We start from the raw sequence: 57,671 nt of genomic DNA on the forward strand, positions 1-57,671 counted from the left end.
ACTTCAGCAACTAAATCAATGCATACGAAAAAGGAAGAGTTTCCTCCTCCTTTAATCATTACAAGGGTTATATTGAGACTTTTTCAGCAGTCTCGGGGAGCCCTGCTTTTTATTGTTTTATTGGTTTTTCTTCCGTTTTTTATTGTTCATTTTTTCCTTAATGGTTAATGGTTCGTTCGCCATTTCCTCATTAAATCCTGCACCCTGCCCTTGTCCTTTTGCTGCATTTGCGCCGGGAATTACATGATTTGACTTTCCTTTTTGCAACCTAATCACCTCCTACCGAGAATTACCCAGAATTCTCAATGATAGTGTTACTATTTCCTTTAATGCTTAAAAAATGACAACAAAAAAGTTTTTTGAGATAATATATAGGTACACAATTCTAATCTTTATGATTATTCTGTCACACGTTCTTATAGTATTTTTCTAAATATTTTGAACATTATACATAAATATCATAAGGTAAACTTATCAATCACAATAACTTTCTTGTTATTTACTTATGTAAAAGGTTGTATTAAGATTAGAATTGTGAGAAAAGTAGGGATGGATAGGAATATTCAAACTTTTCGACTTTTCGTTAATTTTAGTTAATGATGACGAACGAGGGGGCTTTACAATGGTGAAAAATGATGTATTTAACGCACGCACTTCCTTTGAAGTAAACGGTAAACGCTACCACTATTACCGCTTAAGTGCACTTGAAGAGGCTGGTCTTGGCAAGGTTTCGAAACTGCCGTATTCCGTAAAAGTATTACTTGAATCAGTGCTTCGCCAATATGATGGCCGCGTTATCGCGAAAGAGCACGTTGAAAACTTAGCAAAATGGGGAACAGATGAGCTTAAAGAAGTGGACGTTCCATTTAAGCCATCACGTGTAATCCTCCAAGACTTCACTGGTGTTCCAGCGGTAGTTGACCTTGCTTCTTTAAGAAAAGCAATGGCTGACCTTGGCGGCGACCCAGATAAAATTAACCCTGAGAAAACTGTTGACCTTGTAATTGACCACTCTGTACAGGTTGATGCTTACGGTTCTGCAGACTCTTTACGAGTAAACATGGATTTAGAATTTGAACGTAATGCTGAGCGTTATCAGTTCCTAAGCTGGGCTCAAAAATCATTCAATAACTACCGTGCAGTTCCACCAGCAACAGGTATCGTACACCAAGTTAACCTTGAGTACCTAGCTGATGTTGTACATGTAGCAGAAAATGCTAACGGTGAATTAGAAGCATATCCAGATACTTTAGTTGGAACTGACTCTCATACTACTATGATCAACGGTCTTGGCGTTCTTGGCTGGGGTGTTGGCGGTATCGAAGCAGAAGCAGGAATGCTTGGTCAGCCTTCATACTTCCCAGTTCCTGAAGTAGTGGGTGTTAAATTAACAGGTGTACTACCAAACGGAGCAACTGCAACAGACTTAGCTTTAAAAGTAACTCAAGTTCTTCGCAGCCAAGGGGTAGTTGGTAAATTTGTTGAATTCTTCGGTCCTGGTGTATCTGTCCTGCCATTAGCAGACCGTGCAACAATTGCAAACATGGCTCCTGAATATGGTGCAACTTGTGGATTCTTCCCAATTGATGATGAATCCCTTGCATATATGCGTTTAACTGGCCGTGAAGAAGAGCAAATCAATGTAGTTGAACAATACTGTAAAGCAAACGGATTGTTCTTTGATCCAGCTTTAGAGCCAGTTTATACAAATGTTGTTGAAATAGATCTTTCCGTTATCGAAGCAAATCTTTCAGGTCCTAAGCGTCCACAAGATTTGATTCCTCTTTCAAAAATGAAAGAAGAGTTTGTAAAGGCAGTTTCTGCACCACAAGGTAACCAAGGCTTCGGCTTACAGGCAGACGAACTCGACAAGTCAGCTGTTGTTAACTTCCAAAATGGTGACGAAACAACGATTAAAACAGGTGCGGTTGCCATTGCATCCATTACAAGCTGTACGAACACTTCTAACCCATATGTATTAGTAGGTGCAGGACTTGTTGCGAAAAGAGCAGTTGAATTAGGAATGGAAGTTCCTAAGTTCGTTAAAACTTCTTTAGCACCAGGTTCTAAGGTTGTAACTGGATACCTTCGTGATTCTGGATTACTTCCATACCTAGAGCAAATCGGCTTCAACCTTGTTGGTTATGGCTGTACGACATGTATCGGTAACTCCGGTCCTTTAAAAGAAGAAATCGAAAAAACAATCGCTGAAAACGATCTTTTAGTTACTTCTGTACTTTCAGGTAACCGTAATTTTGAAGGACGTATTCATCCGCTTGTAAAAGCAAACTATCTTGCTTCACCACCTTTAGTTGTTGCTTATGCTCTAGCAGGTACAGTGAACATTGATTTTGCTTCTGAAGCAGTCGGTAAAGATAAAGACGGCAATGATGTATTCTTTAAGGATATTTGGCCATCAACAGCGGAAGTTAATGACGTTGTTAAACGTACTGTTACTCCTGAACTATTCCGCAGAGAATATGCGAATGTGTTCGGTGACAACGAGCGTTGGAATGAAATCAAAACTAGCAATGAACCGTTATATACTTGGGATGAGGATTCTACTTACATTGCAAACCCGCCATTCTTTGAAGGTTTATCACCTGAACCTGGTACTGTTGAGCCATTAAATGGACTTCGTGTGGTAGGTAAGTTTGGAGATTCTGTAACAACTGACCATATTTCTCCTGCAGGTGCTATTGGTAAAAATACTCCAGCCGGAAAGTATTTATTAGAAAAAGGTGTTCAACCTCGTGACTTTAACTCTTACGGTTCTCGTCGTGGTAACCATGAAGTTATGATGCGTGGAACATTTGCAAACATCCGTATCCGTAACCAAATCGCACCAGGTACAGAAGGCGGCGTAACAACATACTGGCCAACCGATGAAGTTACATCGATTTATGATGCTTGCATGAAGTACAAAGAAAACGGCACTGGGCTTATTGTTCTTGCTGGTAAAGATTACGGAATGGGCTCTTCACGTGACTGGGCTGCTAAAGGTACTAACCTTTTAGGCATTAAGACAGTTCTTGCTGAAAGCTTCGAGCGTATTCACCGTTCTAACTTAGTGTTAATGGGCGTGCTTCCACTTCAATTTAAAGAAGGCGAAAGCGCTGAAACACTTGGCTTAACTGGTAAAGAAACAATCGATGTTCAAGTGGACGAAAACGTTAAACCACGCGACTTCCTAAAAGTTACTGCTACTGATGAAGCTGGTAACAAGAAAGAATTTGAAGTACTTGTTCGCTTCGATTCTGAAGTTGAAGTTGACTACTACCGTCATGGTGGTATCCTTCCAATGGTACTTCGCGAAAAATTACAAGAAGCTTAATATTACAACCACCATGCATTTTTGCATGGTGGTTTTTTAGAAAGGATAAATTATGGTGTTAGAACAAATCTATGGAGTTAATACGAAAGATCTTATTCCAATAAGTGAAGGGTTTCATAACACTATACTCAGCTATCAAAACCTCATTTTTAGACTCTCATCACGTAATAGCCGAAGTTTAGAAGAAATTGAAAGTGAAGTAGCCTATCTACAAGCACTTGGAGAAAAAGGGGTATCAGTATCCTTGCCAATAAAATCACCAAAAGAAAAGATAATCGAAAGCACTGATCAACATTATATTGTTTGTTTCGAAAAAGCAAAGGGAAATGCTGTGGATGTTGCGGATCGCGAGGTTTGGAATAAGGATTTATTTTTTACATGGGGAAGAGTTAGTGGAAGGATACACCAGGTATCAAAGGATATTAGGATAAACCGTCCAACCTGGAGCCCCGACAATCCTGACATATTAAATCTTTTACCAAAAATCAAATCAAAAATAATAGCAAACAGATATGAGCAATTATTAAAGCTACTTGGAGATTTTGAAATGAATTCAAATCTCTTTGGACTCATTCATAATGATTTTCACCAGGGTAATTTCTTTGTGAATAAGGGAGAAATAACAATATTCGATTTCGATGATTCCGCTTATCATTGGTTTGCATATGATTTAGCTGTTTCCTTTTATCATGCTTATTGGCAAGCTTCATCCTTTACACCTGAAAATACGGAGTTTCCCTTTGTCTTTTGGAAGTACTTCTTAAAAGGATATATGCAGGAACATCTAATTAGCAAAGAACTAATTCAACAGATTCCAATCTTTTTAAAAATTAGAGAGATCTTTTTGTATACTTTATTTATGGAGAAGTGGGACACAAAAAATTTGGAGGATTGGCAGGAATATACTCTTACTAATTTAAAAAACAAGATCGAAACAGGCGAGCCTTTTTCAGAAGTTAATTTTACGGAAATGATTGACAATCTCGTTAAGGATGGGATTAGTCTATCCTTTTTTAAGTCCTGAACGTATATATTTCAATGAAAAAATAGTTATTGTAAGCTTTTTAGGCTAATTTAACTTATGCTATTTTTGTTGTAAAAACAACATGACTTTAAACACTCTCTTCCGGTTCAATGGAAGGGAGGTTTTTTTATGAATAAAAAATATATGCTGTAAATTACTTTATTTGCTTTTCTAAAATACTTTTTATAAACTATTCTTATGATTGTCACATATTTGGCACACACAATCATCATTTCAACTAAGTATATAGTGTAAAATCAGAATAGAATATTATTGAACCAAGGGGGTTCGGGGTATGGTAAAAAAAGTAATTGCTATTGTAGTGTTAATTGCACTACTTGGAGTTGCAATTGTGCAGGCAATGGACAAAAAGGCTGAACCCGAGAATAAAAGTCAAGAAGCTTCCAATATGAGTGGTTTAAAAGTAGGGTCAAAGGCACCTGATTTTGAACTAAAAACATTAGCGGGAGAGACTGTTAAATTATCCGATTTAAAAGGAAAAAAAGTGATGCTAAATTTCTGGGCAACCTGGTGTCCGCCATGTAAAGCAGAAATGCCTGCGATGGAGCAATTTCACAAAGAAGCTGGCGATGAGGTAGTTATTCTAGCAGTCAACATTGACCCACATTTAGATGTAAAAGCATTTGTTGATGAAAATGGAATTACTTTTCCGATTCCATTAGATGATGAAGATAAAGTAAATGAAATGTATCAAGTTTTATCGATTCCAACTACGTATTTTATTGATACGAAGGGAAATATCGGTTACAAGTATATCGGTGCTATGAATCACGATACAATGAAACAATATACGAAGGAACTTAAATAAGACATTGGAAGAGAAATCCAATGTCTTTTTTTCGTTCTAGCCCACTTTTCTTTTTAATTTTCAAAAAGTTGTAATAATTGAAATCGTTTCCGGGCATAATAACTGTTAGAATAGGAAATAAGGAAGGTGTAATACATGAGAAAACCTAGAAAACGTTCCTTTGCAGAACTTGTGTCTGAAAATAAAAGTCAACTATTAAAAGATAGAGCTGCGATGGAAAAGATTGAATTACGTTTAGAAGAAAAGCGTCTTGGAAAAGCAGAGTAACTCACATAGATTACCAATCATGTTCCTCCTTTAAAATGGACAAAATGTTAAGGAGGAGGGATAGTAAATGAGTAATCCGAAAAGAGACAGTAAACACTTTGTCCCAGAGAATATTGGAACAAAATCAAAGGGCTTTGGAGGAAACAAAGGTAAAACTCATCAAGATAAATCTGGTAAGCATGCTCAAGTAATGCAAACAAAAGGTGAATAAATAGTATGGTAAAAGACTCGTCAGGCAATCGCCAGCGGGTCTTCTTTGTTCGTTCTCCCAAAAAATTTTTGTGATATTTTTTTCGCTTCGATACAAACTATATCTGTAACATGACACCACTAAGGAGGAGATTTTTCAATGACCTATAACAATAAACCTAAACCAGACGATCGTAGTGACAACGCAGAAAAGCTTCAATCAATGATCCACGATACCCTTGAAAACATCGAAGCTGCAGAAGAATCACTTGCATTTACTGACAGTGAAACACAGCGTCAACAAATAGCAGAGAAAAATGAAAGGCGCCGTGAGAGCATTGATGCATTTCGTTCAGAAATAAAGGATGAAACCTAAAAAACTTGGGACCTGTTCGTTACATACAGGTCCTTTTTCTTTCGTGTCATTGGATTGGTTGTGGTAAGATTAAGAGGAAATTTTTAAAGAAGAAGTGATTCTATTGATAAACCATCAAACGAATAAACAGAACCTGAGTAATGACCAATTAATCCAGTGGGAAAAAGAACTTGAAGAAAATGGGTTTATTACCGACGAAAATAAGCTGCTACTTACCATTCGTCATCAGTCAAATCCAATACTTTTATCGAAAATGTTAACAGTTGCTGCACTCACACGCCTTAACCGCAATATGCAGGATTCATTAGCATCGGCTTGGCTTACTAAAGCATTAACATTATATCCTGAAAATGAGAAAGCAAGGTCCTATTTTATTCAATATGACTGGAAAAAGAAAAAAGATATTCTGGATGTACTGACATTCCCAGCGATTCGGGAAACAGATAATCGAACTGCAAAGAAAAAGGTTGCTGAACAATACATACAAATTTGTCAACGTTTCTTAGCTGAAGCAGATGATCAGTTAGAGGATTTAACTGAAAAAAAGAATTTGGCTAAGACAGTAGGAAATAAACAGCTTCACAAACAGTATATGGATCTCGTTGAGCTACTGGCAGCTTCAATAGAAGTAAGTGCAAATCTCCTAAAAGCTGCTGAGGAGTACGAGGAATCGATAAAAGGTGTTTTTCATACTGCAACTTATTATGACGAATTAAAATTACATTTGTCCACACTAGAAGACATTAAGAATGACTGGCAGAAACAGTTTATTGATGAAGAAAATGACCAAACAACTTCAGAAAATGCATTGGACCAACTAAATGAAATGATTGGCATGGACGTTGTCAAAAAGCGAGTCAATGATTTTTATCAATTTTTAAAATATCAGAAAAACCGAAAAGAACTTGGCTTCCAAATAAAAGATGAACTTAGTCTTAATATGGTTCTAACAGGTAATCCAGGAACAGGAAAAACAACAATTGCCCGTTTATTAGCTAAAATCTATCACGAGCTCGAGGTGCTTCCGCGCCCTGAAGTGATAGAGACTGACAGGTCACAGTTGGTGGGAGCCTTCGTTGGTCAAACAGAGGAAAACGTTCGTGCGGTTGTAGAGCGAGCTATTGGCGGTGTTCTGTTTATTGATGAAGCCTATAGTTTAAAACGCGAAGGACAAACAGGCAATGATTATGGACAAACAGCCGTTGACACCCTTGTTTCGCTTATGACCGGTAATGAATATGGAGGGAAATTCGCTGTAATTTTGGCGGGCTATCCGGAGGAAATGCGTATCTTTCTAGATGCCAATCCAGGTCTAAGGAGCAGGTTTCCGCAATCAAATCTCATCCATTTACCTAATTATTCAAATGAAGAATTGATCGAAATTGCTGAAAAAATTGCGTTGGAAAATGATTATATCCTTACGGAAGAAGCAAAGACGGAAATAAACTATCGCCTTGAACAGGAACGTGTGGATGATACATTTGGTAATGCAAGATCGGTTCGCAATATTGTCTTGGATGCTATTTTTAAAAAAGGGTCTGATTATCCCATTCCAAATGATGATATCCTCAAATACTCCTTTTTGGATAAAGCAGACTTTGAAGTGGAAAAGAATGATCTTCGAGAATCCCCTGTTGAAAAATTGGAACGGTTAATTGGCTTGACCGATCTAAAAGCTGAATTGGAAATGCTTGTTTCCTTTGTTAAAATGCAGCAGTTTCGAAAGAACAATGGTCTTCCAACTGTACCCATTCAGCTTCATTCTGTTTTCACCGGGAATCCCGGTACAGGTAAGACAACAGTAGCGAAGATTTATGCTGAACTCCTTCGGGAATGCGGGATGTTAAAAAGAGGTCACTTAATCGTTGCGAGCAGGGCGGATTTCGTAGCCGGATATGTTGGTCAAACGGCAGGTAAAACAAAGAAAAAGATCCGAGAGGCACTTGGAGGAGTTTTATTTATTGATGAAGCCTATTCTCTCTTAAGCCCGACAGCTGGTGACTTTGGTAAGGAAGTGGTTGATACCTTAGTGGATGAGATGACCAAACATAATGAAAATCTTGTTGTAGTCCTTGCCGGGTACCCAAATGAAATGGATCAGTTACTAGAAAGCAATCCTGGGTTGCGCTCAAGGTTTAAAAAATTCTTTTTATTCCCTGATTATTCCGCTGAGGAGCTGCTCGATATTATTGAATCGTATGTTGAAAGCTTCCAATACAACCTTACCGATCAGGCTAAATCCCTCTTAAAACAAAAGATGAAAGATAGTTCGTTTCGAGGAAATGGCAGATTCGCAACGAATTTAGCTGATGAAATGTTCCAAGCACAGGCTATGAGGCTAATGGGCGAAGGTGGAGAAGAGGATATATTAGAACAAGCCATTCATATAGAAAGTGAAGATGTGGACATAGCGTTTAATAAAATGGCGCTTTAGCAATCGGATTGATAAAAGAAGGGGAAGATAGATATGGACAACCTATTTATTTCTACGAGAGAAATTCAACTTTTATACGCAGATACTGATATGATGGGCGTCATCTATCATGCAAATTATTTAAAGTATTTTGAGCTGGGAAGAAGCGGTTTGATTGAGGACCTGGGGTACAACTACGTAGATATGGAGAATGCAGGCTATTTTGCACCTGTATATGACATCCAAGCAACCTATAAAAAGCCTTTACGATATGGTGATAAGGGGTTTGTAAAAACGTGGATTGAAAAAAATGATGGTATTAAAACCATTTATGGATATTCCATCATTAATGGGGAAGAAGAAGTGTGTGCAGAGGGATCCTCAACACATATTGTGGTCAAAAAGGACAGCTTTCGACCAATTGCCTTCAAAAAGGCATTTCCGGAATGGTTTTTACGGTATGAGGAAATAAAGAAGAAATAGAAGGTCAATTGCTCCTGAGGTGATAGAATGGCATTTGGAATTAAAAGACAGGAAGTAAAAGAGTGGAAACAAAAAATAGATAATGGTGAAATCGCATTCTTAACCCACTATTGGCTGGATGATCGCTTTCCAGGCTGCACAACCGTAACCAAGGTCGGCTGTCATGATCTTGATAAATTGGCCAAATGGGGGCAAAAATATGGCTTGAAAAAGGAATGGATTCACCATCGCCGTGATGGTTACTCCCATTTTGATTTAATAGGTGAACGACAAAAAGAAATCCTACATAATGAAGGTTTACATCAACATATTTGGTAATGTAAAAGCACACTTAACGAAGTGTGCTTTTTTATATCGTAAAGTAATTGATGGTTATATTGGCAGTTGAAGCAAGCCATTTAAGAAAAAGAGGATTAACATCAATGTGTGCGCTAAAATAGCTGGCAGAATGCTTTTATATACAATAGTTATCAGGCTAAATAACATTCCTGTAACGAAATATAAAAGAAAGATAGCGAAAGAAAAACCGAAAAAAGTCGTGTTAAACGCAAAGGCAATGCTTGTGAACAGTATGGCGTAAGTCTCATTGGTAATCTTAATGATTTGCGAAAGAAGAATTCCTCTCCATATCACTTCATGCAGAAAGGCATGAATAAGCGCGAAGACAAAAAGCGAGAGAAACAGGTAGATATTCATTTTAACGTCTGTCGTTATAGCCATTAAAGTGAAGACAACTGCAACAAGAACAATCGTAAGGGAATAAAAATAGGTTCTATTCACTACAAAAGGCAATTGAATATTTTTAGGAAGCCTAGGTTTTTCCAAAAACAAGCTAATTTCTTTGTTGAACTGTTTAATTACATAACAGATTGACAGGATAGGGATGATGAACAAAAGCTGATAAATGATAACGCGTAGATATGGTTGAACATGAATACCTTGAATGAATTTATCAAGATAAACAAGGATCATATTCCCGCCAAAGAAGGAAAGGATCACCCAAGCAAAAAGGCGATTTTCTTCCTTAAGGAAAGCGAGGCATAGTAATAAGCCTAGAAGAATCCAAAAGAATGGACTATAATAACTTCTCGTAAAAAGATAGATTAAGACGATAAATAATAACGTGAGAAAAAAACCTTGTTTATTATTTTGTTTCATGCCGAAACATCCTTCCAAAACACCCGCTAAAAAGGCCCCGAATTAACGGAGCCATTGGGTCATATGATCTTGAATTTCCTGGTACTTAGTTGAGGCATTTTGCAGTCCAAAGGCACCAGCATTTTCAAGTGGTACTACTTGATAATTTCTATGTCTCTGGCTAGAAACATACGTAGGATAAAAAGCAGGGTTGGCTAATTCAATTGTCTTTCCTGTTTTCGTAACCTGCTTGGTAATTTCAACTGTTGCCATGCCTCCAGTGTCTTTGTAGTCCCTTACTTGTCCCGAAATAAAATTACCTAAAGAATAAATAACAAATGACTTTCTACCATCTTCTGTATGAATCCATTCCATTGGCTGAAGTACATGAGGGTGTGATCCAAAGATGATATCTACCCCTTCATTTGCAAGGAAATTAGCCAAATCCTTTTGCTCATTTGTAGGAATTCGTTGATATTCATTTCCCCAATGAATACTCATAATCACTACATCGGCTTCTTGTTTTGCCCGTTTTATTTCATCACTCATGAAATCACGATTTATTAGATTAACCAGGAAGTCTTTTCCATCTGGGATGGGGATGCCATTTGTACCATATGTATAGGACAAAAAGGCTAATTTTATACCATTTTTATGAATGATTCTAAGCTTTTTGCGGTCTTCTTCATTTAGAAAACTGCCAACATGAGGAAGTCCGACACTATTTAAATAATCTGTTGCGGATAAAATTCCTCTTTCACCTTTGTCCAATGTATGATTGTTTGCAAGCGAGACAATATCAACCCCCGTATTAACCAGCGCATCCGCTACTTCATGGGGACTATTAAACATGGGGTAGCTTGAAACACCAATAGCAACTCCACCCAGCATGCTTTCCTGATTAGCAGTCAGCACATCAGGAGATTCTAATATACCTTTAACATTTTGAAAAATTGGATTGAAGTTATATGCAGTCCCATTAAAGGCATCTTGATACACAGTATCATGAATTAGGATGTCGCCAATGGCACCTATCGTCAGCTTCTCTGTTAATGTCCTGGTTAGAACAGGCTGAACTCTTTCTACGTGGTCCTTTGTGGGATGCATTTTTGCTGCTGTAACTTTGTAATTGTGCTGCTGGATTAAGAGCGAGGCAGCAACTATTAAACTTATTGATATGATTAATATAGATGAGACAATCGATTTCTTTTTCATAAATTCTCCTTCATGAGATCAAGTTTGAGGCAAAATATTTCAAACACTATTACTTATACTATAATATATTTATGTACAATCTTTCGACTTTTTCCTACAGTTTTTGTAAAAATTTATAAGGAAGTGTTGTGTTGTGTTCCTATTAACAGAGAGTGCATGCCGAATATTGGATGAGATTATCACAAGAGAAAAGCAATTTCCAAGTGAAGAATTATTCATTCGCTTAAGTATGGGCATCGGCTGAGGCGGTCCAAAACTAAATCTGTCTCTGGAAGAGCGGAAAATTACTGGTGATCAGCTATTTGAATTTGAAGGGATTAAGATCATTATTCATGAACAGGATTATTCATACTTCGAAAACACAAAGTTAGATTATATAAGGGACTTGCAAGGAAAAGGTGCATTTAAGGTAGTACCTATATAAAAAAGGCTTTAAGGAACCACTTTCGATTCCTTAAAGCCATTTAATTTTTGGTTCTGTTTTATTCAGGATCCGTCTAATATTAGCGCGATGTCTATAGATGACAAATGAAGCCAAAAGAGTAACGGCAATGAGGAGCGGGATGTCCATTTCAATGACAGCATAAATTACTGCAAAAATGCCCGCAAGCATTGAAGAAAGTGATACATATTTTGTTAGGTAAAGACTTGCAAAAAAGACTAAGAAAATCGTTAAGAACATTAGCGGGGCACAAAACAACAGCACGCCTCCAGATGTTGCGACGGCTTTACCACCTCTAAATCCAGCAAAGACCGGATAGGTGTGTCCGATAACAGCAAAAATCCCAGCAAGTAAAGGATTGATATCAAGTCCAACTAAAACAGGTAAGGAAGCAGCCAATGTCCCTTTTAGAATATCAATCAGAGTTACAGCTAAACCAGCTTTTACTCCCAATGTTCGAAACGTATTCGTTCCACCTAGATTCCCACTTCCATGCTCACGTATATCTGTCTTATAAAAAACTTTTCCAATGATTAAACCTGACGGAATCGAACCAAGCAAGTAAGCTAGAATCAGGACTAAAATAATTTGAACCATCAATGATTTCTCCTTTAAATAAAAGTGCATGTCCTTTATTTTACCATGTAATGGCGAAAAAACACCACTACTGCTTTTAACTAATTCAAAAAGTAATTAAAAATACCTTCTCAATTTTTGATGGATACCGTACGATAGAGAGGAGGAGGAAGAAAAAATGCCACAAATTGAATACAATACAAAGAAATCTTTATCACAAAAATGGATCCTTGGAGGATTGATGATAGCAATTATTATAATTGCATCTTCCATTCTTTTTTTATTATATCCGTTTGCCTCTAAGGAAAAAGCATCTTATTTTACTGGAAAAAATCCAATCCTTTTTCAGGGAACTCAACAGGGAAATGCACTACTCGAAGGGGACTCAATCTTTCTCCCGCTTTCATTTATGCAAGAACACATAGATAAGACAATTATTTTTGATGAAAAGTCCAAGTCAATCATTATTACTACCGCCGAAAAGGTAATCCAAATGCCAACAGAATCCTTGACATTTTATGTTAATCAAAAGCCCATAGAGCTGCAGGTATCACCGATTATTATGAATGAAGGTCAAATTTTTGTGGCAATTGACCCGCTGCTTTCTTATTATCCAATTCAATATAAGATGTTAGAAGAGACTGGAGCATTTTGGATTCAAAAAGACGGTGATTCCTATATACAAGGGAAAATAACCAAGGAAGAAGTACACCAAGAGAACTTGAGATTACGAACTGATCCTTCCCTAAAAGCACCTTATACAGCGGAGATGTCAAACCGCGAAGCTGTGATGATAGAGGATGAGAATGCGGATTTTTATTTAGTGAGAAAAGATAATGGAATGAGTGGGTACATCAAAAAGAAATATGTTGAGAAAAACAACGAGGTGACAATCACAATTTCACATCCAAGCAATACAGTTGCTGTTCCGAAAATGAATGGACCGGTTCAATTGACCTGGGAAGCTGTCTATACAAAAAACCCAGATCATTCTCAAATACCAGATATGTTGGGTGTGAATGTCGTTTCTCCAACGTGGTTCTCCTTGTCAGGGAATGACGGAAGCATTAAAAATTTAGCATCCTTAGATTATAGTAAATGGGCACAGTCTAAGGGGTATCAAGTTTGGGGGTTATTTTCAAATTCCTTTGACCCAGTAATGACACATGAAGCGTTAAAAGACTTTGAAACACGTCAATCCATTATTATTCAGCTGCTTCATTTCAGTCAAATGTATCAATTACAAGGGATTAACTTTGATATTGAAAATGTATATCCAGCAGATGGACCGCTCGTTACCCAACTCATGCGTGAAGCAACCCCTTATTTACATGAAGCGGGATTAGTTGTATCCATGGACATCACCTTTTATGGTGGGGAAAACAACAATTGGTCATCCTTTTATGAAAGAAACAAACTTGCAGGTATTGTCGATTACCTTATCATCATGGCTTATGATGAACATCCGGGCTCATCTCCTGTTGCTGGCAGTGTATCGAGTCTTCCATGGGTAGAAATGAACCTGCAAAACTTGTTGAAAGAAGTTCCAAAAGAAAAGTTGATCCTCGGTGTTCCTCTGTATACAAGACTTTGGAAAGAACAGATAAAAGAGGATGGCACGACAGAGGTAAGCTCGCAGTCTATGTCCATGGCTAAAATGAAAGCATGGCTGGCTGAAAAAGGTCTGCAGCCGATTTACGATGAAAAGAGCGGTCAAAACTATGCAGAATTTTATTCTGAAGTGGAGAAGGCAACCTATAAAGTTTGGCTAGAGGATGAATTATCATTAACTAAACGTGCGACCCTTGCAGCTGAATACCAACTTGCTGGAGTGGCTTCTTGGTCAAGGTTCTTCGGGGATCAGACAGCTTGGACCGCGATAAATATGGACCCTAATACGGCAGTAACACAAAAATAGACCAGGTTTCTGGTCTATTTTTTTTTGTACTCGATTTCATTTTACTATTCTGTCTAAGTTAAGAACAATTAGAGTCTATTTTATTACAAAGATATGGAGAATTTTCAAACCATTTCTTTATCGATTGAAAATCATTGACGTCAGGAAATATAATTTAATAAAACGAACTTAATCGGGCCATCGATCATATTATTGGTCGGTTTTTGTTATATATTTCAAAACTATAAAAGAGGTGAGAATCATGGCCATAACTGTACCACAATCCCATAATTATCAATACCAGGATGTCAAGGTCCTATATGTAGAAGATGAACTGTTTACACGTGAGAAATTATTGCGTGTACTAAATCGCCGTTTTTCAGAAGTCCATTTTGCCATTGACGGTGAACAAGGATTTCTGCTATATAAACGGCACCTCCCAGATTTAATTATCGCAGATATTAAAATGAATCAAATGAACAGTTTAGCCATGATTGAAAAGGTTCGGAGCCATAATGAAAAGGTGCAAATTATTGTTACTACAGCACATGATGATAATGATATCTTTATCCAATCGCTTGAAAATAACGTCAACCATTTCATCTTAAAACCTATTGATCTTGAACAGTTTTTACTAGCCATCCAAAAATCTGTATATCAGATTCAACTTAATAAGAGGCTATCGAATATCGATCCAGTAACAAAATGTATGAATCGGTTTAAGTTCGAGGAAGTATTATCGAGTGAAATAAGTAGATCAGAACGGTATAGTCGTCCATTTTCAATTATTCTCTTAGAAGTTGACTATATTAGGAAGGTTAATACGTATCTTGGACACCAAAAAGGTGATGTAGTTCTCTCAACCATTTCGACCATCGTTCAACAGAGGATTAGGGAGAGTGATATCTTTGCCCGTTGGGGCGGAGAAGAATTTATATTATTGACACCGGAAACTAATCGTCAAGGAGCATGTGTCCTTGCAGAATCGATTCTGTCATTAATAAATAGTTTTGCTTTTCCTGATATAGGTACTATCACCTGCAGTTTTGGTATCGCGGAGTTTTCAGCTGGTAAAAAGAAAACTGATCTTATTTTAGAGGCAGAAGAAGCGCTTTATACATCCAAACAAATGGGAAGTAACTGTGTAACAGTTTTTCCAATTGAAGGGGTGGTAAAAAAGTGCTAGGTTTTTATTTTTCCATTATCTTAGTAATTGGAATCCTCATTATGTTTATTTTTAAATATAGTAGTAAGTGTAATCGGCTTGTAGACCAGCTAAAAAAAAGTGAAGACAACTACCGGGAATTAGAAGGAAAATTTGAGGCTGAGATAAGTTCCTTAGAAAACAGAGTGAATGAAGAAGTAGCAAATAATAGACAGAAGGATCATACCCTTATTCAGCATTCCAAACTGGCAGCGATGGGCGAAATGATTACAAGTATTGGCCATCTTTGGCAGCAGCCACTTAATAGTCTTTCGCTGTTAATCCAAGACGTAAAAGAAGCTGTCCAATTTGGAGAAATAAACGACCAATATATTGATCAATTCACACAAGAAAGCATGAATCAAATTAAACATATGTCGCGGACGATCAAGGATTTTCGGAAATTCTATCAACCAAACAATGAAAAAACCAGCTTTTCTGTTTCTGATTCGATTGAAGAAGCACTGATGATCTTTTCTCCTAGCCTCAAGGAGCATCATATCCATGTTAATTTTGAGTTTCGAGGACAGCATTTGGCCTTTGGATTTCCTAATGAGTATAGTCAAGTTGTTCTAAACATCTTAATGAATGCACGTGACGCATTCATAATGAATGAAGTCGCAAATCGAAGAGTGGATATTATGATTCGTTCGCTTGATAGCTCGATTAATGTAGATTTTATTGATAATGCTGGCGGGATTGAGGAAGTTTTACTTCCAAAATTGTTCGAACCTTATTTTACAACCAAGCACCATGGAACGGGTATTGGCTTGTATATGACAAGAATGATTATTGAAAATATGAATGGACTTGTTAATGTTGAAAATACAGAAGAAGGTGCAAAGTTCAGTTTAATTGTTCCGAAAGCAGAAGCTGAAATTGATGTTTAAACCATGCTTCCGAAATTCGGAAGCTGTTTTTTTTTACAGCAAACCTAACTATGATATAGTAAAGGGGAAGTAAAATTAAGGAAATAAAGGAAGTGTTTATTTCATGGCAGTTGAAAATCCATCATTAGCAGAAATTGGAGCAATTTTAAAAAAATCTAAACGTATTGCAGTTGTCGGTTTAAGTGACAAACCGGACAGAACCTCTTATATGGTTTCAGAGGTTATGCAAAAAGCAGGATATGATATCATTCCAGTTAATCCAACGGTCGATCAAGTCCTTGGTGTGAAAGCGGTTGCCTCATTAAAGGATATTGAAGGACATATTGATATCGTCAATGTTTTCCGCCGATCAGAGCAATTGTTTGACGTAGCAAAGGAATTTGATGAAATCGATGCTGATGTTTTTTGGGCGCAGCAAGGCTTAGTAAACGAAGAAGCTTCTTCGTTTCTAAAGGATAAGGGATATACAGTCATAATGGACCTTTGTATAAAAGTAGCTCACGCTTTAACAAAATAATAATAAAGTGAAAGAAAACTGCTAAAGTTTGGCAGTTTTTTTCTTTTTTTCACTTAAAATTATGTTACAAAAATAGGTTGTTTCAAATTAGACATTTGCCAAATCGAAATAAATCGCTAAAATAAAGCATAGACGCCGCCTACATGTGTGATACAATTATAAGCGGCAAACATTCGTTCTAAGTTATGGAAAGAATTTTACACGAATGATAAATATACTTATAAAGATAGCAAACAAGAATGTTTTTTCTTTTTGTAGGGAATGAAAGGGGTATTTTAGTGGCAAGAAATCAGAAGGCTTTTGAATATAATGATGATGCCATACAGGTACTAGAGGGACTGGAGGCCGTCAGAAAGCGACCAGGAATGTATATTGGGAGCACTGATACGCGCGGTTTACACCATCTTGTATTCGAGATTGTAGATAACTCTGTCGATGAGGCTCTAGGAGGATTCGGGGACCAAATCATTGTTAGAATCCATAAAGATAATTCAATCAGCGTAATGGATAGAGGACGCGGAATGCCAACTGGCATGCATAAAATGGGAAAACCGACACCTGAAGTCATTTTAACGATCCTTCATGCAGGGGGTAAATTCGGTCAAGGCGGTTATAAAACTAGCGGTGGTTTACATGGTGTTGGTGCCTCTGTTGTTAACGCGTTATCTGAGTGGTTGACCGTAACCATCAAAAGAGATGGTTTTGTTTATGAGCAACGTTTTGAAAACGGAGGTAAACCGGTTACGACCTTGGAGAAAATCGGGAAAACCAATCAAACCGGTACAACGATTCACTTTAAACCAGATCCAACTATCTTTTCTAGCATAACTTATAATTTTGAAACCTTATGTGAAAGGTTAAGAGAATCTGCCTTTCTTTTAAAAGGATTAAAGATAGAAATCATCGATGATCGAAATGATTTTCATGAGGTTTTTCACTATCAAAATGGGATTGAAGCCTTTGTATCCTACTTAAATGAAGATAAAGAGTTGCTTCATCCGGTTATCAGCTTCGAAGGAAGTCATAATGGGATTGAAGTTGATTTTGCCTTTCAATTTAATGATGGCTATTCAGAAAACATGCTTTCGTTTGTAAACAATGTCCGTACGAGAGACGGCGGTACTCATGAAGTTGGGTCAAGGACAGCAATGACGCGTGTTTTCAATGAATATGCACGTAAGGTTTCCTTTTTAAAAGAAAAGGAAAAGAATCTTGAAGGGGCAGATATCCGCGAAGGTTTATCTGCGATTATTTCGGTAAGAATACCAGAGGATTTATTACAGTTTGAAGGTCAAACAAAAAGTAAATTAGGAACGAGTGAAGCAAGATCTTCAGTAGACGCGGTCGTTTCTGAACACCTAACCTATTTCCTTGAAGAGAACCCCAATATTAGCTCGTTGTTGATTAAAAAATCTATTAAAGCTTATCAGGCTCGAGAAGCAGCACGGAAAGCACGCGAGGACGCTAGAAGCGGTAAAAAGAGAAAGCGTTCAGATGCTCTTCTATCTGGAAAGCTTACACCTGCTCAATCGAGAAATCCACAAAGAAATGAGATTTATTTGGTTGAGGGTGACTCTGCTGGAGGTTCTGCCAAACAGGGGCGTGACCGACGGTTTCAGGCAGTTCTTCCACTTCGTGGTAAAGTAATTAATACTGAAAAAGCAAAATTAGCCGATATTTTTAAGAATGAGGAAATCAATACGATTATTCATACTGTTGGTGCTGGAGTAGGTTCTGATTTTAATTTGGAAGATGCCAATTACGCTAAAGTTATTATTATGACAGATGCTGATACTGACGGAGCACATATCCAAGTCTTACTGTTAACGTTTTTCTATCGTTATATGAAGCCGCTTATTGAAGCTGGTAAAGTGTTTATCGCATTACCGCCTTTATATAAAGTAAGTAAAGGTTCTGGTAAAAAGGAAGTCATTGAATATGCTTGGAGTGATGATGAACTTCAAGGTGCCATTCAGAAGATTGGCAAAGGCTATATGATTCAACGGTATAAAGGTCTTGGTGAAATGAATGCAGACCAGCTATGGGATACAACGATGAACCCTGAAACACGAACTTTAATTCGTGTAAAAATAGATGATGCAGCTAGAGCAGAACGACGGATTACCACCTTAATGGGTGATAAAGTTGAACCGCGACGAAAATGGATCGAAAGTAATGTGGCCTTTGGTCTAGAGGAAGATGACACCATCCTAGAAAATGAAAATATTACTGTCGCCCGGGAGGAATCTGAAGAATGAGCACAAATGAGATATTCCGTGACTTACCTCTAGAGGATGTAATCGGCGATCGTTTTGGAAGATATAGTAAGTATATTATTCAAGAACGAGCCCTTCCTGATGCAAGGGACGGCTTAAAGCCAGTACAACGAAGAATATTGTATGCGATGCATTTTGAAGGTAATACATTTGAAAAAGGTTTCAGAAAAGCTGCAAAAACAGTTGGTAACGTAATTGGTAACTATCATCCTCATGGAGATACATCCGTATATGATGCAATGGTGCGGATGAGCCAGGACTGGAAGGTTAGAAATGTATTGATCCAAATGCATGGAAACAACGGAAGCGTTGATGGAGACCCTCCTGCAGCGATGCGTTATACTGAGGCACGTTTATCGGCGATTTCCGCTGAATTACTTCGCGATATTGACAAGCAAACGGTAGATTTTATACCTAACTTCGATGATACATCAAAGGAACCAACCGTTTTACCAGCAATGTTTCCGAACTTGCTTGTAAACGGCTCAACCGGAATATCAGCAGGGTATGCAACGGATATTCCTCCACACCACCTTGGGGAGGTAATCGATGGTGTGATCTTGAGAATGGACCACCCAGACTCATCGGTTGATGATATTATGAAGGTAATAAAGGGACCTGATTTTCCTACTGGAGGAATTATCCAAGGTATAGATGGGATTAAAAAGGCCTATGAAACGGGTAAAGGGAAAATCATTATTCGCAGTAAAGCAGAAATAGAGGATGTTCGTGGAGGGAAACAGCAGATTGTTGTAACGGAAATCCCCTATGAAATCAATAAAGCAAATCTTGTTAAAAAAATCGATGAATTCCGTTTTGACCGTAAAATTGAAGGAATGTCAGAGGTTCGTGATGAAACAGACAGAACGGGTCTTAGAATCGTTATTGAATTAAAAAAAGACGCAGATGCCCAAGGTGTCCTTAATTACTTATATAAAAACAGTGATTTGCAAGTGACGTACAATTTTAATATGGTCGCTATCTCGCAAAAGCGTCCAAAATTATTAGGTATTCGTGAATTATTGGATGCTTACATTGAACACCAAAAGGAAGTAATAACGCGTAGGACCCAGTATGAGTTAAACAAAGCAAAGGAACGTCAGCATATCGTTGAAGGGTTAATGAAGGCACTATCAATCCTCGATCAAGTTATCGCAACTATTCGGGCTTCCAAGGATAAACGAAATGCAAAGGACAATTTAATTGCAAAATTTGCGTTTACCGAGGCCCAAGCAGAAGCAATTGTTTCCTTACAGCTTTATCGCTTAACCAATACGGATATTACGGCATTACAGACTGAAGCAGCTGAATTAGCCTCGAAAATTGAAGAGTGGACTTCTATTTTATTAAGTGAAAAGAAGCTTATTTCTACCATAAAAAAAGAATTAAAAGACGTAAAAAAACGTTTCGCAGATGCGCGTCGTTCAAAAATTGAGGCAGAGATTGAAGAGTTGAAAATTAATCTTGAAGTGACGGTGCCAAGTGAAGATGTGATCGTTACTGTCACAAAAGAGGGTTATGTCAAACGGACAAGCCAGCGTTCTTTTGCTGCTTCAAATGGTCAAGACCTTGCAATGAAGGAGTCCGACCGCGTAATAGCACAGCTTGATGTGAATACAAAGGACGTAGTCTTGCTCTTTACGAATAAAGGTAATTACTTATACTGTCCAGTTCACGAACTGCCAGATATCCGCTGGAAGGACCTAGGGCAGCATATTGCTAATATCATTCCAATTGAACGTGATGAAGATATTATTCAAGTGATTCCTGTAAAAGAATTTGAGATAAATGCGTATCTCGTTTTTGTAACGAAAAATGGGATGGTTAAGAAAACCGAACTGAAACAATACAAAGCACAACGTTATTCAAAGCCATTAGTTGGGGTTAATCTAAAGGATGATGATCAGGTTGTTGATGTACATTTGACAGATGGCTCAAAAGAAATTTTCTTGATTTCTAATTTTGGCTATGCATTATGGTTCCATGAAGAAGAAATAAGTATTGTTGGTGTAAGAGCAGCCGGTGTTAAAGGTATCAATTTAAAGGACGGCGATGCTGTCATTGGTGGGAAAATTATTACTCCAGATAATAAGGAAACCATTGTAATTGCTACACAACGCGGATCTGTCAAGCGGATGAAGCTTAAGGAATTTGAAAAAACAACACGTGCCAAGCGTGGCGTTGTTATTTTACGAGAGCTTAAATCAAATCCACATCGTGTCATCGGTTTTGTTGTTGTAGATGACCAAGATACTGTATCTATCCAAAGTGAAAAGGGACAAATCGAAACACTTTTAACGAGTGAAATTCGATTAAATGACCGATATTCGAACGGTTCATTCATCCTTGATGAAACGGATAATGGTAAAGTAACGACCATTTGGAAGGTTGAAGGTCCAACAAAAACAGGTGAATCATCATAAATGCAAAGACTCCCAAAAATTACGGGAGTCTTTTTTATGTTTTTTCCAATATTAGGGCATACTACATGTATCAGTTTTTGGAGGGGAAAAGGATGAAAAAAGATTTACTACTAGTTGCTTCTGTATTTTTTCTCATGTCTGTAACGGCTATTACCGGTGTTCATGCCTTCGAAGAAAAAGCCAAAACTGTCACTATTTCAAAATATGAAGGTGATGTCACTGGAGATGGAATTAACGAGACAATCCAATTAAAAGGTGTTCCATACCAAGGTAATGATAAATATTTAAAAGAAATATATATAGATATCTCGACTGAGGATGATAAAAAGTATACAATGCCGCTAGACAGCGGCTCTAAAGCATCTCTTAAGCTGGTAGATTTAAACAAAGACGGAGTGAAAGATTTATTTGCTAATGTCCTAACAGGTGGTAGGGGAGGGGAAGGGATCACGCTCAATTATTTATATACATTGAAGGATTTCATTAGAAAAGATTTAACAGTCCCTGAACCTTTAGAAATAGAAAGCATGTATGAAGACGGATATAAAGCAAAAATAACGATAGGTCTAACAGGAAAAACCTATTTATTTGATTTAAAGGATAGAAAAAAATATTACAAAAAACTAGGATTTTACTATAAAGGAAAGTTAAATGAACCAATGGAATTAACTGTAAACTCATTTAATTCGCTAAAGCCAGTTAAATTAACTACAGGGGAGTTTATCTTAAAAGGAATTCAAAGGATAACTGGAATTGCGAATGCGGATAACATTGCCTATGTTGAGTCTACATGGAAGTACGGCGATGGTAAATGGAATTTCAGTACCGCAAATGTTCAGACGAAAAAGGAAAGCTAAAGCTGTAGAAAATTTTTAATCCCGTCTCATTATCTTAAGTATACTTGGGAATTGAGACAGAATGAGTTTTCGTTCAATTTATTTACTATAATTACATTATGTAAACTGAAGAATAAAGCTGCTCATAGCAGCTCCATTCAATTATTGTTCTTTTGGCATATCCATTTTATCAACAGCAATTTTTAAATCATCGTTTCTAATATGTGTGTAAATCATCGTCGTTTGAATCGATGAGTGACCTAATTGTCTCCGTAATTTAGGGACATCGTTAATCTCAGCATGGTATCTAGTTGCAAAGGAATGTCTTAGTTTATGTACGGATAATGATGGTTTACCAAACGCTGTTGCATATTTTTCAATCAGATATTCAACGGCTCGAGCTTTTAGTCTTTGTGATGATACTTTTGGTCCAGTCGGTCCACTAACAAATAATGCCTTTTCATTTTTATCAACGTTATATTTGGCGGTTCTTACAGTCAAGTATTCTTGCAAATCTGCCATGGCCACCTGGCTAAAATAAACGAATTGTTCTTTATTTCCTTTACGGATAACGCGCACACAATACTTGCTAAAATCAATATCGTCTAAATCAATCCCCACCAACTCCGAAAGCCGGAGGCCTGATCCTAGGATTAATGATACAATTGCTGTATCACGTTCTCTATTTAATTGATAAAAGTTATACAACCGCTTGTTTTCTTTGTTTAATTCACCATAATCATTGGCAATAAATAAGCGGAATTTTTCATATTCATCACCAAGCAGAATTTTCCCTTCCATTTTCGTTGCTTTCGTTTCCATACTATCTTTGACTTCATTAAATTCAATTTTCGCCATTACATTTCGATTAATATATGGTTTAAAGTCAGACGTTTCAGCAATATTTTGTAAGTAATTGAACAGTGATTTCAAAGCGGATAATTTCCGATTAATAGTAAGTTCTTTATTATTTAATTGGTAGTGTAGAAAGTTTAAAAAGCCATCAACCTCTATAACCGTTAATTGCTCCAAACGCTGCATTGGGATATCTTTGATGTTGCCATGCCATAATTGTTCGCTGATCATCCAATTGAAAAAGATTTTATAGTCGTGGCAGTAATTAAAAAGTGATGACGTGGAAAGCTTTCGTAATTTATGATTTATGTATTCATCAACATACCAGGGTAATTCTTGAAGTAAGAACTGGAGTTTTTTATAATTTGTTTGATTTGCATTATTTACCATATAAACACCTCGCTATATATTTTAGCTTATTAACATAACTGCGTCAAATTTATATTTTACGCAGTTATGTTAATTGCACTTATTGAGTATGTTTATCATCGCATTACCTAACTTTTTAAAAGTCTCCTCCCTTCTGTTTATAAAAATCCTATATAATAAATTAATGATGTTTTTAAAGGAGAATTTTTAATGGATAAAAAACAATTAGAAGAAAAAATTATTCAGAACTACCAGGGTGAGGAAAAAATGATGATCCTGGTATTTGCTCAATGGTGTGTCAATCATGATCTAAATCCTGAGGAATTGTATTTGCGTGCCTACCCTAATCAGACCTCAAATATAGCTTTAAAGGAAGCAATGGAATTAGTGGTACCTAAAGATGAAGCTGGAGCAATTGGTGACGAAACACTTCTTGGTGTTTTATCTTTGTTTGGAAATGATGATCTTGCATTTGTTGTCACTGAAGCAATCGCTAAAATGAAATAGCTCCCTTGATATCACTAGCATGGTTAAATCAATAAATCTTGTTGATGTGTATTGCCTCCTTCCTTTTAATAAATTATGGTATTATTATATCAGTTACCATTTTGAGGAGTGAAATCATGAGCGTACATAAGGATTTAATGAAGCATGCAGAAAATCAAAATAAAAGTTATCAGCAGTTTTTAGCATGGGATCAGCAGCGTGAGCAATATATTGAAGAAGCTGTTGAATTATGTAAACAAGGTAAACCTTTTTCAACTGATAAAATAAATGAAGTAACCAATAAAATGAATAAAATTAACTTGAGAATCATACCCATCAAGAAAAATGTTACTGTTGAAATGGTTATGGAATATGTAAACTCAAAAAAATAAAATCCACCAAAGAGTGGATTTTTTTGTTCACTATTTCAAGGCATTCAAAAACTCCATCATTTGATGGTTTAATTCAGATGGGTTTTCATACATGCTCATATGCCCAGAATCTTTTAGTAAGACATGTTTAATAGTTGATTTGTTAACTGAAAATGTCTTTTCAGGAGGGATAATTTGATCCTTCTCTCCAGCTATTAATAGGACTGGAATTGCTGCACTTTCTAAAACATGATAACGGTCTGGACGGTTTTTCATCGCTATTAATGTTTTCATTGCACCTTGTGATGAAGTTGTATAGCCAATTTCCTTTGCTGTTTTAATATCATTTTTATTTTTTTCAACGTTATCAGGTGAGAAAAGTTTTGGTATCAACCCATCAATAAAAGTCGTAATCCCTTCTTGTTTAACTTTTTCAACACCAGTTTCTCTTCCCTTTTTTGCTTCTTCTGTATCCGGGGAAGCCGTAGAATGGATCAGTGAAAACCCATTTACCATTTGACTATACTTCTCCGCAAAAGCTAGAGTAATATAGCCGCCTAAGGAATGGCCAAACATTGTCACTTGCGGTATATGCAAATAGTCAAGTACATCCTTAATATGATCTGCGATATCTTCAATCGTTCCGGTCCCCTCAAGGTTAGCAGATTCACCATGACCTGGAAGGTCTAGAGCAATCACTCGGTAATGTTCTGATAACGTAGTAATCAAATTATCCCAATACCCTTTGCTGCCACAAAAGCCGTGGAGAAGGACAATTGGGTTTCCCTTCCCTTTTTCGTTATAAGAGACAGTTATCCCCTTCAAATTAATACTTTTTTTTCTCATGTTCTCTCCTCCAAAACATTTATTTATTTCTATTTTTCTTTACTTTACCCTTTTTCACATTAAATATTAGTTATATTTCTTGTTTTTTCGGTTAATCGACTCGTAAACGCATACTAAATCCACCTAAAACCATAATGTTCTAGGAGGATTTATTTTTATTTTTTTATATGGTCCATTAAATATTGAACAAAATCATCGTCTTTTACCAGCCGAACTTCATGGTATCTTTTTAAGAAGCTCTCGCCTTCTTCAAAATTAGCAAAGGTTTCATCTAATCTTTGATGATTTTGTTCAATCGTCCATTCTTGATCATTACCTTTAAATAGAAGGAAAATCTCCTCACTTCTATTTTTATACAAAGTTCCGAACGTCGAACCCTTTAGATTATATCTGTTCCGTCTCGCATCCTCCGGGAAGGGTTCTAAATGAAAGGTTTCAGTCACAAAGTTTTTATATGCCTCTTCGTTTAAAGAGCACCCTGATGCCTTTGCATGCCCACCGCCTCCATATTGCCCAGCGACCTCGGATACATCAACATTATCATGAATTGTCCTGAACCCCATGCGTTTTCCGCCAATATTCAATATGGCTATGTAATCTAGATGAGGATATTCCTTACCAAGCTCATTTCCAAGTTCAGAGTGATACGATTCTGCATAAACTACACCAGCATAAAGCCCATCTATCTGTGTCTGAACTAGCTCCCTCCTTTTCCTGCGGATATAGCGATCAATTTTATCTTCTTCCATATCTAATATTCTCTTTTCGAATTCATCAAAATGAAAGTTGTCGCTTGTTTGGAGCCGTGAAATCATTTTTTCTTCAAATTCATCAATAGAAACAAGATAAAACAAAGCATTTAAACGTTGAGCTTCCTGGTTCTCATTTTTTTCCCATTCCCATGTATCATATTGCCTAACAAGCTCGACAAATTCTGTTATCGCGCTTGTAGGAACTATCAGTTTGTACGAAATAAGATAGTCATACAATAAGGATGTCGCGGATGTTAATTTTCCCTCTTCATCCTCAACTATCACATGCCCCCATTGATAATCGTTATAATGCAGCGCTGTTTTATGATGGTCAATTAGCTGCACTTTGCCCCCATTTTCAAAAAACTCGTTTAGCCTCTGTTCATTTTTTTCGTTTACAGACAAATCTGTGATAAACAAAAATGTATTCTTATCATCATTTTCTAGAAACCATTCTACCTCACGATTTAAGCCCGAAATGGAATTGTAACGTACTTTGACATCATCCCCAAATGCCAGTTTTGCTAAAATTCCACAACCTACACCATCTAGATCATTATGAGACAACAATTTATACATGTACTTACTTCACCTCCTGAAATAGTATGGTATCAAAAGGGGAAAATTATATAATTACTTAAAAACCCTAATTGGCTATATGCTTTTTTACAAATTCTTTGTTTAATACTACCATTTATTTTTCAATTTTCAATAAAAGTTAAGATTGCATCTTTCTGTTTATAAAAAACACTTCTTCCTAACTCACTTAGGACATCCATATACCTCACTTCGTCAAACGGAACTTCCTCGCCTAATTCTTCATTAATTCGAAGATAGTGGTCCCCCAGAAGAAGCTTACAATGATAGGATACCGATTCGGAAGACAAATGAAGTGCTAAATCGAGAAGTTTCGGAGTCACCTTCATGGATGGGATATTAAAAGGCAGCCATTGATTAATCCCCCAATACTTTTCCTTGTCATTTGTAAAATCAATATTTTGTAAGCCTGTGCCAAGTGAAAAGATTTGAATATCATCCATTCCTTTTTGGAAATAATGAATGGCTTCGGTAAGGCCAACTAATGAAGGATTATTTGCCCATAACCCGCCATCAATCGATAAATATTCATTTCCTATTTTGTTGGGCGGAAAATAGACAGGTGCCGAGCAAGAGGAAAGAACTGCATCCCAAAGTTTTATTGATAAATCACCATTTTCAGGGTGCCCAAAGTTAGAGCGGTGTATAAATGGTTTTCCATGTGTAATGTCTACAGCTGGAATAAGCAGTGGCGTGTGAATATCATACAATTCTAAATCACCGAATGATTTTTTTAAAAGGTGCCTAAGGGATCGATCACTATAGACGCTTTTAAAAAGCCCAACCTTTGCCTGTCTTTTGAAGATCTTCTCTCCATAAAGATGGTAACTTTCATGAACTTCCTTCATCTTTTTATTCAGGGAAACTGAGGCAGCGATGATTGCACCAGTACTGGTCCCTGCAACAACATCAAAGAATTCGCCTATCGGATGACCTACATCTTCTTCTAATGCTTGTAAAATGGCTATCGCAAAAATACCTCGAATCCCACCGCCATCTATACATAGTAATTTCATTACATTTCACCTTATTTTACCTTTTTCTTTAGTGTGCCCTTTATGAGATACACTTATCACGAGTAAGCTATTGTCATCTTCATTATTATCCATTATAAATACCGCCCATCTATTCTCCTTTAAAGAGGAATAGATGGGCGGCAAGTGGTTGTATATTAGAAATTGGTTAATAGTAGACCCCTCTCGATTAACACAGGATACTCTTCGTGTAGTAGTTTTATATCTTCTAGTTGTTTTTTAAGTAATAACTGTTTAGCTGCTAAGAGGTTATTTTTAACTAACAGCTCCATCACTTCAATCCGTAGTAACCAATCGTCCTTGTAATTATTTGTTAATTCTTGAATCACTTCTTCTAATAATGTTTCCATGTCCTTACCCATGGTTTTACGAATTTCTCTAACTCTTCCATATAACACTTCTAACGGATTTAACTCCCTGTTAACAAGAGGTTTCGTCTCGATTTCTTCTACATCCGCATAAAATTGTTCAGAATCTGCAGCACCCGCAAAAACTGAAATGATACACTCTCCAATTGCCAAATCATAGGTACCCCAATCTGGGTGGAATAGAATTTGATCAGCTAATGAAACAGTACAGTCTTTAAAAGAAATGAGCAGAAGTTTGCCATCTTTACGAATAAATTGGATTGGGGTCCCGCTAACCTTAATTCCACACTCATAAACAAGAGTGGATCCCTTCCCTATCACAATTCCACCATTTTTAAGTTCCGCATCTGTTTGCTCTTCAAATGGCTTTACTGAATGTAACAGTCTTCCAATCGGTGCACCGAAACCATCTTTGTGTGTGTTTTTCCCATGTCCGGCCAATTCGATATTATTATATGCCAGGGCTGACGGACCATCTGTTTGGATGTAAATCGCTTCCCCATTTTCATTCTTTATGATCCTTTTTAAAGTTCCTGTAAGTTGTAGTCCAGAATTATATTGAATCGTCGCGGTATGATTAGATCGAAGAGCTTTGTCTAAGCTTTGAGTACCACCAATTTTAAAAGCCATAGTTTCTGCAAATTCATTTACAGCATTTATTAATTGATCAAAGCTGTCACACACAAAAAGCTGTGGCTGCGGTTTGGTAATATCAAATCCGGTTCCAATAACCGTTTGGAGGTCAAATGGTAGTTTCTTGACAGAAGCCGTTAGACTGTTTCTTCCTTCCGAAACAGAAGATAATAGCCCAGCACCATAGATTTGAGGATCCTGAATGGTTCCAATGAGTCCGTATTCAACAGTCCACCAATATAGACGAGAAATTTGTTCTGCTTCTGATAATTGTGTAACTGCGACCTGCTTTTCTTCAAAATATGCTTTGGCTGCTTCAATTTCCGCTTTTGTCGCTTTTCCGCTTTCCAATAAATTCGAATAGGTGCGAACAGCTTCAAATAACTCATGTTCCTCACTGGTAGCCAATGCTTTTGATCCTATTTGTCCAAAAAGCTTTACATACTCCGAGAATTTTTCTTCAGATAAAATCGGTGCATGACCAGCCGCTTCATGAATAATATCTGGGGCTGGTGTATATTGGATGTTTTCTAGTTTACGAATATCAGAGGCAATCGGCAGGATTCCATGTGCTTGAAAGTCGAAAAATATAACTCCTGGGATAAAGCCATCAATATTTGCCGCTCCCCATCCAAAAGGTGCTAAAGCCTTGTTCATATCACTTACATTTGGTATTTTCTCAACTGAAATACCGGATGACTTTAACCCGCCAACATATGCTTGGTGAGCGGTATCTTTTAAATAATGATGGTTTTGTCTCATGACATATCGCCAGACGGCATGATCAATGGGTGTGTACTTTTCATATTGTTGATCGACTACATACTTCTGTAAATGCCTTGGAATTTTTTTTGTTTCTTCTTCCATTTATAGATCTCTCCCTTTACAAGAAAATTAACTTTATATTTGTAGATAATATTCATCATATTTTCTAGCTAAGTCAAAATCTAAAACTGTTAAGCCCCTTGCGTGCCACGATGAAATTCTTACAGTAACGACCTTATAATCTATTGAAATAAATGGGTGATGGTTAACCTGCTCTGAAAGATTTGCGACCTGTAGGACAAAATCGACCCCTTTTAGATAGTCACGAAAACGATACTTTCGTTCAATCCATTTTTCATCGGTTAATCTCCAATTGGGAACGGAGGATAACTTTTCTTGGACCTCAGAAGAAGTTAGTTTTTCCATTATCTTCACTCCTTTACATAAATAAAGCGCTTACATTTAAATACAGCAAATGAATGCGTATTAGTAAATGATATTCTCATACTTATAAAAAAACACTGTCAAAGAGCGGATTAAAAAAATCCATCAATTAAGATGGATTTTTTTACCTGTTAAGGTTCAAACGTAACGTTGATTTGGACAATTTCTGATCTAGTTCCAATCCTAAGCGGCAAGCCCCAGACACCGTATCCAGAAGAGACAATGGATTGCAGCTCACCTTTTTTCAAGTAGCCCCAATCATTTTCAAAAATTTTATTGGTAATCAGGTTACCTGGAACTACCTGCCCTCGATGGGTGTGACCCGATAGGATTAGGTCTACCCCGTTTTTTTCGGCGATATCTAAATCATAAGGTTGATGTTCAAGAAGAAAGACTGGTTTTGATAAGTCCACCTGCTTCATTAAATCGGAAAGCTCTGCTCTTACAACGTCCCGGTATCCTTTATCTTTTCTACCCACCAAAGTAATCCCCTCGGGAAGATTTAATACTTCATCATCTAAAACCTTCATACCGCTGTTATTAAAAATCTTAACAAGATCAACATTATCACGATCATGATTCCCAAGAGAAGCATAGACAGGTGCTTGGATTTGCTTCAATAACTCCGGAATTCCTTCCTCAAGAAACGGTGTTATATCATCGTCAATAATATCCCCAGGGAACAAGACAAGGTCAGGCTTCTGACCATTGATATACTCTACCAGTTTTTTTGCCTGGCCTTCACCAGATAAATCGCCGAAATGCATATCCGAGGCCATGATAATTTTTAAGCTCTGCTTCCCTTCTACCTGCTTCGGAATATGAATTTGATAGGTTTTGGCTGTTGGACTGTATGCATTATACATTCCAAACATAAATGAACAAACAATCACAGCTAAAATTGTATATCCAGTCCCCTTGATAAACTTTTCTTTCTGTATATTTGTAAATCTTCGTACAAAAACAGCAATATTAGCTATTGGAAGGAGCAGGATTAGAAAATAAAATAACGATAGCCAGATAGCACCCAGCCAAGATAAAAATAAGCTCTCATTCAGCCAGCGCGAAAAAACAAAAGAATAAGCAAAAATAACCAACACAATCCAGAAAATAATTTTTATACTCTTTCGATCGCCACTAATGTTTTTAAACCAAACCCAAAGATTATAGCCAATATAAAAAATCAATAAATTATATACCAAGATAATTCCTATACCAACAGCCCACACGAAAAGTGATTCTCCTTTACTTTGGATGTCTAACTTAAAGGCTCTTTTCTTAAAAAACAACCTATTTTAATTAGACAATATTTGAGCTTATTAAACAAGAAATTCAGACTAGAAAATTACCTATTTTCGGCAAGGTGGATATTACCAGCACTTCTTCCTTCTATTTTTTGATAAAATATATAGATACAGAGAATAATAGGGAGGAATACAATCTATGAAAAAACACAGAGTCCTCCTAGCCCTGGTAATTTTATTTACCTTCATAGGAGGCATTTATACAGGAATCATTTATTCAACCAATAAAGCTGAACAAGCATCTACACCGCTAAAAATAAAAGAATCACCTAAATCAGTTAAAAATCTTGAAAAAAAAGAAATTCCTCAAGAAAGTTTAGAGGAATCGAAAGTATTAGTGGGTTATGTTCAGGATTTCCGTGATCCGAATGTCGTGGATTACTCCAAGTTAACGCATGTTATCTTTTCGTTTGCTCATCCGACCGCAGAGGGTGGTATTCTGCTAAATGGCGATTCTGCGATAAATAATTTGCGAACAATGGTTAATAAAGCGAAAGAACACAATACCAAAGTGATTTTAGCCGTTGGCGGCTGGTTTCATATCAATGGCGGGAAATCTTACGAACCATTTAAAACCGCCATTAGCAATCCTGAATCAAGAACGCGACTCGTAAATGAGCTTACTAGTATAGTCGACCGTGAAAACCTTGATGGTATTGATATCGATTTTGAGCACCCACGTTCAAAAGCAGACGCAGCTAACTTGGCTGCTTTTACCAACGAGTTAAGTAATCAGCTACAACCCAAGGGTAAAGAGCTTTCTATCGCTGTTTATGCAAAAATTCATGCGGTGACAGGCACCGAAATGGGCTTTGTCGTTTATGAACCCTCGATGTTTCAGCATGTCGATCATGTAAACATTATGGCTTATGATGGTCAGTGGGATGGCGGCTATAATGCTGCCAATCTATCTCCTTATCCGTTTACGGAGAAAATTGTAAACTATTGGGCAACTCTTTTTGATGACAATAACCTGCCGAAAGAAAAGCTTGTTTTAGGTGTTCCATTTTATGCACAGCCTGAAGACCCTGCCACTAAGCAGATTTCCTATGCAGCTATCATAAATCAGGATCCAGCAAATGCTGCAAATGACACCGTGAGTATGAATGGAACCACATATCATTACAATGGTGTTAACACCATTCAGAAGAAAACCAATTTAGCACTTGATCACGGTTTTGGCGGAATGATGTTGTGGGAAGCCGGTCATGACAGCAAAGGTGATCATAGCCTAACCACTGTGATATACAATGAACTTGTTAAATCAACCGATGTATTAGCGAAAAAATAAGAAAAGGCTGTCTACTCTAAATATGAGTGGACAGCCTTTCTTTTATGCTTGGAGATTCATTAATCTTTCGTTTACTTCTTCTTCTGTTAAACCGTGTTGTGCAACATAGCGATTTCGTGGGTGTGTTCTGCATTCATGTGAACAGCTTCGTAAATGAAGATGTTCATTTTCTTCAGAACATAGAATTTTTTTATTACACGCTGGATTTGCACAGTTTACATAACGCTCACATGGTTCACCAGTGAAATAATCCTTCCCGACCACCACATGCTCTTTTTGATTTACAGGCACGCTAATACGCTCATCAAAAACATAAAGCTGACCATCCCATAATTCTCCTTGAACTTCTGGGTCTTTTCCGTACGTAACAATGCCGCCTTCTAATTGTGAAACATCTTCAAAACCTTCATTTAATAGCCAACCAGAAAATTTTTCACAGCGAATGCCGCCCGTACAATAAGTGAGAATCTTCTTACCTTCGAACTCTTGCTTATTTTCCCTAATCCAGTCTGGTAGATCACGGAAATTTAAGATATCGGGGCGAACAGCACCTCTAAAGTGACCTAAATCATATTCATAATCATTCCGGGCATCAATCACAACGGTATCTTCTCTTTGCATCGCTTCGAAAAACTCTTTCGGTTTTAAATGCTTGCCTGTTGTTACATGTGGATCAACATCGTCTTCTAGACGTAATGTAACCAGCTCGGGTCTTAAACGAACGCGCATTTTTTTGAAAGCATGCTCTTTTGCTTCATCAATTTTAAAAATCGTACCTGCAAAAAGGGGATGCTCATCCATATATTTCATATAGGCATCCGTTTGTTCAGGCGTACCTGAAACAGTACCGTTAATTCCTTCTGCTGCCAGAATAATTCGACCCTTTAAGCCTAACTCATTACAAAATTGAAGATGCTCTTGTTGAACTTCTTCCGGGTTTTCTAGCGTGACATATTTATAATATAATAATACTCTATAATTTTGACTCATATAAACCACCTTATTAACTTTTATACCTACTCTATATTAATAACTAAATTATTATATCAATAAACATACAAATATTTCAATGGATAAGAACTTATAGAAAAATAACACTAACTTTGAGTTAGTGTTACTTTTTACAATCATCCAAATTGCCATACGCTATGGCTTAGGTTTCCATACCTGTAGCTTCGATGGATTAAGGCAGCTTTTCGGTTATCATCAGCAGCTCCCATTGCGTAAAATAGCGGAACAAAGTGTTCGTTTCCAAACTTCGGTACTGCAAATTCAGCATTGGGGGCAAGTGTATCATACTTAAATAGTGAATCCGTATCCCATGTATGAAGATGATGTGCAATCCAATCATCAAACTCAAGTGCCCATTGATGAACGGAGCCATCGTCCCCCCAGCTTACAGCTCTTAGGTTATGGACGGTTCCCCCGCTTCCAATAATTAATACATCGTCAGCACGTAATGCAGCAAGAGACTTACCAATTTTATACTGTTCAGCTGGAGTCAGGTTAGGATTAACCGACATCGCGATGACCGGAACATCTGCATTCGGGTATAGTAAACGAAGTACTACCCATGCTCCGTGATCTAATCCGCGTTTCATGTCCACTTCAAACGGAATTCCATTCTTATTGAACAATTCCTGTATTTCTTTAGACACTTCCAACTCACCTTGTGCTGGGTATTTAATGGTATAAAGCTCAGGATCAAAACCACCGAAGTCATAAATCGTATCATACTGATTAACTTCACTTACTTTTTGTGCGTTAGACTCCCAATGGGCAGAAAATAATACAATTGCTTTAGGACGTGGCAACGATTGACCCAGTTGTTGTAAAAATTGAGTATACTCATTTTTTTCAATGGCAAGCAACGGTGCACCGTGAGCGATAAAGAGTGATGGCATCATGGTAATACGCCTCCAGTATTATAGTGATTGTGTTTGGTTATTTTGTCCTTTGAAAAAAACTTTATCTAGAGCAAACATTTTACTGTCGTTGATCGCAATAAATAATGCCATAACAAGTAATGCTAAATCCAATTCCCAACCAGCACCTTGACCATTTCCTAAAAAGCCGCCTGCTAATTTCGCCGATACTGTTGCTCCAAGCATAAGTAAAACAAATAATGCTGATACAATTCTACTTCCTAATCCAACCACTAATGCAATTCCGCCAACCATTTCTAACGAGGCAACTCCATATGCTAGAACCCCTGGTAATCCGATGGAATCAAACCAACCAACGATATTTTCAATTCCTCCCTGAAATTTCACTAACCCATGGACAAAAAATGTAACCCCTAATACTAAACGTAAAATTAATGTACTTACTTCTATTTTTTTCATCATTTTCTTCCTCTCCATTAATAAATTATTTTTCTAAATCTTGTAATAACCAGTTTGTAAAATCTTGCAGGTTCTTTAATGAAACACTATGTCCTTCTTGATAGGTGTTAAAAGTTACTTTAGCACCTAATTGGCGAAAATATTCGTTATTGGCTAAACCCCACTCAAATGGCAGAACTTGATCCATTTCACCATGTGATATAAATACTGATACTTCATCAACAGGTTTAATATCGTACTCTTCTTTTACAAAGGCAGGAATGTAACCACTTAGAGCAACAATGCCTTTTATTTTATTTCCTAATGTTAACCCAAGCGTCATCGCTAAAATCGCACCTTGGCTAAAACCTAACAAGTACAACTGAGATTTATCTAGCGGATATTGTTCGCAAGCATAGTCGATAAAGCTTGTCAGCTTATTAACTCCTTCATCGAACACTTCTCGATGAGGTTTGCCGTACCCTTGTATCGTGAAAAAGGCAAAGCCTGGTGGCTGTGAGAGATGACCGCGAATACTAAAAATAAAAAACTGTTCATCTATTCCTTCAACTAAGGACAGCATGTTTTGTTCATTACTGCCAATCCCATGCATAATAAACAACGCAGGATATTTTTTAGTAGGATCTAACTCTTTTGGACGGCGAAGTTCATAAACCATCGGAGCATTCATATTTACCATCCTTTCATTATAAATTTTCATAGAGAATAAATATTCATATTGAAAAACCTTTATTGTAAAAAATAAAATGTTTTTTTATATGAACATTTGTTGCTTATAGGATAACAGCGTTCGTTATGGATTGTCAACAATATTTTTGCTAATATATAAATATGTTCTATATTAGTAAACTAAAAAGGGTGATTAAACTGGATATCGGCTCAAAAATTCGTTCAATTAGAAATCGAAAAAAAATTACGATAGCGCAAATGTGTGAAGGAACAGGTCTATCAAAAGGATTTATTAGCAATGTTGAAAATAATAACACCTCACCATCTATAAGTACTTTGCAAACGATTGCAAGTTATTTAGAGGTTCCTCTACCCTATTTATTATTAGAAAAAAAACAACATTTACGCGTGGTTAGAAAAAACAATAGAACGATGACAACTTTTAATCAGTTAAAAATTGAGCACATTTCTTCAATGGGTGGATTAAGTTTGAGAAGCGTGGAGTTCCCTCCAGGCGCTTCAATTGGAGATGCCCATGCACATGAAGGAGAAGAATGTCATTTAGTGCTAGAGGGGAAAGTTCTAGCAGAGCAAGGAGAAGATTCTGTTATCTTAGAAGAAGGTGACTCCTTTAGCTGGAATGCAAGTGTTCCACATACGGTAAAAAATATTGGGGATTGCAAAGCGGTTGTTTTAATTGCTGTTTATTCCGAAAATGAACTCAAAAACTAAGATTATTCGATTATCATCCATTAAAAAAAGGTGTCCATTCAATTTGGGCACCTTCTTTACAATGGTTTGGTTATTCTTCTAGTAGTTTAAAATTTCTTTTTATACTCTTTTTCATTTAATTTAGCTATCAATTCTTTCGTGTGTTCTCCGTGTTTTGGTGCAGGGGATGAATGCTTAAGGATAGATTCAGATTTATATAATGTAGAAACATATCGAAGCCCCCATTTTTCTTCAATCAGATGTCTTTCTTGAAAATAGGGATGCGATTGAATTTCGCCTGTTTCCAAAACAGGTGCCATACAGCAATCAACATTTGCTGCAAATTGGGTCCATTCCGAAAACGTATGATTCCGAAACAATTTCTTTACCTCTTGAAAGCTTGGATTATTTTCACTCGGTTTAGTAAGATGGGCCGGAATCCATTCCATTTTATTAAGCGCATAGCAAAAGTTTTCCCAAAACTTCGGTTCTAAGGCTCCTAAACTGATATAACGACCATCCTTTGTTTCATATAAATAGTAGCAAATTACTTCTTTATTTAATTTAGAAATCCCAGTCTGTTCCCCTGTAGCAGATTCAAGAATAACATGGTTCGTCATCATCGTAAGCATCACATCAGCAAGGGCAAGATCGAGGTATGACCCATTACCCGTTCTTTCTCGATGAAAAAGTGCAGTAGAAATTGATTCACTTGCTGCAATACCACCAATTAAATCTGCAAAAGTATTACTAGGATGAACAGGAACACCTTCATGATCCTTTAGTTGTGATAGCGCTCCACTTAGGGCCATATAATTTATATCATGACTGCCTAATTGACTCATTACTCCCTTTTGTCCATAACCTGACAGGGAACAATAAATAATGTCTGGTTTCTCCTTAGCAATATCTTCATAACCAATTCCTAATCGTTTGGCTACACCTGGTCGGAAGCTTTCTAGTACAACATCAGATTCCTTAATTAATTCTCTAGCAATGCGTTGGTCATTTGAATCTTTCAAATTTAGGCTGATACTTTTTTTGTCTCGATTTTGTGCTCTAAATATATACTTGTCTCCTTGATCTATTTCAGGAGGAAACCTTAATGGGTCTCCGGTTGGTGATTCCACTTTAATTACTTCTGCACCTTTATCAGCCAAACGAAGGGTAGCATAAGGACCTGGTAAATATTGTGAGAAATCAATTACGCGAACACCTTTCAACATAAATAATCCATCCTTTTGCTGTAATATTTTTACCACCTTACTGTTCTAATGCCTTACTTTTTATTCTAATCTTATTTGTAATCAAAACGATGAGCTTAGGTACGATCGAAATAAACACCAACATCCGAAATACCTGAAATGCAGCCACCATCGGAACATTCGCACCTATAACTACAGCAGTTAAACTCATTTCTGCAACTCCACCTGGGGCCATGCATAGAACTGCTGTTGCATAATCAATGCCTGACCACATATATAAAAGAAAAGCGGCTATAAAACTCATACCAGTAAGAGTGATGCCCGCTAAAAGACCAACTAGTAAATATTTTCGATATTCAACCATTTCTTTTTTCTTAAAATTAGTTCCAATGTTTACTCCAATAAATAACTGTGCAATGTGCAGTAAAATAGGAGGAACTTCTCCTAAAGAGACCCCAGCTAATGAAAAAATTGACACTACAATCAGTGGGCCAGTCAAAAAATGCAGAGGAATTTTCATAAATTTCCCTATAATAACCCCTAAACAGCCAAGTACAAATAATATAAGCAACCCTGTTAAATTCACGTCAACGGTGTCAATCTTCTCTATTACGGGATATGCGGGTTTGGAGGAAATAATTAATATACTCGGAATAATCATAACCACCAAGACAAGCCTAATGAACTGTTGGATGGCAATAATTTCTGGTTTTCCGCCTAATTCTTTTCCGATATCAATCATTTGAGCAGTTCCTCCGGGGATACTGCCGAAAATTGCCGTTACCCAATCTAATTTAAAGATATTTTTATATATAACACCGTTAAGAACACTAATTAAAAAGACAACGACTGTCATTACAATTACAAATTCTAGCCTTTCGAGGATGATTGCACCCATTTCAGGAACAAAGTAAAGCCCCATCGAGATTCCTAAAATAAAGTAACCAACTAAGGTACACTTATTAGGTGAATATGCCTCTTTAACAGTCATAGTAAGGATGACTGTTAAAAACAAGGGTCCAAGAATCCAAGGGAGTGGTAAGCTTAATAAAGAAAACAAATTTCCGCCAAGTAAACCTGCAAGCAATGTAAAAAAAAAGCTTACGTACTTGTCTTTATTAATACTTGTGTTTAACTTCATTTATAGCCATCTCCGATAACAAACCAATGTTTGTTCACATTATCCCAATACGTTTTCAGGTAAATTTCAAATTGTTTTCGCACTGCACCCAGTCTTTAAGCTGTTCTCGGTGATCTGGATGGGCAATTGAAATCAATCTTCTAGCTCTTTCGATTAATGGCTGATGACGAAGATTTACAGCTCCATATTCCGTAACTACAATATCAATTTCTGTTCTAGGAGTAGAAACCGGAACATTGGAGCCTAATACTGGTATTATTTTTGAATTTCCCCTCTTATCTGTCGATGGTAAAGCAATAATCGCCTTACCTCCTTTTGAGTTTCTAGCCATACGAATAAAATCGAGCTGCCCACCTACACCCGATATTTGACGGCCATCTATACTTTCGGAGTTAACCTGACCGGATAAATCTAATTCAATTGCAGAATTTATGGATATAAAGTTATCTAGCTTAGAAGCTAATGAGAGATTGTGAGTATAGGTGACAGGATGAAGCTCAATGGATGGATTTTTATGACAAAAATCATACAGCTCCTGACTACCTAGTACGTTAGTGCCAATAATCTTTCGTTTATCAATTCTTTTCTGATTGCCGGTAACAACCCCCATTTTTAAGAGGTCAATCATTTTATCAGAAATCAGCCCAGAATGAATGCCAAGATCTGTTTTGTCCGTTAACTTTCCTAAAATCGCATCCGGTATCCTGCCAATACCAATTTGAAGCGTAGCGCCATCAGGAATCAATTGTGACACTTCCACAGCAATCTTTTCTTCAACTTCTCCAGGAATTGGGGCTTGATACTCCAGTAAACGACTTTCCCCTTGGATAAAATAGTTAATTTCAGAAATATGAATTCCTGTTTGTCCACAAGTCACTGGCATATTCTGATTGACTTGTGCAACAACAATTTTAGCCTCTTCAACTGCTGTCAGGAGTGTTTCTACTGTAATTCCCAAGTTACAATATCCAAATATATCAGGAGGACTCACCTGGATAACCGTGATATCGGGTGAAAACGTTGTACGCAATATAGTAGGAATTTCTGAAGTATTTACAGGTATGTACTCTACCTTACCTTCTGTTATTTTTTTGTGTAATTCAGGAGTACCAAACAACGAAACAATTTTCAAGTGTTCATAGTCTTTGTCATGAGAAAATAGTATTTTATTAACGTTGGGGACAGGTGTGACTAAGATATTAATGTTAGGTACTCTGTCGGCTTGATCCAATAAACTCTGTATAATAATACTTGGTTCAGCAGCACCTTGTTCAAAATATACAAGCATCTCTGGTTCAATTAAATTTATAAATCGGTTAATACTAATTTTTTTAGATTGGAATTCATTAACAAAAGACACATCAAGTCTTCTCCTTTCTATATTTTCTTTTTAGACAATGGAGGTGTGTAAAATAAATTTTTTATAAAATAGAAAAGCACAACCAACAAAAGCTATGGTCTTTTGTTGGTCTGTGCATCCTAAATAATAAGTATCTATTATGATAATCTCTAATTCTATAGACTATTAGATTTCTGAAGGAATGAGATGATCTGGTACATCTAAAACTAATTCGTGCTGATAAATTAACACAGAATTAATCCTAGAAACTTTTAATCTTTTGATTTACGAAGGATCAGGTAAATTAAAAAGTTTTTTTGCATTATGATAACGAATACGATTTCTTGTTTCTCTTGATAATCCTTTCAACGCTGCAACAGGTGAATCAAACTCCCAATGCGGATAATCTGAAGCAAACAAGAGTTTATCAGAGCCAACCATTTCTATTAATTGTTCGAGATACTTGTGGTCAGCGGGCTCTGGCTCTATCATAGGCTGAGTGCCAAACCAAATATGATCCCTAACATATTCACTTGGAGGTCTTTTTACCCAAGGTACCTCTCTTCTAACTGCACGCCATTGAGTATCCATCATATATGTCAATCCAGGTACCCATGCAAAACCTGCTTCGATAAATGCCATTTTAATTCCTGGAAACTTCTCAAACAACCCGGAAAATATCATATTTGCCAATTGTGCCTGATATGGAATAGCATTAGTTGATTGAAATTCAACAAAATAAGGTGGAATCCCTATAGGTCCTGTCGGGTATAGACCAGTACCTCCAGCGCCTGTTGTATGAAAACAAACGACTAAATTATTTCTAACCGCAGCTTCCCATATAGGGTGATAACGAGGATCACCCCAACCTCCATATGGAGAGTGCATTCCAAGACCTACCTGAACCATCTTAGGGTGACTTCCTACACGATCAATTTCCCTGGCTGCGGCTTCTGGATCTTGAGCGGCAACCAACACAGTTCCATAAACTCGTGAATCTTTACTCAGCCAATGCTCTATTAGCCAATCGTTATACGCGGATGCTAATGCTGTTGCCATCTCACGCTGTGGGGCACCCGATATGAAAAAGGTCCCATCAGTAAAGAGAATCGCATGCGAATAATTATATTCATCCATGACCTGTTGTCTAAAAAAATCTATGGATGAACAAGCCGGCCCACCCTCAGGCACCTTACTGTCAGCTCTTAGGCCTCCATTAACGGGAAGCGTAATATCAACTGTTGGCAAATGCCCTTTGAATTTACTAGCAATCATATAATCTTTCCAATAATCATCAAGGTAAGGCAATAAATCTCTTTTGCGCACTGGGTTTGGATGTATGTCACAATCTATAACAGGGACCTCACTATTAACCATTTTATTTACCTCCTTTAATTGATCATTTACTAATCTTACTTGTATAGAACTACATCGTCACCCTCAACTTTTACTGCATATGTTTTAACCTTAACAGATTCAGGATCTCGCACGGAACACCCGTTTGTAACATCAAACTCCCAATGATGCCATGGGCAATAAATAATATCTCCTTTTTTCTCATAGCAATACTCACCCACATTTGAAGGTAGGGCAGCTCCTTGAATCGTCCCTTTTCCAAGTGGTCCTCCCTGATGTGGACATGAATTACGCATAGCATAAAATCCATCTTTCGTACGTATTAAAACCACAGACGATCTTCCAATTTGGTAAATTTCTCTATCACCAATTGCGAGATTATCCTTATTACATAAGAAATGCTTTTCCATGATAATACCTCCTTCTACCCATTGGAAATTAAAATGCTTTTTTGAATGTTTTAATCCTTAATGCGTTTACATATTGTGTTTTATGAAAAATGAGCTCACTTTTACTTTTATTGTAAATAATTTTGGCGAAAAAGTATATATATATTTTAAATTTTACGAAAATTTAGATTACGAGCAGTCCTCAAATTGATATAAGCCTGTGGTATATTTGCAAAGAAAGAAATTACTTATTCAAATTTTGTAACGACCATTGTACCAGGATTTGTGAAAGTACTCATGCCTTCGAAAGCATTTTGGACTTCGGATAGGGAAATTTCACGATTTACCATTTTACCTGGAGTTAGTTTTCCCTGCACGACTAACGGGAGTAAAAGATCATATCTATGTGCGGGCATTCCTAATGCAGTAAAGAATTGAATCTCATTAAATATCATTTTACTAATTGGAATAGTAACATCTGTTTCCTTATTAGAACCAATTTGCAGGTGACGACCTAGTGGTTTCAAACTATTTATAGAGTTCACGCATGTTTCCTGAATACCAATTCCATCCACTGAAACATCTGCTCCTCCTTTCGTCAGCTCTTTTATTGCCTCAACTGGATCAGTTCTTTTGCTATTAATTGTATATATTGCACCCATTTTTTTAGCATATTCAAGATTGTCATCATTAATATCGACACCAATCACATTGGCACCTATTGCAGTTGCTACGTTAATTGCAGATAAGCCAATACCGCCGCATCCATATACAGCCACCCATTCCCCAGGTAGCACTTTCACTTTATCAACAACCCCATGATATGAAGTCATGAATCGACATCCCAAAGCAGCCGCATCCCGGAAATTTATTCCTTCTGGAAGATGTCTTACATTCCGATCTCCAATCGGAACAGCAACATATTCCCCATAACCACCCGGATATGCTACCCCCGGAATTAACCTTGAATCACAAAGATGGGTATGACCCTTTAAACACATAGTACATGTTCCGTCACTTCCCGAAAATGGAACTACCACTCGGTCACCCTTTTTGAAATTCTTAACATTCTTCCCCACTTCTTCAACTATTCCACTGAATTCATGTCCCAATATAGTTTCTTGTATTGGAACGTGTCCGGACCAAAAATGCCAGTCAGACCTGCAAACACCATTAGCCTTTACATGTATCAAAATACTATCATCATTAATGGTTGGATCAGGTACTTCTTTAACGACAACTTTTTTCACTTCTTCTAATACAAGTGCTTTCAAAAAAATCCCTCCCATTTTTATTAATTTCTATATTTTAGGATTTATGGGTTATTATTAACATTCTTAAGTGAAAGTTCATCCTTGTGTTTCATTACCAATCTTTAGTAGGATCGATGAAATCACCTTTAAGTATCCATTCTCCTTTTTCGATCATAACTGGCTGAAGATCTATTACACCATAGTGATTATCAGGTGAGAACGTAACTGGCGGAAGGATACCTGTTTCGTAATTTTTCATTGATTCAAGTGATTTGATAAAGTTCTCTCTTGTAAGCGGCCCTTTTACCTGCTTCAACGCTTCTGCGAAAACTTTTGCCTCTGCCCACGTAAATAAAGACTGATAGTCAGGACGTGCATCGGGTTCATACTTTTTCAAAGCATTTCTATACTCTTCTACCTCAGGTATGTCAGCTGTAGGTGGAACAGTGAAAGACATCGCTCTAAGCCCTTCAACCGCTTTACTGCCAAGATCCAAAGTATCGTTAGAAACATTTGGTGCATAAGTGTATAAAGGTATCTTAACACTCTGACGTTCTAACGCTTTGGCAAGTGCCACCAATTCATCGACTGATTGAATAATAACAATAGCATCGGGTTTACTATTTTGAATTTGGAGAGCAATGGGGGCATAGTCAGTCGTCCCAAACTTCACTGGCATAAACTCAACCTTTGCATTAGCGTCAAAAGACGCAACTCCAGGTTCCACATTTTTTGCTTGATTTTCAAAATATGCTGGATCACTATGGACTACTAGTATATTCTTAGCCCCTTCCTTTGCAGCCCAGCGTCCTAAAGCACGAGACTGGTTTTCATATAGTACCTGAACTCCAAATAGATATGGTTTTACAGGATTCCACCATTCCGGAGCATTGCCTAGGCCAGGCATAAAAGGTGTATTTACTTTATCAAAGTATGGAAATGTAGCAGCATTCTGAGCGGTTCCATTTGATCCTGCGATAGCAAACACGTTGTCACGTTCAACCAACTTTCTTGCAATTGATACAGATTTCTGTGGATCATAAGAATTATCCTCGACGATCCACTCTATTTTTCTATTATTTATTCCCCCTTTTTCATTAATCATTTTAAAATATGCGTTCATTCCTATACGCTGTGTAATACCGTGCCCAGCAATTGGTCCCGTCAAAGGAAGCCATGCTCCAACTTTAATTGAAGTATCAGTAACCCCTGGAACCTTCTCAGTGGTTGAAACATTCTGTTCACTACACGCAGTAATGAACATGACTGTCATCAGTATTCCTATCAATATTCTTCTCATCCATTTTCAACCCCCGGTTAATAGTAGAAAGAAACATAGGTCACCATTTTGAAGAAAAGATAATAAGTCTAACACTCCTTAGTTTAATCTAAATTCATAACTACCCCTTTTACTTTTGTATATGCTTCAATTCCTGGATAGCCCAATTCATAACCGAGACCACTTTGTTTAAATCCAGTAGTAGGAACAGCTGTATCTTTTTTTAAGTAGCAATTTACCCAAACGGTACCTGCGTCTAGTGTGTTTATGATTTTATGGGCTTTTGTCATGTCCTTTGTCCAGACACCAGCAGCCAAACCATATTCAGTTAAATTTGCTCTTTCAATCACTTCATCTATATCTGAAAATGGCATAATACATAATACAGGTCCGAATATTTCTTCTTTTACTGCCCTGCAGTTTTCATCAAGATTTATCAGGATAGTGGGTTCCAAATAATTTCCCTTTTCGAATTCCCCATTATTTAGTACATTTCCACCTATTAGGACTTTGGCTCCATCATGTTTAGCAACCTTAATATAATTGTTAACTCTATCTAAATGTTTTTTGGAAACTAACGGACCCATCTTAGTCGTTGGATCTAAGGGATCACCGACTTTCATATTTTGGGCCAATGCGACTAACTCCCTGGTTACTTCATCAAACACTTCCTTTTGAACATATACTCTAGAACCTGCCGAGCACACTTCGCCTTGATTTGTGAAGATAGCCATAAACGCACCCTGAACAGCTTTATCTATATCAGCATCGGCAAAAATAATGTTTGGAGACTTTCCTCCTAATTCCAATGTTAATTTTTTGATAGTATCAGAGGAACTGCGAATGATACTTTTTCCAACTACAGTCGAACCAGTAAAGCTAATTTTATTAATATCAGGATGGTTGGAAATCGCCGTTCCAGTACTTTCACCAGGACCAGTCACAATATTCACAACTCCGTTCGGGAATCCTGCTTCTTGTATTAGCTCTCCTAATAGTAGTGTCGTAAGGGTTGTTTCCACAGAAGGCTTTAATACTACCGTATTTCCTGCTGCTAGTGCAGGTGCTAATTTCCTACACGCTCCTTGAAATGGGAAATTCCATGAAGTAATTAGTCCACATACACCTAACGGCTCTCTTTTGGTATATACATGATAATTGCCTCCATTAATAAGCTGCAATGTTTCCCCTGTTAGTTTTGTACACCAGCCTGCATAATAGCGTAAATGACTAACTGCTCCTGGAACCCAAGCATCCCTAGACTGGCTAATAGTACATCCAAAATCTAATGTTTCTAAGTATGCAATTTCTTCTGCTCGCTGTTCTATTAAATCAGCAAGTTTATTCAAAAGTTTTGAACGTTCTTCTGGTGAAACTTTCGACCAAGATTTTTCGAAAGCTGTTCTTGCAGAAAGAACAGCCCGATCCACGTCCTCTTCCCCCCCTTCATAAATCTTTGCAATTACTTCATTAGTGGCCGGATTAATAGATTCATAAACTTTAGCGGAAGTTGAAGGAACCCATTCCCCATTGATTAAGATTCTCTTTGTTTCAGAGAGAAATTCTCTCGTTCTTTTAGGTAATTCTAATACCTCAGACATTATTTTCCATCCTCCCTTTTTACATTACTATTACCCCATAGTGTTTTTAATTTAAGAAAAGAATTTACAAATTTTGTATTAAATTCAGCAATTTTAGGTTTATGCACTAAATCCTCCGTCTACACCTATAATCTGGCCACTCACATAGCTAGAAGCGTCTGAAACGAGGAATGCTGTTACCTCTGCGACTTCATCAGTTGTACCTTTACGCCCTAAAGGTGTTTGTGAAATGACATTTGCTGCCGCAGGGGATAAAGTGTTTTTATTTTTATGAGGTTTATGAATGCTATATGAATCAATAACTCCTGGTGCAATCCCATTAACACGAATACCTTCTTTACCATACTCACGAGCAGTATTCCTTATTAAAGCTTCGACGGCCATCTTCGGAACAGATGACATTGCGTCATTTTCGAGCGTTCGAAGGATTGCGGTGGTAAGAAGGTGAACAATCGAACCACCACCTTCTTTCTTAAGAAACGGGATTCCACGTTTTAATATATTAAATGAACCGATTACATCTGTTTCAACTACATAATGAAAAGCGTCGTCCTCAATTTCTGTAAGCGGCATGATTTTAAAAGCTGTACCAGTAGCTGAAACAATAGCATCGATTCCTCCCCACTTTTCTTGCATGTTTGAAAAGAAATTGCTTACCGAGTCTCCATTACATATATCAACTGCACCGATATCTGCTATACCGCCGGCTTCTCGGATAGCTTGAGCTGTAGCTTCAGCTTTTTCCCGGTTGCTGTTATATCCAACTGTCACTATCGCTTCCTGACCGATCCGTTTTGCAATCGACTCGCCAATACCACCGCTTCCACCAATAATAGCAATTCGCTTTAGCCTATTCGGGTTGTTCATAAGTTCCATATCCTACCACCTCACTATAAGATTATTAACTTTTTATTCTGTACCAAAGTAACCCTTCTGTAGGGCTTCTTTTGCAGAAGCACTAGTTATAGAACCGTGATACCTAATCACGCCTCCTTCCAACACAATCATACTTTGTGCATGTTGGAGGGCATAGGTAGTCATCTGCTCAATAACAATTACAGTCATTGCCCTTTGATTCAGACTGGAAAGTACCTCGTAAATTCGTTCTATCATTTTCGGTGCCAAGCCCAATGAGGGTTCATCTAAGATGATTGTATTTGGTCTGGCCATTAATGCTCTGGCAACTGCAACCATTTGTTGCTCACCACCACTCAATAGACCTGCCTGCTTACTTAGATGCACCTTTAACTCGGGAAGAAACTCCAACACATCTTCGTAGCTCTTCATCATCTCAACTTTTGATTGTCCAGACCCATAGGCACCCAGTAAAAGATTTTCCTTCACATTCATGGTTGTAAACAGCCGCCGACCTTCTGGGACAAGCACGACCCCTAGATTAATGAACCCGTTTCCAGAGTGCGAGCGAGTTCGATTAGCTTCTTTAACATAAACTGTTCCTTTAGTTGGGTGGAGCATTCCTCCTAAGATTATAGCCAGAGTAGATTTACCAGCACCATTTGGTCCCAAAATGGCAGTAAAACTACCCTTTTCGATTTCTAAGGAAACATGATTTAGGGCAAGTACGCCGTTATACCTATGTGTGATGTTCTCGAGTCGAATGTCTTGTATCCCAGTAGTGATAGTCAATTACTTAACACTTCCTTCCCATCCTTTAAAGCAGAACCAAGATATGCTTCAAGCACCTTTGGATTATTTTTTATTTTTTCAGGCGAACCTGTGGCAAGAACACTTCCGAAGTTTAGAACTACCATATTATCTGCAATATTAAGCACCTCTTGAACCACGTGGTCGATTATCAGGATTGATACACCAGCATTTTTCATCGCCTTTAGAATCGATCGAACCTCACTTCGTTCCTCCGCATCCAGCCCGGAGAAAGGTTCATCCATCACGATCACCTGTGCACCAGTGGCTAGAGCTCTTGCAATGTCTGTAACCTTTTGAACTCCAAATGGCACTTCGCCAGGATATAAACGTGCATACGGGCGCAGCCAAAGATTATCAATCAACATTTCAGCTATTTTCGCTGCATTATTACCTGGTTCATGATTTTTATTAAACTTGTTTCTTTGTTGAGCAGCTAAGTAGATGTTTTCTTCAATGGTTAACTCATCGAATAGTTCTGCATGTTGAAAGGTGCGACCAAATCCATGTTTGACCCGTCCATAAGGTGCAAGACTTGTTAAGTCTGTTTTACCAAGTCTTAATGATTCAACATTAGTGGGTTTAACATAACCGCTCAAAACGTTCAACAAGGTTGTTTTTCCTGCCCCGTTTGGTCCAATTAATCCCAATACACTTCCAGGCGGAATTTCAAGAGACACATTATCTAGTGCCCGAACTCCTCCAAAGGAGACGCTTAACCCAGAAATAGTTAGATTAGAAGTTGCTGGTTTTAAAAGATTTTCCACAAGGGAGGACAGATTCTCAAAATCACTATCTGTCAAATTGTCTACCGTTGCTGCAACGTATGAAGCTCTTTTACTACTATTATTTGACCATTTTTTAAGGCGCTGGGCTATCCCTGGAACAATTCCTTTCGGGAGAAATAACAATACCAAAATCGTAGCAATGCCAAATACATAAGCTGATATTCCTTGAACCTCTCTCGCCATTTCAGGGACCAACACTAGAAACATTGCACCCAGTAGGGCACCACCGATACTTCCAACCCCACCGACTACAGTACAGAGTAAAAGGTTAGTAGCTATCGCTAAAGAAAAAGCCTCTGGGCTTATATACATCATAGAAAATGCTAAAGCAACACCTGCAGTTGAAGTGATTGCCCCGCTTAATCCAAAAGCCAAAGCATTTTCTAACGAAGGTTTTAACCCAATGGACATAGAAGCCATTCGTTGGCTCTTTATTGCTAACCATCGACGACCTAAATTACCTTTAGTAATTAGTGTTACAACCAAAAATGTCAAAGTCACCAAAACAATGGTAATCAAAATGTGGCCGTTCGTATCAAGTGGAGTGTTGGAAAAAAGAAGCCGCGCAGGTCCAACCGTTATCCCCTGATCTCCGCCTGTTACAGATTGCCACCTTCCGATGATTTCATTCGATACTAACCCAAGTGCTAAGGTTAGAATGGCCATATATAGAGCGGCAAAACGTCCGGCACTAAGCCCTACTACAACTCCTAAGACCAGCGAAATTATAAAACCAAGCAGGATGATGATTTCAACAGTGAATCCACGTTCACTTAAATTTGCGGCTAAGTATGCACCGATTGCAAGAAATGCAGTATGTCCGATCGACCAAATACCAGCGTAGTTAGCCAGCATACTAATGGATAGTGTCCCTATCGCATAGATTAGTGTAAGGTCGATTATATAACTCATATATGATCCAACCAGACCAGGTCCAAGAAAAACCATTAAAATAATTCCAGCCCCGAGAATAGCTCCGATTTGAATCTTTTTTTGTTTCCTTTCTAGCTGCCGTGATGAAAGGCTCTCAAAATTCATACCCTTGCCCCCCCTTTAGCACCCAATATCCCACTTGGTCTAATAAACAGGATAACAACGATAACAGCAAAAACCATTGTGTCACGGAAACTAGCAGATACATAGCTTCCAGCTACGTTATCTAAAATGCCAATCATCATCCCTCCAGCTGCGGCACCAATCATGTTGGTTAAGCCCCCTAGAAAAACGCCTGCGAAGGCACGGAAAAGCACCATTGCCATAAGAGCTACGCCAACTGATGTTTCAGCCGCCATGATGAAAGCCGTAATTCCTGCCAGACCACATCCAAGAAACCAAGCGAGACTTGCAACACGAGTGCTTTTAATGCCAATCATTCTAGCAGCGAAGTGATCCTCTGCAGACGCCCTCATAGCCAAACCAATTCGGGTCCAGTTGAAGAGAGCCGAAATAAGTAGCATTGCAACTACTGCAAGACCGGTGGCAAGAAGTTTTTGGTACGTAATAGCTACGCCAAATACTGTTGCGTTACCATCAATTATTGGAGGGAAGGGGCGTGGGTTATACCCCCAAATGGTACCAATTATTGCTTGAAGGACTAACCCAAATCCCATTGTTATAATAAGTGCGGAAAACATATTACCTGGTCCGAGTGGCCGTATCATAAAACGTTCAACTCCGACTCCAATCATTCCGGCAACCAGAAACGTAACGGGTAAGGCAGCTACTACTGGGACTCCCAAGGAGATTACTGTCATCGCAACATATACCCCAATCGTAGCGATATCCCCGATGGCAAAGTTCACAACATCCGTTGCGCGAAAAATAATTACGATTGATAGTCCGAGTAGTGCATATAGTGAACCGCTGACCAAACCAGAAAAAATGACAGAGAGTAAATCATGCATTTCCTCACCTCTTTTCAATTAATAATTTATTCCCAATTGGAAGTTGGTTCAATGAAATCACCTACCGCTTTCCATTTACCGTTTTCTACTTTTACCCTCTGAATGGCTGTTCCTCCCATATGGTTTTCAGAAGAAAACGTCACCGGAGGTAATATGTCAGTCTTATAGTCCTTTAGATTCTCTAATGCCTTGATAAAGCTCTCACGTGTTAAATCCCCTTCTACCTGGTTTAGAACCTCAGCAAATATCATTGACTCTGCCCAGGTATACAAAGATTGAAAGTCAGGTATTGATTTAGGGTCATGTTTTTTTAATGCTTGCCTATATTCCTCTACTGCTGGGGAATCATGTGTCGGCGGCACGGTCCAAGAAACGCCATGAAGGCCATCGACTGCTTTACCACCCAGCTTCAACGTGTCTTGTGTTACATTAGCAGCAAAGGTGTACAATGGAATCTTTACATTTTGCCGGTCCAACGCCTTAGCAAAGGCAACTACTTCATCAATAGGTTGAACCAAAACAATTGCATCTGGTTTACTGTTTACGGCCTCCAGGGCAATTGGTGTATAGTCAGTGGTACCCAGTTTTACAGGCATCAAATTTACTTGTACATTGGGGTCAATTGTTTTAGCCCCAGGCGGCACCATCTCTGCTTCAGCTACGTAAACAGCTGGATCATTATGAACGACCAGAATATTTTTGGCTCCTTCCTTTGCAGCCCAGCGTCCAAGTGCAAAAGTTTGATCTTCATAAGGAACCATTACTCCATATAGATTTTCACGAGCTGGTTGCCACCAATTTAGCAGGCCGCCAAAAACGTTTAACACTGGTACATTTTGCTCATCGAGTACGTAGGAAAATGTAGCCTCCGTGTTTGCGGTACCAAAAGAGTTCACAATTGCAAAGACATTATCCCGTCCAATAAGTTTTTTTGCTGCAGCAACGGTTTGTTGTGGATCTCGTCCGCCATCCTCAATTTTGAACTCAATCTTCCTGTTTTTTACTCCACCCTTGCTATTAAGCATTTCAAAGTAGGCTTCAATTCCTGCACGTTGAGTAGTGCCATATACTGCTGCTGGACCTGTCAACGGAAGCCATGCACCGATTTTCACAGAATCATTAGTAACACCAGGAGCGTTCTCTTTGTTAGAAACTTCCTTTCCACTGCACGCAGTAATAAACATAAGTACCATAAGCATTACAAGAAAGATTTTTTTCATAACTTTATCACTCCTTTTTATAGGTCGCTCTCATCAATTATTAAAACATTTACATGGTGAATATTATAAAAAATGAGCTCACTTTTATTTTCAATTCATTATTTTTGAATTTTCAGAAAATCAAAAGCAAAGATTTTTAAAGTAGAATAATATGTTTTAATTCTTTATCTAGTTGATACTAAACCACCATCAACAGGAATGATTTGGCCTGTAATGAAACGCGATCCCTCACTGGCAAGAAAAACTAATACTGGTGCTAAATCCTTTTCGGGATCACCTAACTTGCCACCAATTGGTATTACTTTAGCGTAGGATTCATCGTGTGCTTTCAGTCCTGCTTTGCTCATAAGGGAACGACGTTCATCATACATAGGTGTCCATATTGCAGGTGCCAGTGAGTTTACTGTGATATTATATTTACCCCATTCGTGTGCAACTGACCTGGTCCAAGAAGCAACTGCACCCTTAGAGGCGGAATAATGAGCACCTGCTGGGTATGGATTCATACCTGCAACAGAAGCAAAGTTTAAAATTTTACCACCGTGTTTCTTAAGGTACTTGAAAGCTACTTGATTTGTAAGAAAAGTACCATAAACATTTACTTTATAAATTAAATCCATATCATGATCTGACATATCCTCAGGCGGAATAATACGATTGACACCTGCAGCATTTACTAATAGATCAAGACCATCCATTTCCCTAACAGCCATCTCGAATGCTTTTTCGACTTCATCACGACTTGAGATATCACAATGATAATAATTAACCCTTCCCGGACCCTTTTGAGTTGCTTCTTCTGCAACTATTTTTCCTTCATCATCTAATACGTCTAAAGAGGCTACATGTGCACCTTCCATTGCATAAGAACATACCACACTATTGCCAATTCCACGTGCCCCTCCTGTTACAATGATTCTTTTTCCAATTAATTGCATTTTTTCCTTCTTTCGTAAGTAAAGTGGATTACTTAACTGAAAACGGATTAATCTTTTGTATTGGTACAGGAGGCCAAGATCGATTAAATTGTTCTGCGATTCTGGTCCCATTATATTCGCCTGCAGAAAGAAGTTGTAAATTGCTAATTCTCCACTCGCCATCTTTTTCTTTAACATAAAAGATCTCATAACGTCCCCAGCGATGCATATCAGGTTGTTGTGGATAGGAAGTAAAGCGCTGCCAAGAATACATATACATGTAAGCAACAGCACGGTCTATCTTTTCAAAATAGATTTGTTCATTTGAGATATGATGGCTCGCACTGTTAACATAATCTATGAGTCTTTGTTTTAAATAATCATATGTTTCACTTTTATTGAAGACTGGTGCCTCATAACCTTTGGATAAGTCATCGGTAAAGTACTTTGCCATACAATCGTCAGTAAAGCAGGCAATCATGCCTTCGGGGTCACACATATCAGCACAATGTGCATATTGATGCATAATTTCCTTAATGGCTTCAATATCTTCTAAACGCTGCACTCTTTCCTCCAATGTTGTAGGCTCATGGCCTTTCATGGTCCTAATTTTACCTTCAAAGGTTTCTTTCATGGATGGAGTAACACCTCCCTAATTTTCTTAAAATAAGTTACTAAAAGAGAAGACACCATGAGCAAACCCGTTTACTCTAATGCCATCAACTCCTTTTAATAACTACAAAGATATTAATGGTTCAAATCAATAATCACGGTCTTTACTTGGGTAACTTCTTTAATCGCTTCCATCCCATTCTCTCTTCCCCATCCGCTAGCTTTGTAACCACCATAAGGGGCTGCCCAGCGTACATATCGGAATGAATTCAGCCATACTGTGCCGGAACGTAATTCCTTTGCCATCCTGTGTCCACGTGACAAGTCACTCGTCCATACTCCTGCTGAAAGTCCGTAGGAAACATTATTAGCAATGTCGATTGCTTCCTGCTCCGTCGCAAAAGGAATAACACTTACGACAGGACCAAAAATTTCTTCCTGAGCAATTCGCATGTCCGGTCTTACATCTGCAAAAACCGTTGGATTAATATAGTAGCCTTTATCAATGCCCGGCCTAGTTCCACCAGCTACTAATGTTGCCCCTTCTTCTTTTCCTATGTCTATATATTTGAGAGTTTTTTCTAATTGCTGCTTATTCGCGTGTGGTCCAATGTCGAATTTTTCCAATGGATCGCCAACAGTAATTTTTTCTACCCTCTCTTTAAATCTATTTAAAAATTTCTCATAAATATCTTGATGAACGAGCACTCTTGACCCTAATGTACATGCTTGACCCGTATAATCAAATCCATGCAAAACGGCAGATTCAAATGCTGCTTCAAAATTGGCATCTGAAAAAATAATTTGCGGTGATTTCCCACCTAGTTCGAAAGAGATTTTTTTTAGGTTACTTGTAGCTGCCCGCATAATTTTACGAGCTGTTGATCCATCGCCCGTAAAGGTTATTTTATCTACATCTGGATGTGAAGTTAATCGTTCTCCAGCTGTTTCTCCATACCCAGGAACCACATTGACTACTCCAGAAGGAAAACCAGCTTTTTCAATTAGTTTTGCAATCTCTAATGCATTAACCGGTGTTGTTTCAGCGGGTTTAAGAACAACGGTATTTCCCGCACACAAAGCAATTGAGAGTTTCATAGTAATGGACGTAACAGGTGCGTTCCAAGGCGTAATCGCTCCTATTACACCTAGAGGTTCCCTTAGTGTAAAGATTTGTTTATCATCTTCAAAAGGGATGGTTTCTCCCTGAATTTTATCTGCTAAACCTGAATAATAATACCACCACTGATGAAGGGCAGTTGCATCACGTTTTGTACGGTAAAGAGGTTTCCCGTTTTCTTTGCTCTCAAGCTCTCCAAAAAATTCCGCATTTTCTTTCATTAATTGACCCATATTACGCATGATTTCTGCTCGCTCATAGGTACTCATTTTTCTCCATGGTCCATGATCAAATGCATCACGTGCTGCACGAACTGCACGGTCAATATCCTCTTCATTCCCCTCAGGTACTTGAGCCCAAACCTCTTCGGTAGCCGGGTTTATAACATCTATCATTCTGCCAGATGTACTTTCAACCCATTCTCCGCCAATAAACAATTTATTATAAATTTGCATTTTATCTTCCCCACCTTTTGCTTTTCAATATAATAATTATTTATCTTCTAGAACTATTGAGCTGTATATCCACCGTCAACAGGCAGGTTGACACCACTGATAAATGCCGATTCATCACTAGCTAAGAATAATGCAGTGTTTGCAATGTCGGTAGGTTGAGCAGCCCTATGAAGCGGTATACTTTTGAGGAACTTTTGTTTGTTCTGCTCAAAATCGTCATCCTCCGTACGCGCCAAAAATTGTTTTAGCATAGGGGTTTCCGTCAACCCTGGACAAATCGCATTTACGCGGATGTTATCATTTCCTAAACGGACAGCAAGAGATCTTACTAAGTTAACTACAGCACCTTTAGCCGCGGAATAAACAGGGCTAAATGGCGAGGCAACGAAGCCTGAAACAGAGGCGGTAAAAATAATCGAGCCACCCAAATCTTTCATATAAGGAATTGAATATTTTGTCGTGAAAAATCCACTTTTCAAATTCAGCATCATCGCTAAATCGAATTCCTCTTCTTCAACGGTTTCAATACCAGATGGACCTGGTATACCTACATGATTCCAAAGTACATCAATCCGGCCATATTGATTCTTAATCTGCTCAATCGCTGTTTTTATTGCGGATAAATCTGTCAAATCAATATGGAGGAAATTGGCCTGCCCTCCATTTTTTCTAATCTCAGTTACTACATTCTCACCATTTTCTTGATTGATATCCAAAATATTTACAATCGCACCTTCTCTTGCAAATAGCAGTGCTCCAGCTTTTCCCATTCCAGAAGCTCCAGCACTAATTACTGCAATCTTATTCTCTAATCGCATTTTAACCATCATCCCTTCTAAACATTGATTCAAACCTGATTAATTACTATTTGATAGTTCTTCTACTAGCTCTTTTCCACCATCAACCTGTCTTTCAAATAGCTCCAAAGCTGGTCTAGTAGCTTCTTTCCATTCTTTGATTTCTTTTTCAGTAGGATAGTAGAATTCTACACCCATTTCATTTTCTAATTTCTTGTAAGCTTCTATTTCACCATCTGTTACTACTTCTTTAACATGAGCTTCCAAGTCAATACCTGTTTCCACAAGAATTTCTTGGAGATCCTTTGGCAATGACTCAAACTTTTTGAGTGATATTATCACTGGCGTTAATGGGTTAAACACAGGTGCTACCGTAAATGTTTTTACTGGTAATTTAGCATCAGAAGCAAATAATGCTGAAGTTAATAGACCATCTACAACATTTTGTTGTAATGCGGGAATGATTTCAGCACCTGAAATAGTCATTGAACTTGCACCCAATGATTTCACAGTTTCTGGTGTTATAATTCCACCTGGTGTTCGAAGCTTTAAACCCTTTGCACTTTTCGGATTTGTGACTTCTTTTTTGGCATCATTGGTAAAAATGGCACCAAATGTACCTGTGTAAGCATAAGCCAATACTTTTAATCCTCTTTCTTCCATCTTTTTTGCAATTAGCTTACCACCGTTTTCACTATGATTGAATTTTTCCCTATTCTCTAAATAAACAGCTGGATTCTTAGGATCATAATCAAAAATAAAAGGTAATTCATAAACATTCCATATTGGGTCAAAACTTGCGAGAGTAGGAGAACTTGAATGACTCATGTCAATGACACCTTGCAGGATAGATGGGGCTTCTTGGTCGACTGGCATTAATTGAGCACTTGGGTAAATCTCAATGGTTAATCTTCCATCACTGCGTTTTTTTATTTCTTCTGCGAACCATTCCATATGGGTATGATGAAATGCTTCAGTTGGATAGCCATGTGCAAGCTTTAAAACATATTTTTCGTTAATCGAATCTGGTGAATTAGATTCACTATTACCAGTTGTTGTTTCTTTAGTAGATTGGGTTGTGTTTCCACATGCAGCAGCAATAACAATAACCATCAATACACACAAAACTAAACCATATTTTTTCATATTTGTCCCCTAATAATTAATTTTAGACTGCAATACTATTGAAAGTATTTTTATTGCTTCCAATATATAAAAAATGGTTTGCTGTTTTTTATTTCGCTGTATATCCACCATCTACCGCTAAATTGACACCACTGATAAAAGCAGAATCATCAGATGCAAGAAATAATGCAGTGTTTGCAATGTCGATAGGCTGCGCTGCTCGTCCAAGAGGAATATTATCCAGCATTAGACGCTTGTTCTGTTCAAAATCATCTTCAGGAGTACGAGTCAAAAATTGCTTCAGCATCGGTGTGTCTGTCAAACCCGGACAAATGGCATTGACTCGGATTTGATCATTACCCAAACGAACGGCAAGAGAACGAACTAAATTAACAATTGCACCTTTTGCAGCTGAATAGACCGGACTGAAAGGTGAGGCCACTAATCCGCCAATGGAAGCAGTAAATATGATCGATCCTCCCGCCTCTTTCATTAATGGGAGGGCATATTGAGTGGTAAAAAAGCTGCTTTTTAAATTTAATGTCATCGCTAAGTCAAAATCTTTTTCTTCGACCTCCTCAATGCCCGGCGGACCTGGTACACCAACATGATTCCAAAGTACATCAATTCGTTGGTATTCCATTTTTATCTCTTCGATTGCAGCATTTATTCCAGATAAATTTGTCATATCCGTATGAAGAAAATTAGCCTTCCAGCCATTTTCTCTAATTTCCTTTTCTACTTGTTGTCCACTCTCTTGATTAATATCTAATATATTAACCACAGCCCCTTCTTTGGCAAACAACAACGCTCCTGCTCTTCCCATTCCAGAGGCGCCTGCACTGATTACGGCTACTTTATTTTTTAATCTCAATCGTTTTCCCTGCCTTCCTTTTTAAAAATTTCAATAAAAAATACACACGAGTTCAATAAGATATTTTATTGAACTCGTGGAGGATTGAAGATTATATCTATTTGACGATGTTATTTAATACTAGAAAGTTCTTCTAATAACTCTTTTCCACCATCAACTTTCGTTTCAAATAATTCTCTAGCAGGTTTTGTAGCTTCTTCCCATTCTGTCATCTCTTTTTCTGAAGGATAATAGATTTTAATACCTTCAGCTTCCATATTTTTATAAACGGTTAATGCCTTTTCTCCTACTACTTTCTTTGAATACTCTTCTAAATCCTTACCTGTCTCTACAAGGATTTTTTGGAGATTTTCCGGTAAAGAATTAAATTTTTTAGCTGACATGATTACAGGCGTTATACTATTAAAGACCGGGACTACAGAAAATGACTTAACAGGAAGTTTCGCATCGTGTGCATATATAG

55 protein-coding genes (1 of these 55 running past the window's edge) are annotated in these 57,671 nt (G+C 37.7%); 20 read left to right on the top strand and 35 right to left on the bottom strand.

Annotation, left to right across the window (positions count from 1 at the left end; all coding sequences use genetic code 11):
* Window positions 1-117: 117 nt before the first annotated feature.
* Window positions 118-267, bottom strand: coding sequence for a small acid-soluble spore protein O (gene sspO, locus BLR86_RS17755; protein WP_090764415.1), 150 nt, complete (start codon window positions 265-267; stop codon window positions 118-120).
* 355 nt (window positions 268-622) lie between these two features.
* Between sspO and acnA the strand changes: the two genes are divergently transcribed.
* From acnA to BLR86_RS17800, 9 genes are all read left to right on the top strand, one after another.
* On the top strand, window positions 623-3,334 hold the full coding sequence (acnA, locus tag BLR86_RS17760; protein ID WP_090764418.1) for an aconitate hydratase AcnA: 2,712 nt from the start codon (window positions 623-625) through the stop codon (window positions 3,332-3,334).
* Between the two features lie 52 nt (window positions 3,335-3,386).
* Window positions 3,387-4,358 (top strand): phosphotransferase enzyme family protein, encoded by a 972-nt coding sequence (locus BLR86_RS17765; protein WP_090764421.1) that lies wholly within the window; start codon window positions 3,387-3,389, stop codon window positions 4,356-4,358.
* Window positions 4,359-4,653: 295 nt separating this feature from the next.
* Entirely contained in the window at window positions 4,654-5,187 is a 534-nt protein-coding gene (locus BLR86_RS17770; RefSeq protein ID WP_090764424.1) for a redoxin domain-containing protein, read from the top strand.
* A gap of 135 nt (window positions 5,188-5,322) precedes the next feature.
* Window positions 5,323-5,454 carry an FbpB family small basic protein gene (locus BLR86_RS17775; protein WP_090764428.1) on the top strand — a complete coding sequence of 44 codons (132 nt, stop codon included), beginning with the start codon at window positions 5,323-5,325 and terminating at the stop codon, window positions 5,452-5,454.
* Window positions 5,455-5,521: 67 nt separating this feature from the next.
* Window positions 5,522-5,665, top strand: a complete 144-nt coding sequence (locus BLR86_RS17780) for an acid-soluble spore protein N (protein WP_090764432.1) — start codon at window positions 5,522-5,524, stop codon at window positions 5,663-5,665.
* 138 nt (window positions 5,666-5,803) lie between these two features.
* A complete protein-coding gene (gene tlp, locus BLR86_RS17785) occupies window positions 5,804-6,019 on the top strand; it encodes a small acid-soluble spore protein Tlp (protein ID WP_090764435.1) in 216 nt (71 codons plus the stop codon).
* Window positions 6,020-6,113: 94 nt separating this feature from the next.
* On the top strand, window positions 6,114-8,453 hold the full coding sequence (locus BLR86_RS17790; protein WP_254782367.1) for an AAA family ATPase: 2,340 nt from the start codon (window positions 6,114-6,116) through the stop codon (window positions 8,451-8,453).
* A gap of 33 nt (window positions 8,454-8,486) precedes the next feature.
* Window positions 8,487-8,915, top strand: coding sequence for an acyl-CoA thioesterase (locus tag BLR86_RS17795; RefSeq protein ID WP_090764438.1), 429 nt, complete (start codon window positions 8,487-8,489; stop codon window positions 8,913-8,915).
* A gap of 27 nt (window positions 8,916-8,942) precedes the next feature.
* Entirely contained in the window at window positions 8,943-9,233 is a 291-nt protein-coding gene (locus tag BLR86_RS17800; RefSeq protein WP_090764441.1) for a hypothetical protein, read from the top strand.
* 54 nt (window positions 9,234-9,287) lie between these two features.
* Here the strand turns inward: BLR86_RS17800 and BLR86_RS17805 are convergent, their stop codons facing one another.
* The 3 genes from BLR86_RS17805 to plsY all read right to left on the bottom strand — a co-directional run bounded on the left by BLR86_RS17805 (window position 9,288) and on the right by plsY (window position 12,306).
* A complete protein-coding gene (locus BLR86_RS17805) occupies window positions 9,288-10,073 on the bottom strand; it encodes a CPBP family intramembrane glutamic endopeptidase (protein ID WP_090764444.1) in 786 nt (261 codons plus the stop codon).
* Window positions 10,074-10,115: 42 nt separating this feature from the next.
* On the bottom strand, window positions 10,116-11,267 hold the full coding sequence (locus BLR86_RS17810; RefSeq protein WP_090764446.1) for a CapA family protein: 1,152 nt from the start codon (window positions 11,265-11,267) through the stop codon (window positions 10,116-10,118).
* A gap of 454 nt (window positions 11,268-11,721) precedes the next feature.
* Window positions 11,722-12,306 carry a glycerol-3-phosphate 1-O-acyltransferase PlsY gene (gene plsY / locus BLR86_RS17815; protein ID WP_090764449.1) on the bottom strand — a complete coding sequence of 195 codons (585 nt, stop codon included), beginning with the start codon at window positions 12,304-12,306 and terminating at the stop codon, window positions 11,722-11,724.
* A gap of 157 nt (window positions 12,307-12,463) precedes the next feature.
* On the opposite strand from plsY, the gene BLR86_RS17820 reads away from it, so the two are divergent.
* From BLR86_RS17820 to BLR86_RS17850, 7 genes are all read left to right on the top strand, one after another.
* Window positions 12,464-14,203, top strand: a complete 1,740-nt coding sequence (locus tag BLR86_RS17820) for a glycosyl hydrolase family 18 protein (protein ID WP_090764452.1) — start codon at window positions 12,464-12,466, stop codon at window positions 14,201-14,203.
* Window positions 14,204-14,444: 241 nt separating this feature from the next.
* Entirely contained in the window at window positions 14,445-15,368 is a 924-nt protein-coding gene (locus BLR86_RS17825) for a GGDEF domain-containing protein (protein ID WP_090764454.1), read from the top strand.
* Window positions 15,362-16,276: a sensor histidine kinase gene (locus tag BLR86_RS17830; protein ID WP_090764457.1), complete on the top strand. Its 915-nt coding sequence runs from the start codon at window positions 15,362-15,364 to the stop codon at window positions 16,274-16,276. The genes BLR86_RS17825 and BLR86_RS17830 overlap by 7 nt, the downstream gene beginning before the upstream one ends.
* 103 nt (window positions 16,277-16,379) lie before the next feature.
* Complete coding sequence (locus tag BLR86_RS17835; RefSeq protein WP_090764460.1) at window positions 16,380-16,793, top strand: CoA-binding protein; 414 nt, start codon at window positions 16,380-16,382, stop codon at window positions 16,791-16,793.
* 278 nt (window positions 16,794-17,071) lie between these two features.
* The gene (gene parE / locus BLR86_RS17840) at window positions 17,072-19,051 is read left to right on the top strand and encodes a DNA topoisomerase IV subunit B (RefSeq protein WP_090764463.1); all 1,980 of its coding nucleotides are present in this window, start codon (window positions 17,072-17,074) and stop codon (window positions 19,049-19,051) included.
* Window positions 19,048-21,492 carry a DNA topoisomerase IV subunit A gene (gene parC / locus BLR86_RS17845; RefSeq protein ID WP_090764466.1) on the top strand — a complete coding sequence of 815 codons (2,445 nt, stop codon included), beginning with the start codon at window positions 19,048-19,050 and terminating at the stop codon, window positions 21,490-21,492. Before parE ends, parC begins: the two co-directional genes overlap by 4 nt.
* A 92-nt stretch (window positions 21,493-21,584) precedes the next feature.
* On the top strand, window positions 21,585-22,349 hold the full coding sequence (locus tag BLR86_RS17850) for a hypothetical protein (RefSeq protein WP_090764469.1): 765 nt from the start codon (window positions 21,585-21,587) through the stop codon (window positions 22,347-22,349).
* Window positions 22,350-22,490: 141 nt separating this feature from the next.
* Here BLR86_RS17850 and xerS read toward each other — a convergent pair whose 3' ends face one another.
* Window positions 22,491-23,573 (bottom strand): tyrosine recombinase XerS, encoded by a 1,083-nt coding sequence (gene xerS, locus BLR86_RS17855; RefSeq protein WP_090764472.1) that lies wholly within the window; start codon window positions 23,571-23,573, stop codon window positions 22,491-22,493.
* Between the two features lie 189 nt (window positions 23,574-23,762).
* On the opposite strand from xerS, the gene BLR86_RS17860 reads away from it, so the two are divergent.
* A complete protein-coding gene (locus BLR86_RS17860; protein WP_090764475.1) occupies window positions 23,763-24,059 on the top strand; it encodes a hypothetical protein in 297 nt (98 codons plus the stop codon).
* Window positions 24,060-24,175: 116 nt separating this feature from the next.
* The gene (locus BLR86_RS17865; protein ID WP_090764478.1) at window positions 24,176-24,430 is read left to right on the top strand and encodes a DUF2533 family protein; all 255 of its coding nucleotides are present in this window, start codon (window positions 24,176-24,178) and stop codon (window positions 24,428-24,430) included.
* 30 nt (window positions 24,431-24,460) lie between these two features.
* Here the strand turns inward: BLR86_RS17865 and BLR86_RS17870 are convergent, their stop codons facing one another.
* From BLR86_RS17870 to BLR86_RS17895, 6 genes are all read right to left on the bottom strand, one after another.
* On the bottom strand, window positions 24,461-25,255 hold the full coding sequence (locus tag BLR86_RS17870; RefSeq protein ID WP_090764481.1) for an alpha/beta fold hydrolase: 795 nt from the start codon (window positions 25,253-25,255) through the stop codon (window positions 24,461-24,463).
* A 155-nt stretch (window positions 25,256-25,410) separates the two neighbouring features.
* A complete protein-coding gene (locus BLR86_RS17875) occupies window positions 25,411-26,586 on the bottom strand; it encodes a DHH family phosphoesterase (RefSeq protein ID WP_090764484.1) in 1,176 nt (391 codons plus the stop codon).
* A 122-nt stretch (window positions 26,587-26,708) separates the two neighbouring features.
* Window positions 26,709-27,620, bottom strand: a complete 912-nt coding sequence (locus tag BLR86_RS17880; RefSeq protein ID WP_090764487.1) for a CBASS cGAMP-activated phospholipase — start codon at window positions 27,618-27,620, stop codon at window positions 26,709-26,711.
* 155 nt (window positions 27,621-27,775) lie between these two features.
* A complete protein-coding gene (locus BLR86_RS17885) occupies window positions 27,776-29,506 on the bottom strand; it encodes an aromatic amino acid hydroxylase (RefSeq protein ID WP_090764490.1) in 1,731 nt (576 codons plus the stop codon).
* A 33-nt stretch (window positions 29,507-29,539) separates the two neighbouring features.
* On the bottom strand, window positions 29,540-29,830 hold the full coding sequence (locus BLR86_RS17890) for a 4a-hydroxytetrahydrobiopterin dehydratase (RefSeq protein WP_090764493.1): 291 nt from the start codon (window positions 29,828-29,830) through the stop codon (window positions 29,540-29,542).
* Between the two features lie 149 nt (window positions 29,831-29,979).
* The gene (locus BLR86_RS17895; protein WP_090764495.1) at window positions 29,980-31,077 is read right to left on the bottom strand and encodes a metallophosphoesterase; all 1,098 of its coding nucleotides are present in this window, start codon (window positions 31,075-31,077) and stop codon (window positions 29,980-29,982) included.
* 214 nt (window positions 31,078-31,291) lie between these two features.
* On the opposite strand from BLR86_RS17895, the gene BLR86_RS17900 reads away from it, so the two are divergent.
* Window positions 31,292-32,443, top strand: coding sequence for a glycoside hydrolase family 18 protein (locus tag BLR86_RS17900; protein ID WP_090764497.1), 1,152 nt, complete (start codon window positions 31,292-31,294; stop codon window positions 32,441-32,443).
* A gap of 42 nt (window positions 32,444-32,485) precedes the next feature.
* On the opposite strand, the gene BLR86_RS17905 is transcribed toward BLR86_RS17900, so the two are convergent.
* The 4 genes from BLR86_RS17905 to BLR86_RS17920 form a co-directional block, all read right to left on the bottom strand.
* Complete coding sequence (locus BLR86_RS17905) at window positions 32,486-33,433, bottom strand: oxygen-dependent tRNA uridine(34) hydroxylase TrhO (protein WP_090764500.1); 948 nt, start codon at window positions 33,431-33,433, stop codon at window positions 32,486-32,488.
* Window positions 33,434-33,570: 137 nt separating this feature from the next.
* Complete coding sequence (locus BLR86_RS17910) at window positions 33,571-34,350, bottom strand: dioxygenase family protein (protein ID WP_090764502.1); 780 nt, start codon at window positions 34,348-34,350, stop codon at window positions 33,571-33,573.
* Window positions 34,351-34,368: 18 nt separating this feature from the next.
* Window positions 34,369-34,791 (bottom strand): DoxX family protein, encoded by a 423-nt coding sequence (locus BLR86_RS17915; protein ID WP_090764505.1) that lies wholly within the window; start codon window positions 34,789-34,791, stop codon window positions 34,369-34,371.
* A gap of 22 nt (window positions 34,792-34,813) precedes the next feature.
* Window positions 34,814-35,458 (bottom strand): alpha/beta hydrolase, encoded by a 645-nt coding sequence (locus BLR86_RS17920; RefSeq protein WP_090764508.1) that lies wholly within the window; start codon window positions 35,456-35,458, stop codon window positions 34,814-34,816.
* Between the two features lie 197 nt (window positions 35,459-35,655).
* On the opposite strand from BLR86_RS17920, the gene BLR86_RS17925 reads away from it, so the two are divergent.
* A complete protein-coding gene (locus tag BLR86_RS17925) occupies window positions 35,656-36,189 on the top strand; it encodes a helix-turn-helix domain-containing protein (protein WP_090764918.1) in 534 nt (177 codons plus the stop codon).
* A gap of 86 nt (window positions 36,190-36,275) precedes the next feature.
* Here the strand turns inward: BLR86_RS17925 and BLR86_RS17930 are convergent, their stop codons facing one another.
* The 20 genes from BLR86_RS17930 to BLR86_RS18025 form a co-directional block, all read right to left on the bottom strand.
* On the bottom strand, window positions 36,276-37,394 hold the full coding sequence (locus BLR86_RS17930; protein WP_090764511.1) for a CaiB/BaiF CoA transferase family protein: 1,119 nt from the start codon (window positions 37,392-37,394) through the stop codon (window positions 36,276-36,278).
* Window positions 37,395-37,431: 37 nt separating this feature from the next.
* The gene (locus tag BLR86_RS17935) at window positions 37,432-38,514 is read right to left on the bottom strand and encodes an AbrB family transcriptional regulator (RefSeq protein ID WP_090764514.1); all 1,083 of its coding nucleotides are present in this window, start codon (window positions 38,512-38,514) and stop codon (window positions 37,432-37,434) included.
* A 55-nt stretch (window positions 38,515-38,569) separates the two neighbouring features.
* Window positions 38,570-39,874, bottom strand: a complete 1,305-nt coding sequence (locus tag BLR86_RS17940) for an acetyl-CoA hydrolase/transferase family protein (protein WP_090764517.1) — start codon at window positions 39,872-39,874, stop codon at window positions 38,570-38,572.
* Between the two features lie 264 nt (window positions 39,875-40,138).
* On the bottom strand, window positions 40,139-41,230 hold the full coding sequence (locus tag BLR86_RS17945; protein ID WP_090764520.1) for an amidohydrolase family protein: 1,092 nt from the start codon (window positions 41,228-41,230) through the stop codon (window positions 40,139-40,141).
* Window positions 41,231-41,265: 35 nt separating this feature from the next.
* A complete protein-coding gene (locus BLR86_RS17950; protein ID WP_090764522.1) occupies window positions 41,266-41,619 on the bottom strand; it encodes a Rieske (2Fe-2S) protein in 354 nt (117 codons plus the stop codon).
* A gap of 227 nt (window positions 41,620-41,846) precedes the next feature.
* Window positions 41,847-42,872: a zinc-binding dehydrogenase gene (locus tag BLR86_RS17955; protein WP_090764525.1), complete on the bottom strand. Its 1,026-nt coding sequence runs from the start codon at window positions 42,870-42,872 to the stop codon at window positions 41,847-41,849.
* 91 nt (window positions 42,873-42,963) lie between these two features.
* Window positions 42,964-44,151, bottom strand: coding sequence for an ABC transporter substrate-binding protein (locus BLR86_RS17960; RefSeq protein ID WP_090764528.1), 1,188 nt, complete (start codon window positions 44,149-44,151; stop codon window positions 42,964-42,966).
* A gap of 83 nt (window positions 44,152-44,234) precedes the next feature.
* Complete coding sequence (locus tag BLR86_RS17965; RefSeq protein WP_175492945.1) at window positions 44,235-45,731, bottom strand: aldehyde dehydrogenase family protein; 1,497 nt, start codon at window positions 45,729-45,731, stop codon at window positions 44,235-44,237.
* Window positions 45,732-45,830: 99 nt separating this feature from the next.
* The gene (locus BLR86_RS17970) at window positions 45,831-46,607 is read right to left on the bottom strand and encodes an SDR family NAD(P)-dependent oxidoreductase (protein WP_090764534.1); all 777 of its coding nucleotides are present in this window, start codon (window positions 46,605-46,607) and stop codon (window positions 45,831-45,833) included.
* Window positions 46,608-46,640: 33 nt separating this feature from the next.
* Window positions 46,641-47,378, bottom strand: coding sequence for an ABC transporter ATP-binding protein (locus BLR86_RS17975; protein ID WP_090764537.1), 738 nt, complete (start codon window positions 47,376-47,378; stop codon window positions 46,641-46,643).
* Window positions 47,375-49,222: a branched-chain amino acid ABC transporter ATP-binding protein/permease gene (locus BLR86_RS17980; protein WP_090764541.1), complete on the bottom strand. Its 1,848-nt coding sequence runs from the start codon at window positions 49,220-49,222 to the stop codon at window positions 47,375-47,377. Before BLR86_RS17980 ends, BLR86_RS17975 begins: the two co-directional genes overlap by 4 nt.
* On the bottom strand, window positions 49,219-50,106 hold the full coding sequence (locus BLR86_RS17985) for a branched-chain amino acid ABC transporter permease (RefSeq protein ID WP_217642398.1): 888 nt from the start codon (window positions 50,104-50,106) through the stop codon (window positions 49,219-49,221). Before BLR86_RS17985 ends, BLR86_RS17980 begins: the two co-directional genes overlap by 4 nt.
* 8 nt (window positions 50,107-50,114) lie before the next feature.
* A complete protein-coding gene (locus tag BLR86_RS17990) occupies window positions 50,115-51,308 on the bottom strand; it encodes an ABC transporter substrate-binding protein (RefSeq protein ID WP_090764546.1) in 1,194 nt (397 codons plus the stop codon).
* Between the two features lie 164 nt (window positions 51,309-51,472).
* Window positions 51,473-52,357: an SDR family NAD(P)-dependent oxidoreductase gene (locus BLR86_RS17995; protein WP_217642399.1), complete on the bottom strand. Its 885-nt coding sequence runs from the start codon at window positions 52,355-52,357 to the stop codon at window positions 51,473-51,475.
* Window positions 52,275-52,826: a nuclear transport factor 2 family protein gene (locus BLR86_RS18000; RefSeq protein WP_217642400.1), complete on the bottom strand. Its 552-nt coding sequence runs from the start codon at window positions 52,824-52,826 to the stop codon at window positions 52,275-52,277. The genes BLR86_RS17995 and BLR86_RS18000 overlap by 83 nt, the downstream gene beginning before the upstream one ends.
* Window positions 52,827-52,972: 146 nt before the next feature.
* On the bottom strand, window positions 52,973-54,412 hold the full coding sequence (locus BLR86_RS18005) for an aldehyde dehydrogenase family protein (protein WP_090764555.1): 1,440 nt from the start codon (window positions 54,410-54,412) through the stop codon (window positions 52,973-52,975).
* A gap of 53 nt (window positions 54,413-54,465) precedes the next feature.
* The gene (locus BLR86_RS18010; RefSeq protein WP_139185648.1) at window positions 54,466-55,263 is read right to left on the bottom strand and encodes an SDR family NAD(P)-dependent oxidoreductase; all 798 of its coding nucleotides are present in this window, start codon (window positions 55,261-55,263) and stop codon (window positions 54,466-54,468) included.
* A gap of 6 nt (window positions 55,264-55,269) precedes the next feature.
* Complete coding sequence (locus BLR86_RS18015) at window positions 55,270-56,355, bottom strand: TRAP transporter substrate-binding protein (protein WP_090764561.1); 1,086 nt, start codon at window positions 56,353-56,355, stop codon at window positions 55,270-55,272.
* Window positions 56,356-56,443: 88 nt separating this feature from the next.
* Window positions 56,444-57,208 carry an SDR family NAD(P)-dependent oxidoreductase gene (locus BLR86_RS18020; RefSeq protein WP_090764564.1) on the bottom strand — a complete coding sequence of 255 codons (765 nt, stop codon included), beginning with the start codon at window positions 57,206-57,208 and terminating at the stop codon, window positions 56,444-56,446.
* A 110-nt stretch (window positions 57,209-57,318) separates the two neighbouring features.
* A protein-coding gene (locus BLR86_RS18025; protein ID WP_175492948.1) for a TRAP transporter substrate-binding protein crosses the window boundary here: on the bottom strand, window positions 57,319-57,671 show its 3' end. 727 nt of this gene lie beyond the right edge of the window; only the last 353 of its 1,080 coding nucleotides appear in the window; the start codon falls outside the window, past its right edge; its stop codon occupies window positions 57,319-57,321.

This window comes from Bacillus sp. OK048, from assembly GCF_900103525.1.
Classification (GTDB): Bacteria; Bacillota; Bacilli; order Bacillales; family Cytobacillaceae; genus Neobacillus.

What these genes read in the sequence shown, in the direction of transcription:
- BLR86_RS17765 (WP_090764421.1), top strand. Translation starts at nt 3,387, where the DNA reads ATGGTGTTAGAACAAATCTATGGAGTTAATACGAAAGATCTTATTCCA.
- BLR86_RS17775 (WP_090764428.1), top strand. Translation starts at nt 5,323, where the DNA reads ATGAGAAAACCTAGAAAACGTTCCTTTGCAGAACTTGTGTCTGAAAAT.
- BLR86_RS17995 (WP_217642399.1), bottom strand. Translation starts at nt 52,357, where the DNA reads ATGGGACCAGAATCGCAGAACAATTTAATCGATCTTGGCCTCCTGTAC.
- BLR86_RS17805 (WP_090764444.1), bottom strand. Translation starts at nt 10,073, where the DNA reads ATGAAACAAAATAATAAACAAGGTTTTTTTCTCACGTTATTATTTATC.
- BLR86_RS17950 (WP_090764522.1), bottom strand. Translation starts at nt 41,619, where the DNA reads ATGGAAAAGCATTTCTTATGTAATAAGGATAATCTCGCAATTGGTGAT.
- BLR86_RS17820 (WP_090764452.1), top strand. Translation starts at nt 12,464, where the DNA reads ATGCCACAAATTGAATACAATACAAAGAAATCTTTATCACAAAAATGG.
- acnA (WP_090764418.1), top strand. Translation starts at nt 623, where the DNA reads ATGGTGAAAAATGATGTATTTAACGCACGCACTTCCTTTGAAGTAAAC.
- BLR86_RS17990 (WP_090764546.1), bottom strand. Translation starts at nt 51,308, where the DNA reads ATGAAAAAAATCTTTCTTGTAATGCTTATGGTACTTATGTTTATTACT.
- plsY (WP_090764449.1), bottom strand. Translation starts at nt 12,306, where the DNA reads ATGGTTCAAATTATTTTAGTCCTGATTCTAGCTTACTTGCTTGGTTCG.
- BLR86_RS17780 (WP_090764432.1), top strand. Translation starts at nt 5,522, where the DNA reads ATGAGTAATCCGAAAAGAGACAGTAAACACTTTGTCCCAGAGAATATT.
- BLR86_RS17875 (WP_090764484.1), bottom strand. Translation starts at nt 26,586, where the DNA reads ATGTATAAATTGTTGTCTCATAATGATCTAGATGGTGTAGGTTGTGGA.
- parC (WP_090764466.1), top strand. Translation starts at nt 19,048, where the DNA reads ATGAGCACAAATGAGATATTCCGTGACTTACCTCTAGAGGATGTAATC.
- BLR86_RS17890 (WP_090764493.1), bottom strand. Translation starts at nt 29,830, where the DNA reads ATGGAAAAACTAACTTCTTCTGAGGTCCAAGAAAAGTTATCCTCCGTT.
- BLR86_RS17900 (WP_090764497.1), top strand. Translation starts at nt 31,292, where the DNA reads ATGAAAAAACACAGAGTCCTCCTAGCCCTGGTAATTTTATTTACCTTC.
- BLR86_RS17885 (WP_090764490.1), bottom strand. Translation starts at nt 29,506, where the DNA reads ATGGAAGAAGAAACAAAAAAAATTCCAAGGCATTTACAGAAGTATGTA.
- BLR86_RS17970 (WP_090764534.1), bottom strand. Translation starts at nt 46,607, where the DNA reads ATGGAACTTATGAACAACCCGAATAGGCTAAAGCGAATTGCTATTATT.
- BLR86_RS17965 (WP_175492945.1), bottom strand. Translation starts at nt 45,731, where the DNA reads ATGTCTGAGGTATTAGAATTACCTAAAAGAACGAGAGAATTTCTCTCT.
- BLR86_RS17800 (WP_090764441.1), top strand. Translation starts at nt 8,943, where the DNA reads ATGGCATTTGGAATTAAAAGACAGGAAGTAAAAGAGTGGAAACAAAAA.
- BLR86_RS17865 (WP_090764478.1), top strand. Translation starts at nt 24,176, where the DNA reads ATGAGCGTACATAAGGATTTAATGAAGCATGCAGAAAATCAAAATAAA.
- BLR86_RS17870 (WP_090764481.1), bottom strand. Translation starts at nt 25,255, where the DNA reads ATGAGAAAAAAAAGTATTAATTTGAAGGGGATAACTGTCTCTTATAAC.
- BLR86_RS17910 (WP_090764502.1), bottom strand. Translation starts at nt 34,350, where the DNA reads ATGATGCCATCACTCTTTATCGCTCACGGTGCACCGTTGCTTGCCATT.
- BLR86_RS17920 (WP_090764508.1), bottom strand. Translation starts at nt 35,458, where the DNA reads ATGAATGCTCCGATGGTTTATGAACTTCGCCGTCCAAAAGAGTTAGAT.
- BLR86_RS17850 (WP_090764469.1), top strand. Translation starts at nt 21,585, where the DNA reads ATGAAAAAAGATTTACTACTAGTTGCTTCTGTATTTTTTCTCATGTCT.
- BLR86_RS17770 (WP_090764424.1), top strand. Translation starts at nt 4,654, where the DNA reads ATGGTAAAAAAAGTAATTGCTATTGTAGTGTTAATTGCACTACTTGGA.
- BLR86_RS17960 (WP_090764528.1), bottom strand. Translation starts at nt 44,151, where the DNA reads ATGAGAAGAATATTGATAGGAATACTGATGACAGTCATGTTCATTACT.
- tlp (WP_090764435.1), top strand. Translation starts at nt 5,804, where the DNA reads ATGACCTATAACAATAAACCTAAACCAGACGATCGTAGTGACAACGCA.
- BLR86_RS18000 (WP_217642400.1), bottom strand. Translation starts at nt 52,826, where the DNA reads ATGAAAGGCCATGAGCCTACAACATTGGAGGAAAGAGTGCAGCGTTTA.
- BLR86_RS17825 (WP_090764454.1), top strand. Translation starts at nt 14,445, where the DNA reads ATGGCCATAACTGTACCACAATCCCATAATTATCAATACCAGGATGTC.
- BLR86_RS17935 (WP_090764514.1), bottom strand. Translation starts at nt 38,514, where the DNA reads ATGAAGTTAAACACAAGTATTAATAAAGACAAGTACGTAAGCTTTTTT.
- BLR86_RS17905 (WP_090764500.1), bottom strand. Translation starts at nt 33,433, where the DNA reads ATGAGTCAAAATTATAGAGTATTATTATATTATAAATATGTCACGCTA.
- BLR86_RS17810 (WP_090764446.1), bottom strand. Translation starts at nt 11,267, where the DNA reads ATGAAAAAGAAATCGATTGTCTCATCTATATTAATCATATCAATAAGT.
- BLR86_RS17835 (WP_090764460.1), top strand. Translation starts at nt 16,380, where the DNA reads ATGGCAGTTGAAAATCCATCATTAGCAGAAATTGGAGCAATTTTAAAA.
- BLR86_RS17930 (WP_090764511.1), bottom strand. Translation starts at nt 37,394, where the DNA reads ATGTTGAAAGGTGTTCGCGTAATTGATTTCTCACAATATTTACCAGGT.
- BLR86_RS17860 (WP_090764475.1), top strand. Translation starts at nt 23,763, where the DNA reads ATGGATAAAAAACAATTAGAAGAAAAAATTATTCAGAACTACCAGGGT.
- BLR86_RS18015 (WP_090764561.1), bottom strand. Translation starts at nt 56,355, where the DNA reads ATGAAAAAATATGGTTTAGTTTTGTGTGTATTGATGGTTATTGTTATT.
- BLR86_RS18005 (WP_090764555.1), bottom strand. Translation starts at nt 54,412, where the DNA reads ATGCAAATTTATAATAAATTGTTTATTGGCGGAGAATGGGTTGAAAGT.
- xerS (WP_090764472.1), bottom strand. Translation starts at nt 23,573, where the DNA reads ATGGTAAATAATGCAAATCAAACAAATTATAAAAAACTCCAGTTCTTA.
- BLR86_RS17980 (WP_090764541.1), bottom strand. Translation starts at nt 49,222, where the DNA reads ATGAATTTTGAGAGCCTTTCATCACGGCAGCTAGAAAGGAAACAAAAA.
- BLR86_RS17880 (WP_090764487.1), bottom strand. Translation starts at nt 27,620, where the DNA reads ATGAAATTACTATGTATAGATGGCGGTGGGATTCGAGGTATTTTTGCG.
- BLR86_RS17915 (WP_090764505.1), bottom strand. Translation starts at nt 34,791, where the DNA reads ATGATGAAAAAAATAGAAGTAAGTACATTAATTTTACGTTTAGTATTA.
- BLR86_RS17795 (WP_090764438.1), top strand. Translation starts at nt 8,487, where the DNA reads ATGGACAACCTATTTATTTCTACGAGAGAAATTCAACTTTTATACGCA.
- BLR86_RS17945 (WP_090764520.1), bottom strand. Translation starts at nt 41,230, where the DNA reads ATGGTTAATAGTGAGGTCCCTGTTATAGATTGTGACATACATCCAAAC.